The sequence below is a fragment of the Limnobacter sp. MED105 genome (assembly GCF_000170915.1).
In the GTDB taxonomy this organism is placed as follows: domain Bacteria; phylum Pseudomonadota; class Gammaproteobacteria; order Burkholderiales; family Burkholderiaceae_B; genus Limnobacter.
Map to the genome: position 1 here is coordinate 56831 of NZ_ABCT01000012.1, position 57280 is coordinate 114110.

The 57280-nt window shown below is 53.0% G+C and carries 53 protein-coding genes (2 of these 53 cut by a window edge); 23 read left to right on the forward strand and 30 right to left on the reverse strand.

Annotated elements, in window-relative coordinates; all coding sequences use genetic code 11:
- On the reverse strand, positions 1-893 hold the 5' portion of the coding sequence (locus LMED105_RS11370; RefSeq protein WP_008251346.1) for a siderophore biosynthesis protein PvsA. It extends 265 nt beyond the left edge of the window; only the first 893 of its 1158 coding nucleotides appear in the window; its start codon is at positions 891-893; the stop codon falls past the left edge of the window.
- Position 894: 1 nt separating this feature from the next.
- Positions 895-1653 carry an HpcH/HpaI aldolase/citrate lyase family protein gene (locus tag LMED105_RS11375; protein WP_008251349.1) on the reverse strand — a complete coding sequence of 253 codons (759 nt, stop codon included), beginning with the start codon at positions 1651-1653 and terminating at the stop codon, positions 895-897.
- Between the two features lie 211 nt (positions 1654-1864).
- On the opposite strand from LMED105_RS11375, the gene LMED105_RS11380 reads away from it, so the two are divergent.
- Complete coding sequence (locus LMED105_RS11380; protein ID WP_008251350.1) at positions 1865-3937, forward strand: TonB-dependent siderophore receptor; 2073 nt, start codon at positions 1865-1867, stop codon at positions 3935-3937.
- A gap of 59 nt (positions 3938-3996) precedes the next feature.
- Here LMED105_RS11380 and LMED105_RS16415 read toward each other — a convergent pair whose 3' ends face one another.
- The 6 genes from LMED105_RS16415 to hemP all read right to left on the reverse strand — a co-directional run bounded on the left by LMED105_RS16415 (position 3997) and on the right by hemP (position 10527).
- Positions 3997-5907: a c-type cytochrome gene (locus LMED105_RS16415; protein WP_008251351.1), complete on the reverse strand. Its 1911-nt coding sequence runs from the start codon at positions 5905-5907 to the stop codon at positions 3997-3999.
- Positions 5908-5963: 56 nt separating this feature from the next.
- Positions 5964-6254 (reverse strand): DUF3325 family protein, encoded by a 291-nt coding sequence (locus LMED105_RS11390; RefSeq protein WP_008251360.1) that lies wholly within the window; start codon positions 6252-6254, stop codon positions 5964-5966.
- A complete protein-coding gene (locus tag LMED105_RS11395; RefSeq protein WP_008251361.1) occupies positions 6245-7861 on the reverse strand; it encodes a PepSY domain-containing protein in 1617 nt (538 codons plus the stop codon). Before LMED105_RS11395 ends, LMED105_RS11390 begins: the two co-directional genes overlap by 10 nt.
- 9 nt (positions 7862-7870) lie before the next feature.
- Positions 7871-8173, reverse strand: a complete 303-nt coding sequence (locus LMED105_RS11400) for a hypothetical protein (protein ID WP_008251363.1) — start codon at positions 8171-8173, stop codon at positions 7871-7873.
- A complete protein-coding gene (locus LMED105_RS11405; protein WP_008251365.1) occupies positions 8154-10271 on the reverse strand; it encodes a TonB-dependent siderophore receptor in 2118 nt (705 codons plus the stop codon). The genes LMED105_RS11400 and LMED105_RS11405 overlap by 20 nt, the downstream gene beginning before the upstream one ends.
- Positions 10272-10341: 70 nt before the next feature.
- Positions 10342-10527 (reverse strand): hemin uptake protein HemP, encoded by a 186-nt coding sequence (hemP, locus tag LMED105_RS11410; protein ID WP_008251367.1) that lies wholly within the window; start codon positions 10525-10527, stop codon positions 10342-10344.
- Positions 10528-10661: 134 nt separating this feature from the next.
- Here hemP and LMED105_RS11415 point away from each other — a divergent pair, with 134 nt between their 5' ends.
- The 5 genes from LMED105_RS11415 (at position 10662) to LMED105_RS16830 (ending at position 15644) form a co-directional block, all read left to right on the forward strand.
- The gene (locus LMED105_RS11415) at positions 10662-11831 is read left to right on the forward strand and encodes an imelysin family protein (RefSeq protein WP_008251369.1); all 1170 of its coding nucleotides are present in this window, start codon (positions 10662-10664) and stop codon (positions 11829-11831) included.
- The gene (locus LMED105_RS11420; protein ID WP_008251381.1) at positions 11831-13240 is read left to right on the forward strand and encodes a di-heme oxidoredictase family protein; all 1410 of its coding nucleotides are present in this window, start codon (positions 11831-11833) and stop codon (positions 13238-13240) included. The genes LMED105_RS11415 and LMED105_RS11420 overlap by 1 nt, the downstream gene beginning before the upstream one ends.
- Positions 13240-14328 carry an imelysin family protein gene (locus tag LMED105_RS11425; protein WP_008251382.1) on the forward strand — a complete coding sequence of 363 codons (1089 nt, stop codon included), beginning with the start codon at positions 13240-13242 and terminating at the stop codon, positions 14326-14328. The genes LMED105_RS11420 and LMED105_RS11425 overlap by 1 nt, the downstream gene beginning before the upstream one ends.
- 4 nt (positions 14329-14332) lie before the next feature.
- Positions 14333-15403: a DUF1513 domain-containing protein gene (locus LMED105_RS11430; RefSeq protein WP_198006849.1), complete on the forward strand. Its 1071-nt coding sequence runs from the start codon at positions 14333-14335 to the stop codon at positions 15401-15403.
- A gap of 85 nt (positions 15404-15488) precedes the next feature.
- Entirely contained in the window at positions 15489-15644 is a 156-nt protein-coding gene (locus LMED105_RS16830; protein ID WP_008251384.1) for a hypothetical protein, read from the forward strand.
- A gap of 15 nt (positions 15645-15659) precedes the next feature.
- On the opposite strand, the gene LMED105_RS11435 is transcribed toward LMED105_RS16830, so the two are convergent.
- Positions 15660-16880: an MFS transporter gene (locus tag LMED105_RS11435; RefSeq protein WP_008251385.1), complete on the reverse strand. Its 1221-nt coding sequence runs from the start codon at positions 16878-16880 to the stop codon at positions 15660-15662.
- Positions 16881-16938: 58 nt separating this feature from the next.
- Positions 16939-17883 (reverse strand): AEC family transporter, encoded by a 945-nt coding sequence (locus tag LMED105_RS11440; RefSeq protein ID WP_008251387.1) that lies wholly within the window; start codon positions 17881-17883, stop codon positions 16939-16941.
- 118 nt (positions 17884-18001) lie between these two features.
- On the opposite strand from LMED105_RS11440, the gene LMED105_RS11445 reads away from it, so the two are divergent.
- On the forward strand, positions 18002-18559 hold the full coding sequence (locus LMED105_RS11445) for a TMEM165/GDT1 family protein (protein WP_008251389.1): 558 nt from the start codon (positions 18002-18004) through the stop codon (positions 18557-18559).
- A gap of 4 nt (positions 18560-18563) precedes the next feature.
- Here the strand turns inward: LMED105_RS11445 and LMED105_RS11450 are convergent, their stop codons facing one another.
- The 3 genes from LMED105_RS11450 to LMED105_RS11460 all read right to left on the reverse strand — a co-directional run bounded on the left by LMED105_RS11450 (position 18564) and on the right by LMED105_RS11460 (position 21854).
- On the reverse strand, positions 18564-18935 hold the full coding sequence (locus tag LMED105_RS11450) for a DUF779 domain-containing protein (RefSeq protein WP_008251390.1): 372 nt from the start codon (positions 18933-18935) through the stop codon (positions 18564-18566).
- An 81-nt stretch (positions 18936-19016) separates the two neighbouring features.
- Complete coding sequence (gene adh, locus LMED105_RS11455; RefSeq protein ID WP_008251391.1) at positions 19017-20537, reverse strand: aldehyde dehydrogenase; 1521 nt, start codon at positions 20535-20537, stop codon at positions 19017-19019.
- A 240-nt stretch (positions 20538-20777) separates the two neighbouring features.
- The gene (locus LMED105_RS11460; RefSeq protein WP_008251392.1) at positions 20778-21854 is read right to left on the reverse strand and encodes a substrate-binding domain-containing protein; all 1077 of its coding nucleotides are present in this window, start codon (positions 21852-21854) and stop codon (positions 20778-20780) included.
- Between the two features lie 66 nt (positions 21855-21920).
- On the opposite strand from LMED105_RS11460, the gene LMED105_RS11465 reads away from it, so the two are divergent.
- From LMED105_RS11465 to LMED105_RS11475, 3 genes are all read left to right on the forward strand, one after another.
- On the forward strand, positions 21921-22772 hold the full coding sequence (locus LMED105_RS11465; protein WP_008251398.1) for a quinoprotein dehydrogenase-associated SoxYZ-like carrier: 852 nt from the start codon (positions 21921-21923) through the stop codon (positions 22770-22772).
- A complete protein-coding gene (locus LMED105_RS11470) occupies positions 22769-23755 on the forward strand; it encodes a quinoprotein relay system zinc metallohydrolase 1 (RefSeq protein WP_008251400.1) in 987 nt (328 codons plus the stop codon). The genes LMED105_RS11465 and LMED105_RS11470 overlap by 4 nt, the downstream gene beginning before the upstream one ends.
- Before the next feature lie 300 nt (positions 23756-24055).
- Positions 24056-25807 carry a PQQ-dependent methanol/ethanol family dehydrogenase gene (locus LMED105_RS11475; RefSeq protein WP_008251402.1) on the forward strand — a complete coding sequence of 584 codons (1752 nt, stop codon included), beginning with the start codon at positions 24056-24058 and terminating at the stop codon, positions 25805-25807.
- 275 nt (positions 25808-26082) lie between these two features.
- Here LMED105_RS11475 and LMED105_RS11480 read toward each other — a convergent pair whose 3' ends face one another.
- From LMED105_RS11480 to LMED105_RS11525, 10 genes are all read right to left on the reverse strand, one after another.
- Positions 26083-27366 carry an OmpP1/FadL family transporter gene (locus tag LMED105_RS11480; protein WP_008251403.1) on the reverse strand — a complete coding sequence of 428 codons (1284 nt, stop codon included), beginning with the start codon at positions 27364-27366 and terminating at the stop codon, positions 26083-26085.
- A gap of 123 nt (positions 27367-27489) precedes the next feature.
- A complete protein-coding gene (locus tag LMED105_RS11485) occupies positions 27490-28305 on the reverse strand; it encodes an ABC transporter permease (protein WP_008251404.1) in 816 nt (271 codons plus the stop codon).
- A gap of 2 nt (positions 28306-28307) precedes the next feature.
- The gene (locus tag LMED105_RS11490; RefSeq protein ID WP_008251405.1) at positions 28308-29093 is read right to left on the reverse strand and encodes an ABC transporter ATP-binding protein; all 786 of its coding nucleotides are present in this window, start codon (positions 29091-29093) and stop codon (positions 28308-28310) included.
- On the reverse strand, positions 29090-30286 hold the full coding sequence (pqqE, locus tag LMED105_RS11495) for a pyrroloquinoline quinone biosynthesis protein PqqE (RefSeq protein ID WP_008251406.1): 1197 nt from the start codon (positions 30284-30286) through the stop codon (positions 29090-29092). The genes LMED105_RS11490 and pqqE overlap by 4 nt, the downstream gene beginning before the upstream one ends.
- Entirely contained in the window at positions 30283-30564 is a 282-nt protein-coding gene (gene pqqD, locus LMED105_RS11500) for a pyrroloquinoline quinone biosynthesis peptide chaperone PqqD (protein WP_008251407.1), read from the reverse strand. The genes pqqE and pqqD overlap by 4 nt, the downstream gene beginning before the upstream one ends.
- Positions 30561-31268 (reverse strand): pyrroloquinoline-quinone synthase PqqC, encoded by a 708-nt coding sequence (pqqC, locus tag LMED105_RS11505; protein ID WP_008251408.1) that lies wholly within the window; start codon positions 31266-31268, stop codon positions 30561-30563. The genes pqqD and pqqC overlap by 4 nt, the downstream gene beginning before the upstream one ends.
- Positions 31265-32197 (reverse strand): pyrroloquinoline quinone biosynthesis protein PqqB, encoded by a 933-nt coding sequence (gene pqqB, locus LMED105_RS11510; protein WP_008251409.1) that lies wholly within the window; start codon positions 32195-32197, stop codon positions 31265-31267. Before pqqB ends, pqqC begins: the two co-directional genes overlap by 4 nt.
- 72 nt (positions 32198-32269) lie before the next feature.
- Positions 32270-32344 carry a pyrroloquinoline quinone precursor peptide PqqA gene (pqqA, locus tag LMED105_RS17095; RefSeq protein WP_083797182.1) on the reverse strand — a complete coding sequence of 25 codons (75 nt, stop codon included), beginning with the start codon at positions 32342-32344 and terminating at the stop codon, positions 32270-32272.
- Positions 32345-32616: 272 nt separating this feature from the next.
- Positions 32617-33795, reverse strand: coding sequence for a porin (locus tag LMED105_RS11520; protein ID WP_008251411.1), 1179 nt, complete (start codon positions 33793-33795; stop codon positions 32617-32619).
- A 347-nt stretch (positions 33796-34142) separates the two neighbouring features.
- Positions 34143-36533: a sigma-54-dependent Fis family transcriptional regulator gene (locus LMED105_RS11525; protein WP_008251413.1), complete on the reverse strand. Its 2391-nt coding sequence runs from the start codon at positions 36531-36533 to the stop codon at positions 34143-34145.
- Between the two features lie 316 nt (positions 36534-36849).
- On the opposite strand from LMED105_RS11525, the gene pedF reads away from it, so the two are divergent.
- From pedF to LMED105_RS16835, 8 genes are all read left to right on the forward strand, one after another.
- Positions 36850-37305: a cytochrome c-550 PedF gene (gene pedF / locus LMED105_RS11530; protein WP_008251415.1), complete on the forward strand. Its 456-nt coding sequence runs from the start codon at positions 36850-36852 to the stop codon at positions 37303-37305.
- A gap of 118 nt (positions 37306-37423) precedes the next feature.
- Positions 37424-38296: an ABC transporter substrate-binding protein gene (locus tag LMED105_RS11535; RefSeq protein WP_008251416.1), complete on the forward strand. Its 873-nt coding sequence runs from the start codon at positions 37424-37426 to the stop codon at positions 38294-38296.
- A gap of 246 nt (positions 38297-38542) precedes the next feature.
- Positions 38543-39016, forward strand: coding sequence for a 4Fe-4S dicluster domain-containing protein (locus tag LMED105_RS11540; protein ID WP_008251418.1), 474 nt, complete (start codon positions 38543-38545; stop codon positions 39014-39016).
- A 43-nt stretch (positions 39017-39059) separates the two neighbouring features.
- Entirely contained in the window at positions 39060-40907 is a 1848-nt protein-coding gene (locus tag LMED105_RS11545) for an aldehyde ferredoxin oxidoreductase family protein (RefSeq protein WP_008251420.1), read from the forward strand.
- Positions 40904-42277, forward strand: coding sequence for an NAD(P)/FAD-dependent oxidoreductase (locus LMED105_RS11550; protein WP_008251421.1), 1374 nt, complete (start codon positions 40904-40906; stop codon positions 42275-42277). Before LMED105_RS11545 ends, LMED105_RS11550 begins: the two co-directional genes overlap by 4 nt.
- Positions 42244-42495: a MoaD/ThiS family protein gene (locus tag LMED105_RS11555; RefSeq protein ID WP_008251422.1), complete on the forward strand. Its 252-nt coding sequence runs from the start codon at positions 42244-42246 to the stop codon at positions 42493-42495. Before LMED105_RS11550 ends, LMED105_RS11555 begins: the two co-directional genes overlap by 34 nt.
- Positions 42496-42501: 6 nt before the next feature.
- A complete protein-coding gene (locus LMED105_RS11560) occupies positions 42502-42804 on the forward strand; it encodes a hypothetical protein (RefSeq protein WP_008251423.1) in 303 nt (100 codons plus the stop codon).
- Between the two features lie 33 nt (positions 42805-42837).
- On the forward strand, positions 42838-43257 hold the full coding sequence (locus LMED105_RS16835; RefSeq protein WP_156799669.1) for a hypothetical protein: 420 nt from the start codon (positions 42838-42840) through the stop codon (positions 43255-43257).
- A 12-nt stretch (positions 43258-43269) separates the two neighbouring features.
- Here LMED105_RS16835 and LMED105_RS11565 read toward each other — a convergent pair whose 3' ends face one another.
- The 5 genes from LMED105_RS11565 to LMED105_RS11585 all read right to left on the reverse strand — a co-directional run bounded on the left by LMED105_RS11565 (position 43270) and on the right by LMED105_RS11585 (position 48816).
- Positions 43270-43665 carry a DUF1850 domain-containing protein gene (locus LMED105_RS11565; protein WP_008251424.1) on the reverse strand — a complete coding sequence of 132 codons (396 nt, stop codon included), beginning with the start codon at positions 43663-43665 and terminating at the stop codon, positions 43270-43272.
- Entirely contained in the window at positions 43662-45764 is a 2103-nt protein-coding gene (locus LMED105_RS11570) for a TRAP transporter permease (RefSeq protein ID WP_008251425.1), read from the reverse strand. The genes LMED105_RS11565 and LMED105_RS11570 overlap by 4 nt, the downstream gene beginning before the upstream one ends.
- Before the next feature lie 98 nt (positions 45765-45862).
- A complete protein-coding gene (locus tag LMED105_RS11575) occupies positions 45863-46819 on the reverse strand; it encodes a TAXI family TRAP transporter solute-binding subunit (protein WP_008251426.1) in 957 nt (318 codons plus the stop codon).
- A 139-nt stretch (positions 46820-46958) separates the two neighbouring features.
- A complete protein-coding gene (locus LMED105_RS11580; protein WP_008251427.1) occupies positions 46959-47669 on the reverse strand; it encodes a response regulator transcription factor in 711 nt (236 codons plus the stop codon).
- Complete coding sequence (locus LMED105_RS11585; protein ID WP_008251428.1) at positions 47659-48816, reverse strand: sensor histidine kinase; 1158 nt, start codon at positions 48814-48816, stop codon at positions 47659-47661. Before LMED105_RS11585 ends, LMED105_RS11580 begins: the two co-directional genes overlap by 11 nt.
- A 163-nt stretch (positions 48817-48979) precedes the next feature.
- On the opposite strand from LMED105_RS11585, the gene LMED105_RS11590 reads away from it, so the two are divergent.
- From LMED105_RS11590 to LMED105_RS11610, 5 genes are all read left to right on the forward strand, one after another.
- Positions 48980-49996 (forward strand): hypothetical protein, encoded by a 1017-nt coding sequence (locus LMED105_RS11590; RefSeq protein ID WP_008251429.1) that lies wholly within the window; start codon positions 48980-48982, stop codon positions 49994-49996.
- 86 nt (positions 49997-50082) lie between these two features.
- A complete protein-coding gene (locus LMED105_RS16420) occupies positions 50083-50733 on the forward strand; it encodes a MotA/TolQ/ExbB proton channel family protein (protein ID WP_008251430.1) in 651 nt (216 codons plus the stop codon).
- Positions 50734-50738: 5 nt separating this feature from the next.
- A complete protein-coding gene (locus LMED105_RS11600) occupies positions 50739-51347 on the forward strand; it encodes a hypothetical protein (protein ID WP_008251433.1) in 609 nt (202 codons plus the stop codon).
- On the forward strand, positions 51344-51859 hold the full coding sequence (locus LMED105_RS16425; RefSeq protein WP_008251435.1) for a hypothetical protein: 516 nt from the start codon (positions 51344-51346) through the stop codon (positions 51857-51859). Before LMED105_RS11600 ends, LMED105_RS16425 begins: the two co-directional genes overlap by 4 nt.
- 3 nt (positions 51860-51862) lie before the next feature.
- Positions 51863-52576 carry a hypothetical protein gene (locus tag LMED105_RS11610; RefSeq protein ID WP_008251436.1) on the forward strand — a complete coding sequence of 238 codons (714 nt, stop codon included), beginning with the start codon at positions 51863-51865 and terminating at the stop codon, positions 52574-52576.
- 4 nt (positions 52577-52580) lie between these two features.
- On the opposite strand, the gene LMED105_RS11615 is transcribed toward LMED105_RS11610, so the two are convergent.
- Together LMED105_RS11615 and LMED105_RS16430 are read right to left on the reverse strand one after the other, a co-directional pair.
- Positions 52581-53120, reverse strand: a complete 540-nt coding sequence (locus LMED105_RS11615; protein ID WP_008251438.1) for a hypothetical protein — start codon at positions 53118-53120, stop codon at positions 52581-52583.
- Between the two features lie 75 nt (positions 53121-53195).
- Positions 53196-57280, reverse strand: partial view of an ATP-binding protein gene (locus LMED105_RS16430; protein ID WP_008251439.1) — the 3' portion only. It continues 514 nt past the right edge of the window; 4085 of the gene's 4599 nt are visible here — the last part of the coding sequence; its start codon lies beyond the right edge, outside the window — the gene reads right to left on this strand; the stop codon is at positions 53196-53198.

A 57280-nucleotide genomic window follows, 5' to 3' on the forward strand; every position in this document is an offset into this window, starting at 1 on the left:
TCTTGCCCAAGGTGGGTTTGCAGAATGGATTTGAACCAGCCTTGCTCCACCAGCTGATCAAGCAAGAATTCGCGGTTATCGCCAATGCTTCGGTAGTTGATTTCCACCAGCACCGGGCCGCGCGGGGTCACAATGAATTCGCTGTGGCAGGCCCCAAGCCCCACACCAAACTGAACCAGGGTGTGTGCCATGTGTGTGCGCCACTGCCGCGTGTGCGGGCCATTCCACTGCGCAGCAGTTTCAACAAAATAGGGTGGGCTGGACAGGCTTACGTCAAACCCGCCGATGGTGTGCAGGTGTTTGCCATTGCCCAATGTTTCAAGCGTAATCAGCGGGCCTTCCATGAATTCTTCCAGCAACACACTTTGCGATTCATCAAGCTGTGCAAGGTGTTGTGTCAGTTGCGCGGGCGTGTCGATGCGAACCACGTCCATCGATGCCACACCCTGCGTGGGTTTGACCACCAAGGGGTAAGGCCATTCGCTGCGAACCGGGTCGGTGCGGCGAACGGTTTGGCTCCAGATGCTTGGCAAACCAAGGGATTCAAGCCGTTTGCGCATCCAGTGTTTGTTTTTCGCGTGGTAGCAAACCTTCGAAGATTTTGCGGGCAGACCCAGCAGGTCAGCCACCAGGGCGGTGCAGGTTTGAAGGTGATCGCTGTTGGAGAACACAGCTTGCGGTTCAATGTTCAGTGCGGCAATCAAATCGATCACTGCAATAGGGTTGAACACATCGCATTCATGAACACGCACATTGGCAAGTGCTTGCTGGTGGGCATGGCCGTGGTCGGTCAATACAATCACGTCGTGATTCAGTGCTTGGGCGGCGGGAATGAATCCATCGACGATTGCGTTGTTCAGCACATGGGTCAGGAAAACAAGGGTGGGTTTCAATTCAGGCTCCTGGAAGGTTGTTTCGCAATGCTTTGGCGAAGTGGCTGCGGTCTTCGCCGCACAGAAAAAGTTTGCAGCCCAGGTCTTGCCAGTGCCGCAGTTGGCTTGGCGTTCGTGGGTTGGGGCAAAAAGGAACATCGGTTTGATGGCAAATTTGATGCACATTGTTCAAGGCGTTGAACACGTCGGGGTGCAGCGGGTTGGGGCCAAGACCCATGTTCAGTGCAAGGTCCAGTGCACCTTCCATGACAAAGCTGACGTGCCCGGTGGCAAGCATCTGGGGCAGGGCATTCAAGCCTGCCTGGCTTTCAATCATGGGTACCAGCAGGGTGTGTTCGTTGGCCAGCGCAATGTAATCGTTCAGGGGCAACTGCCCGTAGCCGGTCACCGTGCCGCCTGTAATACCGCGCGCACCCAAGGGGGGAAATTTCATGGCTTGCGCTAGCGCTTGAATTTGATCCGCGGTTTCTGCGCGTGACAACACAATGCCCATGGCCCCTGCATCCAGCAACTTGCCGATGAAGTTGGGGCGAACTTCTGCCACACGAACCAGTGGCACACAGCTGTGGTGGCGGCAGGTTTGAATACATTCGCGTAGGGTGTTTTCATCGAGCAGTACGTGCTCGGTGTCGATAATGACGAAGTGGTAGCCGCATTGGGCAATCATGTCGACGATCAGTGGTGAGGGCAGGGAATTCAGCAGGCCCAGCCAGGGCGATGTGCCAGCTTTTGTCTCGTGTAGCGGGATTGTGTGGATCATTTTTATAGATAGTAAATGAGAATGATTTATATTAACATTAATTAAAATAAGACTTCAAAGTATTTAACAATTCATCGCTCGAAATGGGGGTGGGTGCTCGAGTTGTGCTGCGAATTGGGAAAAAAAACAGCATTTCTGAATTTCATACAACAAACAGTTGGTAAAACTAACGATAATGAGAACGATTTTTATTATTAAAAGGAAAACCGCAATGTCCTCTTTTGATGTGCGTGGCGATTCACGCCAACGTCTTCGTGTTTCACCCCTTTCCATGGCCGTAGCACTGGTCTGCGTTTCTTTCAGCCATACGGCTTTGGCCGAAACCCTGGCACCCGTCACTGTCCAATCCGACTGGTTGGGTCCACCCACCGAGGAAAGTGTAAAAACCTACACGGGTGCGCGCACGGTGCTTGAGAAAGAAGATCTGGAAGAGCGTGGTGCTTTGAACCTGGAAGATGCCTTGCGCCGTGTGCCGGGTGTTCAAGTGCTGGACGAAACCGGCACCGGAATTTTGCCCAACATTGGTGTGCGCGGTTTGAACCCCTTGCGCAGTGAACGTTTGCAAATTTTGGTGGATGGTTACCCGATTGCCATTGGCCCTTACACCAACGTGGGCCTGTCGCTATTTCCCGTTACATTGCCCAGCCTTGAAGCTGTAGATTTGGTGCGGGGTGGTGCTGCCGTGCATTACGGGCCGAACAACGTGGGCGGTGTGCTGAATTTGGTGACCAAGCCTATTCCCGCAAAAACCAGCCAGACCTTCCGCGAGCGCCTTCAAATTTCCGAAGAAACTGGCAATATGCTGACCGACACTTACTACCGAATTGGTGGTTTTGTGCGTGAAGACCTTGGCTTGCAATTTCAGGCCAACATTGTGGATGGCAAGGGCCAGCGTGATCGTTCAGACACCGAAGTGCGTAACTTCATTGTGGATGGCGAGTACTACCTGAACCCCAACAACGATTTCAAAGCGCAGTTGCAGTATTACGAAGTGAAGGCTGAATTGCCTGGTGCCTTAAGCCCAGCTGCCTATGATCAAAACCCAAACCAGTCGCAAAAGCCTTTTGATGCGTACGACGCAGACATGTGGCGCGGCACTTTCACCTGGAATCATTCGTTTTCCGACGATTTCAAGCTGACATGGCGCAATTTTGCGCACCAAGCAAATCGCACGTTCTTCTTCAGCCAGTCAGCCACTTTCTCGGATGACCCAGCACAAACGCCAGCGTTTGTTCTCGATTCCCCACGCGTGTTCAGTGTGCATGGCACGGAACCAAGGTTCACCAAGCAGATAGCCAACCACACAGTGATTGCAGGTGCGCGTTTTGTTGAAGAAGATGTGCGCTTTGATGTAAGCCGCACCACGCTTGCAACAGGGGCAGTGAATCCGTTCCGCCGCTGGGACTTTACCACCAAGGCGATGGCTTACTACCTCAGCGACACCATTGCATTGATGGACGATCGTTTGAAAGTAACGCCGGGCATTCGTTATGAAGATGTTGAAACCCGCTACCGTGATTTGAATACCGGTACCGAGTTTCAGAACAACCCCGATGAATGGTTGCCTGGCTTGACTGTGGGTTACCAGGCCACGAAAGATGTGTTCGTATTTACCAATGCGCAGCGTTCATTGGTGCCGGTGCAAACGGCACAAGTGACGCGCGGTGGTGATGTGGGCAATGAAACCGCCGAGAACTACGAAATCGGTTCACGCTGGCAGATCAACCCGCAAGCCAATATTGCGGCAACGCTGTTCCGGGTGGATTACAAAGACCAGATCGTTTTCGATACAGGCGCATTCCGCAATCTCGGGGAAACACGCCAAGAAGGCGTTGAGCTGGAAGGTCGCTGGAACCTGAACAGCCAAACTGAACTGGGAATGAGTTATACCTATCTGGATACGGAGCAATTGTCGGGCGCTGATCAAGGCAAGGAACTTCGCAATGCACCCACGCACCATTTGGGGTTGGATGCGGTGTACAAGTTTGGCAATTGGACGGCCAACGCAAATGCCCTGTATGTTTCTGAAAGCTTCAGTGATTCAGCCAACACACAGGTTGAAACTGCCAACGGCAGTGCTGGTGAATTGCCCGCCTACACTTTGGTGAACATGCGCGTGGGGCGTGATTTCCCGATTGGGCAAGGCAAGAACATGAATCTTGGTTTTGGGATCAATAACCTGTTTGACGAACAGTACTTCTTCCGGGGTGTGGACGTAAGCACAACCGGTCGCGTACCCGCACCTGGGCGTATGTTGCTGGTAGAAATGCAGCTTGATTTCTAATCGCTTGATGCAAGGTCCAAAAGCCGGTGGGGGAAGCAATTCGTCACCGGCTTTTTTTATTACTGGCCGCGTTGTTTGTCCACTTCGACAGACGCAACACCACTGGCCGTGTTGCCCCAGCTTCGGCGAATGTAAGTGACTACCGCTGCAATGTCGTTGTTGCTCAGTTCTACACGATAAGGTGGCATGCCATGTGGGTAGGGTGCAGCTTGTGTGCTGGGTGAAAACCCGCCGTTGAGCACCATGCGAATGGCATTGACCGGGTTGGGTGCAATCACATTGACATTGCCCGCCAAGGCCGGGAACTGATTGGCTTTCCCTTCTCCTTGCTTGCCATGACATTCCGCGCAGGTGTTGGTGTAAATGTTTTCGCCCCGCTGCATCAGTGGCAGCAAGGTACGTTGCCCAAGGCCTGTCGATTCTTTTTCTGAAGGGGCTTGTGCCGGCAGGCTTTTAAGGTACACCGCCATGGCTTGTATATCGGCGGCCGTGGCAAATTGCAGACTGTGCGCCACCACTTCGGCCATGGGGCCGTATGTTGCGGCATGCCGGTTAACTCCGCTTTGCAAGTACTGGGCAATGTCGCTTTCACTCCATTTGCCCAGACCGTGCAGGGAGTGATTGTTCAGCGCTGGTGCAAACCAGTCCAGTACCGGAATGGTGGCACCGCTTAAATTCAGTTTGTCTTTCAATCCACCCAAAGTGTTCCGTGGTGTGTGGCAAGCCGCGCAATGTCCTGGGCCGTTGATCAGGTAGGCCCCTCGATTCCACAGTGCTGGTTGCGTGGTATCAGGTTTGAATTCGCCCTCAGTAAAGTACAGTGCTCTCCACACGGCCAGAAGTGGGCGCTGGTTGAAGGGAAACTGCAAGGAAGGCTTGGGTGTTTTTTGAGCAATCGCGGGCAGGCGCTTTAAGTAAGCGAATAAGTCATCGACTTCAGCCCGGCTCATTTTGGTGTAGTCGGTGTAGGGAAATGCCGGGTAAAGGTAGTCGCCATTTTTCGAGACACCACTGTGCATGGCTTTGTAAAAATCATCTGCAGTCCAGCTGCCCAATCCGTGCTCGGCATTGGGGGTTAAGTTGGTGCTGTAAATTTTGCCGAAAGGTGTTTCGATGGCGCGGCCACCAGCATAAGGCTTTTTGGGATTGGCTGTGTGACAACCGGCACAATTGCCCAAACGCGCCAAATAGGCGCCGCGTTTTTCTTGCGCTGACAGCACATTCAATGCGATCGGCTCTGGCGATACATTGTTGTTACCGGGCACTGCTGTGGTGGTGTGTGTGCCGCATTTCAAAGGAAACTGAATACTGTTGGCCGGTGCGGCTTTTGGGTTTTCAGGTACTGGCTGTGCGGCCAAATAAGCTGTTGCTGTATTCAATTGCTCGGGGCTGAGTGCTTTCACCAGTGCGTGCATGCAATCAGGGTCGGCGGCTTGGCGCTGCCCGTTGCGCCATTTGCCCAGTTGCGCGTTCAGGTAATCGCGTGGCAAACCCAGCAAGCCTGGTGTATAGGGCTCAACTCCGGTCAGTGCTTGTCCGTGGCAGGCCGCGCAGGCAGGAATTTTTTTTGATGGAACACCGTCGAATACCAAACGTTTGCCTTGCTCAAGTTCTGCGGCTGAGGCTGTACTTTTTACGGGTGCAGGGTAGGGTGGATTTTGCGCAGCAAAGTATCTCGCCATTTGCTGCAAATAATCATTCGACAGATGTTGCACAATGCCGTTCATGGCGGCGTGTTGACGGCCACCATCGCGAAATGCGATCAGCTGGTTGTACAGGTAGCCTTCCGGTTTGCCGGCAATGCGCGGGTAATAACCTTCTGCGCTGGCGCGGCCTTCGGCGCCATGACAGGCCACACAAGCCTGAACACGGTTGGCCATGTCGACTGTGGTGGGTGTTGTATTGCTTTGTGCGTTTGCTGCAAAGCTGGCCAGCAGCAAGAGGGCGGTGGTGGCAAAACGGGTGGTCATGACTACAGCTCGTGTTGAATGTGGGGCAATTATACGCCTACAACACAAGCGACCGCTTAACTTGACCGGGCGAGCACCCATGCCAAAACAACGGCCAGTGCCGCCGTTGCCATGACCCACACCACCAATCCAAAAGCTATTCCTTGCATGAAGCTGAGTGTGATTGCGCTTAGCAGCAAGGCGAGCAGGCCAGCGGTGCGGCGTGCCCCCACTGAACGTAAGCCAATCGCATTGCAACGTCCAGCCCAACGGCGATGACGAAAATGCGCCTGTTGTGAAAGTGCGATCAACAGCAAACCTGAAAACAGAAGCGAAAAAGCCAGCGCAACTTGTAGGGTTAGGTGCATTCAAAAGCCTCGTTGGGAGTGACTATTTTGCAAGCGGTGTATGTGCCCATTGCAACCATGAGAAGCAAACCCATGTCGATGGCCAGTGAATTCATGTCCCCTTGATCAAGGGCGGCTGCGAACATGCCACCTGTGTTGATTTGATTGAGCAGCCAAGCCAGCGCACACAGGGCTGTGAACACAACCGTGGGTTGAAACCACTGGCTGCTGCGGTGCGCGGCTGCCTGGTTTTCCAGCCGTTTGAATCGGACGGCGTTGACAAAAGCCCAGATTATCGTGAGCACCCACATGCCATAAAACACCCATGTTTCGGTGGTTGCGCGGTTAGGAAGTTGGTTGGGAAGAAGCTGATTTGCCACAAGATACGCGGCAGTGGCAATCATCATGCCGACAGTGCCGCCCACAGTCAGGGCTTGAACCACGGTAAAGCCTGGCAGTTTTTTCTTGTGGTGTTGAACGCGGCGCGACTCCAGCCAAAACAAAAAACCGGTGTGAATCATGAGGCAACCCAACAAACCACCCACCACGTACAGCACTCGAAGTGCAGTGTGGTCAAACTGTATGAAGTGCAGGCCGTTGATCCAGTGGGTAAAGCTCTTGATGGGTTTGGGTTGATGCGCATGGAGCAGTTCGCCAGTATGTAACAGCACTGTGTCGGCATGTGTACTCATTGTGATACTGCGCTCGGGAAATACCCTGCGAATTTCGAGTGTGGCGTTGCTGTCGCTCAAGTTGCGAATATTGATTGAATCGGCACGCGCAGTTTCGCCCAGTGCCTGAGTCCAGGCGGCCTCACGTGCTTGAACCAAAGTTGGCACGGTTTTCAATGCGGCGATTTGTTGCCCGGGGTCTTCAGTAAAACCGCTGGGAGGCATGTTGATAAAACCACTCATGGCTTTTTGGGAGGCAGCTTTGTCTCCATCAAACGCGGTTAGTGTGGCCCACGGAAAATAGATGGAAAAGAAGATCAGCAGGCCAGTGAATGTGATGATGAAGTGAAAGGGCAGTGCCACCACGCTGCTCAGGTTGTGCAAGTCAAGAAGGCTGCGCACAGTGTGTTTTTTCGGACGAAACACAAAGAACTCAGCCAGAAGTTTCCGGTGAATGACAATTCCGCTGATCAGTAGGGCCATCATCGCCAAACCTGCGATCCCGAGCAGAAAATAGCCGACATTGTTCCATGCAATATTGAATTTGTAGTGGAAGGGAAAAAAGAAACCGCTGCCACCCAACGTGTGTTCGTTGGACACCACTTTGCCCGTGTCGGGGTCCATGAAATAGGCCTTCAAGGTTCGGTCGGGTTTGACAATCCGAATCAGTGTCATGGGCGTACGTTCGGTGGGTAAGCGCAGTCGTATATTGTCCGACTCGGGCGCCAACTCTCGCGCTTTCAGCAATACGGTTTCAAGTTGTTGGGGGCTCAGTGTGCAACATTCACCAGCAACACTGCGGCTTTCCGGGTGCATCCAGCGATCGAACTCTTTGTCGAATACGGTGAGCGTACCCATCCAGAACACAGCGAATAGAAGGAAGCCGATGAAGAGTCCAAACCAGGTGTGAAACCAGGCCATGTGTTGACGAATGGAAGGTACTTTCTGCTTGCTCACGACTGGGGTTTACCAAGGAAAGTAGATGACGATTGCACACAGCAAACCAAACAAAAGTCCCTGGGCACTTAGCCAGGCCAGGCTCGCTGTGCAATAAACCCACAGCATCCAACAAGGCATGGCCAGGTAGGCCAGCAGCAGGCCAAGGGTCAAGGCTTCGCTTTGCTCCATGCCTGCTTTGAACAGCAAAATGGCCAATGCTGCTGCAAACAGATTGGCCAAAGCCAACCCCGCAGGAAATGCCAGCAGCAGGCAAACAATTTGCCGACTGCTGATTTTTAGCCACTGTGTTTTAGAAACGGTAGTTTGCACTGAACACCACATTGCGTTCGACACCATAGAAACAGTCGCCACGAGACAAACAGGTGGAAACGTATTCGCGGTTGGCCAGATTGGTCGCATTCACTGCGTAGCGCCAATCGCCAGTTTCATACGAGAGCATGGCGTCCAGCAGCGTCACACTGGGTGTACGCACGTTGTCTACGCCGTCCCAGGATTCGTCAATGAATCGCAAGCCTGCGCCCCATTGCCAGCCGGGTAAGCCGAGCATGGAAAACTTCTGGCGTCCCCAAAGGCTGAGGGTTTGCTTGGGCACTGTGGCCAATCTTTTGCCTTGACTGTTGGGCGTGGAATGGCGGGTTACTTTGGCGCTGGTGTAGGCATAGGCCGCCAGAATGTCCACAGTGGGGCTTAGGCGGTGGTTGGCTTCCAGTTCAACACCTTTGCTTTCCGCTTCGCCAACCTGAATCTGATTGTTGGCTACAGCAGGATCAGCGACGCGGCGGTTGTTTTCCTTGATTTCATAAACTGCAGCAGTGAAAAGCGACTTGCCATCGGGTGTTTCATATTTCACACCCATTTCCTGTTGTTCAGCTTGTTGAGGCTTGAACGGATTGCCAAAGAAGTCCAGGCCGCCAATTGGAAGGAACGATTCCGAATAGCTGTAGTAAGGCATAGCGCCAAAATCGGTGATGTAACCCAGGCTGGCCTTGTAGGTGTTTGTGGATGTATCTAGGCTAGAGGCTGGTGCGTTGTCGGTTTCGGATTTGGCCCAGTCACGACGAATACCCACGGTAGAAAGCCAGCGCTTGGCGTACTTCACCTGGTGTTGAGCGTAAATACCGGTTTGAGTTTGCAGTGTGCCTGCAATGTCTGCCAGTACAGGCGCAGTGAAATTACCATACACCGGATTGAGATAATCGATCGCGGCAGCACTGCCGCCTGCACCACGCGCGCCGCCCAAGGCAACTCGCTGGTAATCAAACCCGACAATGCTGGTGTTCTCGAACTCGCCAAAATTCCATTTGGCCGTTAGTTGTGAGTCAGAGGTGAGGCTGTCAGCCACGTTGTACTGAGAAATCGCCACGCGGTTGATGGTTCGTCCATCGGCATTGATTCGAGGTGTGAATGCCGAGTAAATCGAGTTGTACGACACAGCACTGTCGCTTTGCTTCACTTTCTGGCTGAAGGTGAACACATCGTTCAAACGATGATCAAATTCCAGCCCGTACGAAGTTTGCTTGGCCAGGTACAAGTCGAAGCCTGGCTCGCTGATGAATGTGTCAGTTGGAATGCGACCATTGGGGCCTTCAAACCGGGTGCCGATGATCGGGAAAAAACCGACCGAAGATCCCGACACATCACGTTGCACATTCAAATACGCAGTCAGGCTGGTATCGGCGCTGGGTCTCCAGGTAATTGAGGGTGCAAACAGGTCTCGGTCATCGGGCACAAAGTTGACTTGGGTATCGCTGTCGCGGGTCAATGCGATCAAGCGGTACAGCAGAGTGCCTTCGTCATTCAATGGGCCAGTGAGGTCGAGTGCCAATTGTTTGCGGCCATATTCGCCCAGTTGCACGCCAACTTCACCTGCTTGTTCCTTTTGCGGGCGCTTGCTGACCATGTTCACCAGGCCGCCAAAACCGCCCTGACCATACAACACCGACGAAGGGCCTTTCACCACTTCAACGCGCTCAAGGGTAAACGGGTCGGGGCGCACATTGTTGTAAAAACCAAAAAGTTGTTTCAAGCCGTCCTGGTACTGAACAAAGGAAGTGCCGCGTATAAAAGCCCAGTCGCCACGATTGTCGAAACCATAGGAACCTGCGCTGACACCTGCGGTGTAGCCCAGCGTATCTTGCAAAGTAAGTGCGCCCTGGTCTTCAATTCGATCGCGTGTAATGACCGAAATCGACTGCTGGGTTTCCACAACGGGTGTGCCGGTTTTTGTAGCAGAGAAAGTGCTGCTGGCTTTGTAACCATCAACAGGTGCGGAAGGACTTGGTTCCGCTTGCACTTGCCCTTCAACTTTGACAGCGGGCAGGGTGGCGGCTTCTTGAGCGTTTGAAAGTTGGGGCCATAACAGGGTAATCGCGCTGATGGCGCAGGGCAGAATTTTTTTCGGGTTCATGGTACAGGTTGAAAAAAACGCTGGCTGGCTACTCGGTTTTGCTGGCTTGCGGTTTGAGGGTGAGAGAAATTTATTTGGTCAAAATCAGTTTGCCCTGGGCAGTAATTCGCAGTCGATACTCCGTGTTGTCATGAACAATGGTTCTCTCGCGGCTACCCACAGGAAACAAGTTTTTTGTGTTCAAAGGCGCTGCGACTGCGGGTTCGCTTGGGCTTGCAGAGGCTGTGCCGGTTTTCAAGGTAGATTGCGTGTTCATGGTGGCCTGAAATAAAGTTGATTGCCTGCAATGAATGAGGCGAAGTGTAATGGATGTTCTTATTAATTGCAAATCATTCTCATTACGATTAACATATGGCCTGTGTTTGATTGATCCAAAGGTTTTATCTCCTCATGATGTATTCGTGGTTCGACGCCAAAAAGAAAGGGATGGTCGCTGGTTTGGCACTGGCGTTTTGTAATGTGGCTGTGGCGGCTCCCAGTGATCAGGATGTGGTCAAGGGTTATGGGCAATTGGTGTATGCGAATTACACCGACTCCGTAATTGCAGCCCAAAAACTGCAGTCGTCCATTGATGCATTTTTGAAAGCACCTTCCGAGGCTGGCCTGGAAGCTGCGAAAAAAGCATGGCTGAATGCCCGTGAGTTTTACGGACAAACTGAAGCTTTCCGTTTTTACGGCGGTCCAATTGACGATGAAAACGGACCTGAAGGGCAAATCAATGCCTGGCCCATGGATGAATCGTATGTGGATTATGTACAGGGCAATGCGCGCAGCGGCTTCATCAACAATCCTGAGTTTAAAATTTCACGCGATGCCTTGATTGAAGAAAATGAACGAGGCGGTGAAGAAAACATTGCCACAGGTTGGCACGCCATCGAGTTCTTGTTGTGGGGGCAGGATTTAAACGAGAACGGTCCCGGTCAGCGGCCTTACACAGATTATGTGAAAGGCAAGGGGCAAAATGCCGAGCGTCGCGCAACTTACCTGCGTGAAATAACAGCTTTGCTTATTCATGATCTTCAAACTGTTCAATCGGCCTGGGCACCAAAAAAACCAGATAACTTCCGCGCAAATTTCGAGAAAGACGGCAAAGAATCCATTCGCAAAATTCTGGTGGGTTTGGGTTCCCTCTCGCGCGGTGAATTGGCTGGCGAGCGTCTTGAAGTGGCCCTGTTCAGCCAGGATCAGGAAGATGAGCATTCCTGTTTTTCAGACAACACGCACCGCGACGCGGTGACCAATGCCCAAGGCATTTTGAATGTGTGGACCGGTACTTACAAACAGGCCGATGGCGCTGTGTTGAAAGTGCCTTCACTGGCCGAGTTGGTGGGTGCGCGTGCACCGGAAGTTGCGAAGAAAACCACGCAGCAAATCCAGAACTCGGTGAAGGCTGCAAGTGCAATTCAAGCACCATTTGACCGTGAAATTATTGGCGGTGCAAATGCACCTGGCCCTCAACGTGTTAAAGCCACGGTGGATAGCCTGGTTGAGCAAAGCACCTTGCTGGTTGAATCGGCCAATGCAATTGGTATTACCCAACTTACCCTGACCTTGCCCTGATGAAAGTTGCTGTTTGTTTGGCAGGGGGAACCCTGTTACTTGCCGGGGCGGCCTGGGCCGCAGTGGAAGGAATGACGCCTCGCACTGCAGGTGATGTCACCGTGTTCGCCGATGGCCGAAATGCCTTTTCATTTCCTGCTGCCAACTTGCCAGATCAGGAACGAACCCGGTTCGCCATTGGCAATTCGTTTTTCAAGCGCAACTGGGTGCAGGCCCCAGCGTCAACCACCGCCCGCGATGGTTTGGGCCCCCATTTCATTGCGCGCTCCTGCGGTGGTTGTCATGTGCAGGATGGTCGCGGAAAACCGCCCGAAATTCTTGATCGTTTGAGCACTGAACAACCAGTTGATCTCTTGTTCCGTTTGTCCATTCCAGGCACTGATTCCCGGCATGGTGTGGTGCCCGACCCTGTGTATGGTGATCAGTTCAACAATGCGGCCGTTGCTGGCGTGAAGCCTGAAGGCAAGGTACATATCCAGATTACCGAAGTACAGGGCAAGTACCCGGATGGCACGCCTTATGTATTGAAAAAGCCTGCTTATTCTTTTTCCGATTTGGGTTATGGCCCACTGCACCCCGAGGTGATGGTCAGTCCGCGAATCGCTCCGCAGGTGGTGGGCCTGGGTTTGCTTGAAGCCATTGAGGACAAGGATATTTTGAACAATTCGGCACAGCAAGCGGCACTGCCCGGTCCCATCAAGGGTGTACCCAATCGGGTTTGGGATGCCTATGCACAAAAGGAAATGTTGGGTCGATTCGGCTGGAAGGCCAATGTCGCCACGCTGGCGCATCAAACCGGTGGCGCATTTCTTGGCGATATCGGCATTACCAGCAGTGTGTTTCCCTCCGAGAATTGCACATCGGCCCAGAAAGACTGTTTGCAGGCGCCCAACGGATCAGAGAACGGTGCGCCTGAACTTAGCGATAAATTGTTCAATGAAATTGTGTTTTATCAAGCCGTGTTGGCACCGCCTGCCCGCCGTAATGTGAATGATGCACAAGTGCTGAAAGGTCAAAAGTTGTTTGAGCAAGCGCAATGCGCGGTGTGCCATCGCCCTTCCTACACCACTGGGAAAGTGCCTTTTCCGGCCTTGAGCAGCAAAGCGTTGGAAGGACAGGAAATCTGGCCCTACACCGATTTGTTGTTGCATGACATGGGCGAAGGTCTTGCTGACAACCGCCCCGATTTCAAAGCCAATGGCCGACAGTGGAAGACACCGCCCTTGTGGGGAATCGGCTTGATTCCTGATGTCAACAACCACATGCGTTTGTTGCACGATGGTCGCGCCGATGGTGTTGAGGAGGCCATTCTTTGGCACGGTGGCGAGGCCGAGCCAAGTAAAAACCGGTTCATGAATTTTTCTGCGCAAGACCGTGCAGCACTGATTCGTTTTGTGGAGTCCTTGTGATGAATCCTCAACACCAGCATGAATTGAAAACTGGCCTGTTACGTGGACTGGTTTGGATAGCGCTCGCCTTGGTGTTGCTGTTGGTGCTGAACCTGGCCAATTCAGCCGTTGCTGCGAAACCTGTGGACCGAAGCACTATGCTGTTTCCGTACTATGAAGTGTCCGATGTGCTGAGCAGCGTAGCAACGCACCACTATGCCAGTGACACTGCTCAGTTGCGCATTCAACTTGAACAGTTGAGTGCAGCCACAGCACACTATTGCAAGATTGATACAAAGGCGAAGTCCATCGACAAGCAGCAGCTTCAGGCGCAATACGCCAAAGCCTACCTCGCTTGGCTGGAGCTGTCGGCCGTGGTGATGGGCCCCATGCTGGACGGCAACACGGTACGCCAAATCGACTTTCGCCCTCTGCGCCTTAATTTGTTGGAACGTGCAATTAAAAAACAGCCACAAGGCGCGCAAGCCATGGCCCTGATCGGAAGTCCAGCAAAGGGTTTTCCGGCGTTTGAGTATTTATTGACTCAGGATGATTTCAAAGCGGTAACACCGCAGTGCAACTACGCACATGAAGTAGTGCTTGACATTGCCCGCACTGTGGCTGATTTGAAATGGGACGAGGCACAAGCCTTGGGCGCAAATATGCAGTTGTATTTCAACCAGTTGATTGGGGCGACGCACACCCTGGCGTGGGAGCGAATGGAAAAGCCGCTTTTGAAAAACAAAGACGAGGCAGGTGTTGCCCATTGGCCATTCATGGAACTGCAAATTACCCAGAAAGCATGGGCTGCGCAGTGGCAAGGCATAGAACACTTGCTGCTGGTCAACAGCCAAACTGTTCCGCAGGCCAATGCACAAGTGGTCCCACTAGAGGCCTATTTGCGGGGGTTGGGAAAAATCGAATTGGCCGACACCTTGGTCAGGCACAGCAGTGCGGTAGCTACAGCGATGCGGAACAATGACATCGCAACGCCAGCCAGTGTTGAGCGGTCTGTCAAATCGCTCAAAGTACTCAAAGGATTTCTGGAAAGTGAAGTAGCCACCGGTTTGAAGGTGTCCGTTCAGTTTTCGTCTTCCGATGGCGATTGATTCGATGTTGAATTCACGCCGACAATTTTTAGTTCAAAGTAGTGCGCTGGTATTCAGCCTGGCTTTGCCCTTGTCGGCTGAGTCTGCAATCAATACCCGGCACGCCCGTTTGCTGGCGGCCTGGCAGTTGCCAAATGGTGCGTATCAAGTGGGGGTGCTCAACTCAGCCGGGCAAGCTGGCGCGCTTTCTCATGCCGTGCGCATGGCAGTCGATTTGCCCACACGCCCGCATGGTTTGATGCATTTGCAAGGCGATGAGTATTTGGTGATTGCGCGCCGGCCTGGTGATTGGCTGTTGCGCCTGAATATTCGCAGTGGTGAAACCTCGCGAGTGTGGCAGGAAGAAGACCGGCATTTGAACGGCCACAGTGCCTTGCATGGTGATCGCCTTTACACCACAGAAACCGATGTGCTTGGTGGCACTGGTGTGCTGGCCGTGCGAAATCGCCACACCTTGGAGTTGCAGGATGTGTGGCCCACGCATGGCAAAGACCCCCACGAAATGCTGGTGCTGCCCAAGGGCGGACTCGGAATTGACGAGCCCTTTTTGTTGGTGGCCAATGGTGGTATTCACACCCACGCCGACATGGGTAGAACCCAGTTGAACCAATTGCCAATGGATTCTTCTCTGGTGGCTTTGCACCCTCGCACGGGCCAGTTGTTGAATCGATGGACACTGAGCGACTCGCGCCTGAGTTTGCGGCACATGGCGGTGCATACCAGTGGTGTGGTCGGCATTGCCATGCAGGCGCACCACAGTACCTTCGCTCTTCAAGATGCGGCGCCTGTACTTGCGCTGCTGGATGAAACAGGGTTGCGCGTGGCGCCTGATTCAGCCGGTGTAAAGGGTTATGCAGGCGACATTGCTTCCACCCCGGAGGGCTTTGTAATCAGCTGCACCAAGAATGATTCTGCTGCGACATTTGATGCACTAGGCAGTTTGCTGCATTCGCAGATTGCGCCAGCCGCGTGCGCTTTGGCAGCGAAAGGCGAACAGGTTTGGTTGGGCAGCAAGCCAGCTGGGGTTCGCGCGCAATTGGAGCTCGACAATCACTGGCTTTTGTTGTCGGCCTGATTTGGTTTCATGTCACAAAAGTGTCATCCAATGCCAAGCCGCTTGCGTGTATATTTCGCGTACCTGAATAGATTGGTAAATCATCATGAAGCAACAACTTGATCTGTTAAAAGAAATTGAACACAAGCTTGAAGAATTGAGCAAAGACAAAGACCTGAAAGAAAAGCGCCCGCTGGAAGTCAAAGAGATTAAGGGCCTGCGTTTGGTGGTGTCGTCAATCATTCGCCGCATGGCCAGCTAATTAATTGTCGAACGCCTACTGATACACTCGCACCCCTTTTGCAATCCACAATGCGGTCAGGTTGAATGCGATCGCGATCACACTGCAAATCCAGAAGTTTTCAATCAAGCCTTCGGCGCTGCGTGAAATCACCATGCCGCCCACCAGTGCGGCCACTCCCATTGCGGCCGACTGCATGGATGAATTCAATGTCATGAAAGTACCCCTGTTTCTGGGGTTGCCCGCCGCACTGACCAATGCCATCCCAGGAATCATTCGTCCGCTGACAAACACAAAGAAGAATGTGGTGATCACCAGAATGACTGCCATGCTCATGCCTTCAGTCAGGGTGATCAGGGCCATGGGCACCACAGCAACACTGGCAATGATCTGAAGCATCTTTAGTTTGCCGATGCGATCGCTGAGCTTGCCGATGATTTGCGCGCTAAACAGCGTGGCTGCGCCGCCAGCAAGGTAAATCAGCGGAATGTCGGAGGGGGTCAGCCCGGCATTGATCTGCATGTAGATCGTGATGTACGGGATGATCGAAAAGCCCGCGAAAATCATGCAGAACGAAAAGCAGAATGCCCGCAAGTGGTTCGAATCGCGAAGTACCTGGGCAATGCCATGCAGTGGGCCAGTTTCGCCGCGGGCATGCAAGTGACCCTGCAACGTGGGTATGACATACCAACCCGCAACAACCAGCACAAAGCTGATGCCTGCAATGCCGAAAAACGGGGTATGCCAATTTGAATTGGCCGCCACGTAAAGACCCAAAGGCACGCCCATGACGGTCGAAACAGAGAAGGAGGTCATGATGACGCCCATGGCCTTGCCCCGGCGCGCAAAGGGCACCACATCGGCCACGATGGTTTGGATCATGGCTGACAAAATACCGCCAAAAAGCCCCGCTGCAATGCGCGCTCCCATGAGTGTTTCATAGGTGGGTGCGAGGCCACAGGCCAGCGTGGCCACTGCAAAAAGACAATATAGAATCAACAACAGCCGGCGACGCTCGAACCGGTCAATGTACAGCGACGCCAACAACCCTGAGGCACCCGCGGCAAAGGTGTAAGCCGACACCAGCAAGCCAAACTGGGCATCCGAAATCGCAAATGCCAGCGTAAGCTGCGGGCCCAGCGGCATCATGATCATGAAGTCGAGAATGTGGGTGAACTGTATGCCCGCAAGAATAAGAAGCAAGGCCCACTCGCGCTGGGGAGTCATGTTCACTTGGCATGCGGCTGGGCTGTTCATGTACTGCTACCTGTGGATTGGTTTTTTTGGAGTTTGACCTTGAGTTTAACGCGCCACTTTAGTGCCCTAGCGCGGTGAGTGCATAAATGCCGATTGTCATGGACAGTATGGACACCAGCGTGGTGAGTGCGATGATGTTGGCGGCTAGTTTGCCATCGCCCCCGGCGGCTACAGCCATGGCAAAGCTGGCCGCTGCAGTGGGACTTGAGAAGAACATCCAGAGAATGATGAGGTCTCGTCCTTCAATTCCAATGGCCCATGCCGCAGCGCAGGCCAACACAGGCAATATTGCAATTTTAATGGCGCTTGATTGCATGGCTGACAAGCCCGAGGCCTTCACGCCCGCCAAGGACAGTGTGCCACCCACACAAATAAGGGCAAGGGGCAAGGTAAGCCCGGCAAAGTATTCGCCCGACTTTAGCAACCACTGCGGTATGTAGAGCTGGATTGCGCTGGCCAACATGCCCAGTACTACCGCAATAATCAGGGGGTTTTTAATCAGTTCCTTGCCCACTGCAGTTGGGCTGAATTTCAGGGTGGGACTGTAAATGGAGAGAATCAACACGGACAGTACGTTGAACAGCAAAATGGTAAAGCCGACTAAAACACCACCCACGGATAGCCCGTAGTCGCCGTAGTAACTGGCCACCAAGGCAAAACTGACCACGCCACAATTGCCCCTGAACGCCCCCTGAACAAACACCCCCCGTTGACCATAAGGAATGGCCCGAGTGGCCCACCACCAACTGGCCAGAAAACCCAGCACCGTGGCAGCACACAGAAAAAGGACCAACTTGGCGTTGAATGCGCTTTGCAGATCGGCCTGCCAAATGGACAGGAAGAACAGCGTAGGCATGGTCGCCTTGTAGGTGAGGGTGGAGGCGGTTTGAATGAAGGAGTCGTTGATGAGATTGACCTTGCGCAACAGCAAGCCCATGAAGACCATCGCGAATACTGGGGCGGTGACCCCCAGAATTTCCGAGAGCACATTGACTTGGGCCATGTTGACAGGTGACGTTTGAAGTGACGCTCATTATTTCATTACTGAACTTTGGGTCAATTGTGGATGACCCTTGTTGGGGCGGTGGTAAACTTGCGCCAACTTTGAAAGTGATGATGTGATGGAAGCGTTTCTGACTGCAACCGGCCTGGTGGCCTTGGCCGAAATGGGCGACAAAACCCAACTGTTGGCCATTATTCTGGCGACCCGATTCAAAAAGCCATGGCCGATTGTGTGGGGCATTCTGATTGCTACTTTGTTGAATCATGCTTTGGCAGGTGCTGTGGGCACTTGGGTCACTACATTGATCAGCGCTGAAACCCTGAAGTGGATTCTGGTGGCCAGTTTTGTGGGCATGGGTATCTGGACCCTGTTTCCCGACAAGGAAGACGACACCACGCCAGAGACCGGGAAATGGGGTGTGTTACTGACCACGATTGTCGTATTTTTTCTGGCCGAAATGGGCGACAAAACCCAGTTGGCCACAGTGGCAATTGCAGCCCAATACAGCGACTTTATGCCCGTGGTAATTGGCACCACCCTGGGTATGATGATTGCCAATGCGCCCGTGGTTTTTCTGGGCGAAAAGTTGACACGGGTGTTGCCGCTCAAAGTGCTGCGTGCGATGGCCAGTGGTTTGTTTTTGCTGTTCGGGGCCTGGATCGCGCTCTTTTCGTGATGCGTTAATCAGCGGGTTGAACTGGCGGTAGAGCCGCAAACTCATCATCGGAATACAGGCGCGAACGTGTCAGAAATCGCAAACCACTCGGCCGCTCCAGGCTGAACATACCGCCATTGCCCCTCACCACGTCAATCGTCAGGTGGGTGTGTTCCCAATAAGCAAACTGCGATTTGCTCATGTAAAACGGCACACCACCAATTTCCCCCAGTTTGACGTCGGCGCCGCCCAAGGGGAAATCGCTGCGCGGAAACAGCATGGGTGCGCTGCCGTCGCAACAGCCGCCGCTTTGATGAAAAATGATATCGCCATGCTGGTTTTTTAAAGCAGTAATCAACTCCAAGGCCTCGGGTGTTGCACTGACTCGGTTCGACATTGATTTTCTCCGGTTCAACCAAAACACCGCCCAACCCGTGTCGGGCCGAGCGGTTCGTACTACTTACATCGCTTTACGAACTTAGAAAAAACCCAGTGCGTTGGGGTTGTAACTCACCAGCAGGTTTTTGGTTTGCTGGTAATGGTGCAACATCATTTTGTGGTTTTCGCGACCAATACCCGATTGCTTGTAGCCGCCAAATGCGGCATGTGCCGGGTACAGGTGGTAGCAGTTGGTCCACACGCGGCCGGCCTGAATAGCCCTGCCCATGCGGAAAGCGCGTGCGCCGTCACGACTCCACACACCTGCGCCCAAACCGTACAGGGTGTCATTGGCAATTTGCAGGGCTTCGGCTTCGTCTTTAAAGGTAGTCACTGACAGCACCGGGCCGAAAATTTCTTCCTGAAAAATACGCATTTTGTTGTGCCCTTGAAAAACAGTGGGCTTCACATAATAGCCACCGGCTAGGTCGCCACCTTGTTTGTTTTGCTCGCCACCGATCAGGCACTTCGCGCCTTCCTGTTTACCCAGATCGATGTAACTCAGGATTTTTTCCAGCTGTTCTGAAGAGGCTTGCGCGCCGATCATGGTGCTTTCATCCAGCGGATTGCCCTGCTTGATTTTGCCTACCCGTTCAATGGCACGTTCAATGAAAGCGTCGTAGATGTCCTCCTGAATCAGTGCGCGGGAAGGGCATGTGCACACTTCGCCTTGGTTTAAGGCAAACATGGCGAAGCCTTCCAGGGTTTTGTCGAAGAAGGCATCGTCTGCCTCCATGATGTCGGAGAAGAAAATATTCGGTGACTTGCCACCCAATTCAAGCGTGACCGGGATCAGATTTTGCGCAGCGTACTGCATGATCAATCGACCTGTGGATGTTTCACCCGTGAAGGCAATTTTTGCAATGCGCGGATTGCTGGCCAGTGGTTTGCCCGCTTCCAGTCCAAAGCCGTTCACAATATTCAGCACGCCGGGCGGTAGCAAATCAGCAATCAAATCCATCACCACCAGCAAGGAGGCGGGTGTTTGTTCGGCAGGCTTTAACACCACGCAATTGCCCGCTGCCAATGCTGGGGCCAGCTTCCAGGCGGCCATCAGTATCGGAAAATTCCAGGGAATGATTTGCCCAACCACGCCCAGCGGCTCGTTGAAATGGTAGGCGTAGGTTTGGTGATCAATTTCACAAATACTGCCTTCCTCGCTGCGAATACAGGCGGCAAAGTAACGGAAATGATCAATGGCAAGCGGAATGTCGGCAGCCATGGTTTCGCGCAACGGTTTGCCGTTGTCCAGCGTTTCAGCAACCGCGATCAGGCGCAGGTTTTCTTCCATGCGGTCTGCAATGCGATTCAGAATCATGGAACGTTCGGTGGGTGAGCGTTTGCCCCAGGAGTCTTTGGCGGCATGGGCGGCATCCAGCGCCAGTTCAATGTCTTCGGCTTGTGATCGGGCCACCTGACAAAGCACTTGGCCGGTAACCGGGGTCACGTTGTCAAAGTACTGGCCGTTCTTTGGGGCCACCCATTGGCCGCCGATGAAATTGTCGTATTTGGCTTTGAAGGGGAAAGCCACGCCCAGCTTTAATTCGTCAACCATGTTCATGTCCCTAACTCCTTGTTGTGTTGATGTAGGTAGGGCACATTGCGCAACGGTCATGCCAGTGTCGATTGGGGACAATTTCCGGAAGCACGTTTCCGCAGTCGATCTTTGTTGAAATGCAATTAGGAATAAATCTGCAGGACTTTGGGCAGGGTAACTTGATGGGCGGTGTACTTATTATGCAATTCTTTGCATAATATTGTTGCGCTGCACACATTTGACACACTCAAATGTGGGGGGGGGTTAGTTGGCCTGAATCTCGTTGAGAAATAATTCCAGTGCCTGCGTTCTGCCCAAGTTCAATGGCTTGTAACCTGCTGCATTTTTTACATGCTCGAGTACTTCTGCGCTGCGCAACCAGGGCAACAAAATATCCAGCGCCCGGTATTGCAGATCACTGTTGTGCAACACCAAAAAGTAGCGTTCTTTGGACACGGGCCTAAACTGCAGACCATAGTGGTCGGCCGCAGCGCGAATCCCCAAGCCTAAATCACCGTGACCGGCAGCAATGGTGCAAGCCACTGCCAAATGGGAGTTTTCTTCGTGGAAGAATCCGGGCAGATCTTCGGCTTTCAGGCAGGCTTTGGTGATCAACGCATCCAGTTGGTGGTGGGTTGATGAAGCCGAGTTTCGGTTTACCAGCAGGGCACGCCGTTGGGCCACATCTTCCAGCGTGGGTGGTGTGGCCGCTGGGCGGCTCATCCAGCCGATATCGCGCTCGAACAGTTCAATGACGCTGAGGTTCGAGCCACGCAACCAGCGGCGCATGATTTGGTGAACATGCGAATGTTCTTCAAGCCCCACTGGCAAGTGGCAGCCAGCCACGCGCACTTCGCCGCGGTGAAGGGCGGAAAGCGCTGCAATGCTGCCCGACCACCGCAGCGACAGTTGCAGTTTTTTGTACAAAGCGGTGTTTTGAAACAGGTTTTGTAGCACCAGGTCGTCGCTCAGCGCCAGACTGATCCAGGGTTTGTTTTGATCAATGTCCAGCCACTCGGCATTCAGTTGTTCACCCACTGTACCCAGGTCGGGCGCCACGCGCACATTGCCTTGTTCCACCATCCAGATCAATTTGTGCCCGAACCGCGTGAGGCAAGCGCCGGCACGCCCGTGAGTGGCCACCAGATCTTCGCCCAGCATTTGGTTGTATTGCTGGATTTGCGACCATAGGGTACGGTAAGAAACGCCCAGCGCTTTACAGGCCAGCGAAATGGAGCCAGCCGTATCGATGGTTTTCAAGGTGTTCAACATGCGTTGGTCCAGTTCAACAAACTGACCGTCGTCTTTTTTCCAACGCGCGGATATTTTTAGATTGAGCATTTGCGAATACAGGCATGTCGATTGCTTGCATTCTGACAGATTACAAAAAGCAGGAGACAGGTAATCATGATGTTCAGCAGTACAAAACAATCGATTCTTCAAATAATCCCTGTGGGGATTCTGGTAAGTGGTGTCGTGGTGGTGAGCAATTTTTTCGCCAGCCCGGTTTTTGCTGCACCGATAGAACTGGGTGCAGTGAAAGGCGATTTGACGGGTGGCGACCCGCTGGGTTCCATGCAGTGGCCTGACATGAAAGGGCAATTTTTTGAGGCGGATGCGAAAACCGTGTTCGACTCCAGAATCAAGGTCACAGTGCCCTTGTTTGCTGAAGACGCCATGAATGTACCAGTGTCATTCGATGCCTCAGCTTTGGGCAAGGTGAAGAAAATCGTGGTGCTGGTGGACAGAAACCCGATTCGCAAGGTGTTGGAATTTATTCCCGAGAAGGCCAAGCCTGCTTTGAATTTTCGTTTCAAGCTGGAGCAAGCCAGTCCCATTCGTGTGGCCGCACTGACCGAAGACGGCGTGTGGCATGTGGGTTATGCCTTCATTGAAGCGGCTGGCGGTGGTTGCACTGTGCCCGGCGCAACGCGGGCTGATGGCAGTTGGCCACAAACTTTGAACAAGGTGGCCGGCAAAATGTTTGATGCCAATCAGTTGCGAGACGATGCGCGCTTGCGTGTGCAAGTGTCGCACCCCATGGACACCGGTTTGGTGGCTGGTGTACCCGCCTTTTACATTGAAGAAATGATTTTGCAAGACCAGAACAAACAAGTGCTGGCCAAACTGTACCCCTTTGAGCCCGTGTCAGAGAACCCCTTGTTTTCTTTTGATTTTGACAAGAAACCAGTGGGGCCGATCAGCCTGGTGGGGCGTGACAACAATGGCAACCGTATTGATGCAAAGGTTACCCAATGAATTTGTGCAAAGCAGTGCGCGTACTATTTGCCGCATCCACGTTTATTGTTCCTGTTGCCCCTGCGCTGGCTGAGCTGCCCAATATTGCCAAACCAACACCCGATAAAGCCAACCTTGATTACGGTTTGAAAGCCACCAAACTGGCGGGTGGCTGGTATGTGATTGCTGGTTCGAACGATGATTTTTCTCAGGCCAATGGTTGCAACATTATTAACACTGGTTTTTATGTCGATGATTCGGGTGTGTATGTGATCAACACCGGGACCTCGCGTATTTATGGCGAGCAGCAGCGGGCTTTGATCGACTCGGTCAGCAAGAACAAACCCGTGAAGAAGGTGGTGGCACTGAATCTTCATCCGGATTATTTTTTGGGCAATCAGGCTTATCCCCAAGAAACACTGGCTGCCACCAGGCTGACTATTCAAGGTATCAAGGCGGAAGCCGCCTTGTATGAAACCAATCTGTACCGTTTGTGTGGCGACTGGATGAAAGCCACAGAAAGCGTATTTCCCACGCAGACGATTGTGCCGGGCAAGTTGAAAACTTTCGGTGACAAATCCATTGAAACCCTGGAGTTGAAAGGCCACACCGATTCAGATCTGGTGTTGTTTGATCCAGGCAGCAAAGTGATGTGGGCAGGCGGCTTGGTGTTTTACCAGCGCATAGTGACCACGCCGCATGCGAAGTTAAAGCCCTGGATTGAAAGCCTGAAAAAGCTTCAAGCGCTGAAGCCCAAGGTGGTGGTGCCCAGCCACGGCCCGGTGAGTTGGGGTAGCGAGGCAATCGACCAAACGCTGGATTACCTTAGCTGGCTGGACAAACGGCTAACCGACGCAGCCAATATGGGCGAGGAAATGAATGACGTCATGAAGAAAGGTGCGCCCGAGCGATTCCAGAATTTTGCTGCTTACCCAGCTGAGTTTTATCGCAATGTGACCACTTTGTATCCTTTGTATGAAAAGCAGGCTTTGGGCGGATTCTGAGCGTAGCAATCAGGGTTAACGCTGTACCAAGTGTGTCAAAACGGGACAGTTTGTGTGTTGCTGAACAGATGTGCTGTTGCAATGTCACAGAACTGTCTCTTTTTTTACTTGTCGCGACAGGCGAAATTAAGGAAATTAGGTGGATTTTATAAGGCACTGATTTTATTGAATAAAATTTTTATTTAGATTAAATCTTCTACTTGGCATGAAGCTTGCGCTAGGTTTGACTCGGGTAGCCCCGACTCTGCAAACGAAGGGCGAGAACCTCAAAGTAACGGATGATGAGAGGAGAAACAAATAATGCGCAAAACTCTGCTTAGCGCGATGGTAGCAACCGCACTGGCGATTCCAGCAGTGGCTTCTGCCGCTGTGACAGACGCAATGATTCAAAACGATGCCAAATCCACAGGCGACATTCTTTCCTGGGGCATGGGCACAGAGGGTCAGCGTTACAGCCCATTGAAAGACATTAACGTATCGAACGTTGGCAAGCTGGTTCCAGCCTGGTCATTCTCGTTCGGTGGTGAAAAGCAGCGCGGCCAGGAAAGCCAGCCTGTGATTCACAACGGCAAAATGTTTGTCACCGGTTCCTATTCACGCATTTACGCACTGGACGCTGCCACAGGTGAAAAGCTGTGGAAATACGAGCACCGCCTGCCAGAAGGCATCATGCCTTGCTGCGACGTGGTGAACCGTGGTGCGGCCCTGTATGACAACCTGGTAATTTTCTCGACACTGGATGCCCAGTTGATCGCGTTGGATCAGAACACTGGCAAGGTGGTGTGGAAAGACAAGATTGACGACTACGCAGCGGGTTACTCCAACACAGCTGCGCCAATCATCGCCAACGGTTTGGTGTTGACTGGTGTGTCTGGCGGTGAATTCGGTGTGGTCGGTCGTGTTGAAGCGCGCAATGCCAAGACTGGTGAAATGGTTTGGTATCGCCCCACTGTTGAAGGCCACATGGGTTACACCTTCGACAAAGACGGCAACAAGAAAGAAGCAGGCATTTCCGGCACCACCAATGCGACCTGGAAAGGCGACATGTGGAAAACCGGTGGCGCAGCCACATGGCTGGGCGGTACATACGACAGCAAGACAGGCCTGGCCTACTTCGGTACTGGTAACCCTGCACCCTGGAACAGCCACCTGCGCCCAGGTGACAACCTGTACTCCACTTCCACAGTTGCGATCGATGTTAAAACCGGTCAGATCAAGTGGCACTATCAGTCCACACCCAACGACGGTTGGGACTATGACGGTGTGAACGAGTTCGTGACCTTTGACATGAATGGCAAGCGCGTTGGCGCCAAAGCCGACCGCAACGGTTTCATGTATGTGAACGACGCCACAACCGGCAAGCTGGAAAACGCCTTCCCATTCGTGAAGAAAATCACATGGGCCAAGGGCATCGACATGAAGACAGGTCGTCCGATTTTCGACCCTGCCAACCGCCCTGGTGACCCCACCAAGATGGACGGCAAGAAAGGCGAAACAGTGTTCTCAGCACCATCATTTTTGGGTGGCAAGAACCAGCAGCCAATGGCTTACAGCCCTGACACAGGTTTGTTCTATGTGCCTGCCAACGAGTGGGGCATGGAAATCTGGAACGAGCCAATCACCTACAAGAAAGGTGCGGCTTACCTGGGTGCCGGTTTCACCATCAAGACATTGCCTGGCTTTGACTACATCGGCGCATTGCGTGCGATGAACCCCAAGACCGGCAAGATCGAATGGGAAATCACCAACAACGCGCCTTTGTGGGGCGGTGTTCTGACGACCGGCGGCAACCTGGTGTTCTGGGGTACTCCAGAAGGTTATCTTAAGGCGGCTGATGCCAAAACCGGCAAGGAAGTGTGGAAATTCCAGACAGGTTCTGGCGTGGTTGCGCCACCCGTAACCTGGAAAGGCAAGGACGGTCAGCAGTATGTGGCGGTTGTGTCTGGTTGGGGCGGTGCCGTACCCCTTTGGGGCGGAGACGTGGCCAGCAAAGTGAACTACCTCGAACAAGGTGGTTCCGTGTGGGTATTCAAACTGTTCGACAGCAAGTGATCAGTTTGTGAAGAACATCAAACTGCCCCGTGTGGGGTAGTTTGGTGAGTAGTGAAGTAGTAGAGCGTTTTAGAAGTGTTGTCATTTTCACCCCCAAGTTTTCTGCCTGCTCCGCAGGGAACTTATTGACGCAAACGGTTGAAACAAATTGCTCCTTGGGACCTTTTTCCGGCATTGATTGGGAGTCGGAAAAAGTTGTGGCGGTTTGTGAGTCTCCTAAACGAATGCGTCTTTTCTGCCCGGCCTTGTGCCGGGCATTTTTTCGTTTACAGCTTTTAGAACTTGTACGACACCTGACCTGACAAAATGAAAGCATCGCCTTCGGCAGTGCCCAAGACTCGGCTTTGTGCACCGCCAGTTCCCTCAGTGCTGTCAATTTTTGCCTTGTCGGGCATCACATACTGGAAGGCCACATCGAAGGTGGTGGCTTTGTCTAATTTGTACTGTGAGCCCACAGCGAAAGTGATGCGGTCTTCATCCGGCAAGCGCACTTTGCGGCGTTCATCAGGTACGGGCGTGATGTCGTAAGCCACACCAGCCTTCAGGTTGATGGTGTCGCTGTATTTGTAAATGCCACCCACTGCAAAGCGCCAGCTGTTTTTCCATTCATAGTCTTGTACCGGAATGGGTGCCGCTGCGCCGCCGGCATTTACACGGTCGAATTGAAGTTTCTGAATCGTGCTCCACTCCGTCCATGTGGCGTCTGCGAGCAACTGCCATTTGGAGTTGAGTTCGCTAACGCTGGAGATACTGAGTGAGGAGGGAAGACGAATTTTGCTGACCAGATTGCTGTTTTGAGTAGCAGCAGCGGGACCGCTGAAAGTCACGTTGCCCTCGAGATCCTGTTCGATCGCAGAGCGGTATGCAATACCCACGCGCGTTGCTTGCGTAACCTGTCCCATTACACCCAAATTGAAACCATATCCCCAGCCATCGCCTGCGATGGTGGTGAGTGATTCGGTATTGAGTCCGAGTACAGTGGAGGCGCTCAGTTTTGCATCCAGTTTTTGTGCAGACACACCGGCACCTACAGACCACTGATCGTTCACTTTGTAGGAAACGGAGGGGTTGATATTCAGCGATTTGATGTCAGAAGTGATGCCCTGGAAGCGACCAATCCAGTCGGCTTGATAGTCCGTTTTCAGACCGAATGGTGTAGCCACTGACAGGCCGAGATTGATTTTGCTGTTAAAGGGGACTACCAAATGAAAATTGGGTATGTAGCCTTCGGCTCCAAAATCGCCGACATTGCGGCCAGGGTTACCTGGCATGGCTGCGGGTGTTGTTGTGCCCTCGTTGTTGAACTCACTGTTCAAATCAATGTAATGCCCGCCCAATACCACCTGGCGTTCTTTCAGGCCGCTCATGCTGGCTGGGTTGAACCATGCGGCGCTGGCGTCTTCGCCAATGGCGGCTTTGCCTGCATAGGCCACACCAGCACCGCTGGCGTTTTGCTCATTCAGCGCGAAACCGGCGGCGTTGGCTTGACCAATCATGCCAAAACAAAGGGTTGTTAATGCGCAGCTGATGGCATGCAATTGAAAAGGGGATTGTTTCATGTCGTCCTCGTGGGTCCGTTTGTAAGAATGGAGTTTTCGAGGGGTATTGTAAGTAAAAATACGAACGATCGTGCTAATAAAAAATAGAGAGAATCTCTACAAAAACTATTTATAAATAGTTAATTATTGATTCAAGGGCACGGCTGCACCACTTTGCGAGAACTTCCAGGTGGCCACTGTCAACATGGCGACAGTCGCTCCGAGAAGTACCAAGGTGGCGAACATCAATCCAAATTCAGCATGGCTGCTGAAGGCGTGGCGAAGCAGGTCAACGCAGTAGGAAAATGGATTGACCAAGGCTACCCAGCGTGCAAGCGCTGGCATGGGCTCGATGGGGTATAAGGCCCCACTGAAAAAGAACACCGGGAAAATCACGAAGTTCATCATGACGGCAAATCCGTCAATCGACTTGGCGAAAGTGCCGCACAACACACCCAATGCAGCACAGGCCAAAGCAGCCAGTGCAGCGCCGGGCAATAGCACATGCAGTTGAGGCCACAAGGTACGGCCTACCCAAGGCAGTACGTTTTGTAAATCAAACCCGAGGGGAAACAACAGGGTATAAAGGCCTTCAAGCGCCAACAGCAGGACAATTAACAGGCCCATTTGCACCAGTGCGCCGATGGCGGCCCCCAGGGTTTTGGCAATCAATATGTGATGGGTTTTTACAGGCGCTGTGACCAGCAAACGCATGGTGCCTGCGTCTTTGTCCAGTGCGATGCTCAGGCCACCCACCATGCCGCCAAATAGCAGGGTCATGCCCACAATACCAGGCAGTAATCGGGCGGTGTAGTCTCCGCCAGCCAGTGCCTGCATGCCGCCGCCGATAATCCACAACCACAGCACCGGGCGCACCATGGCAGCTGCCAGGCGGTCGCGTTGCTTCAAAAGTTTCACGCTTTCACGGCGGATTACAGCCCAATAGAATTGCATCAACATGCTCAGTGCGCTCCGCCATTCATTTTCCAGACAAACCAGTCCGCCAAGGTGGCGGTTCGCACGCTGGTCACGCTTTGGTCGGGCAGTTCATCCAGCGCTTGTGCTGGTGTGCCCAGCCAGCTTAATTGACCTTCGTTCAGGAATCCCACCCGGTCACAGCTGTTGGCTTCGTCCATCAAATGCGTGGCAATAAAAATAGTGAGACCGTCAATGGCCTGCAGGGTTTTCAGTGTTTGCCACACACTGTTCTTCGACGGTACGTCCAGCGCGGTGGTGGGTTCGTCGAGTATGAGTACACCCGGTTTGTGCACCATGGCGCGGGCAATGTCTACCAGTCTTTTCTGTCCGCCAGACAAGCTTCCCACAGTGCGGTTTAACCACGCCTGTATCGGGAAAATGGTGTACAGGTGTGCCAGGTTGGCTTTGGCTTGTGCCTTGTTTAAACCTTGTAAACCTGCGGCAAACAGCAGGTTTTCCTCCACGGTCATGAAGCGGTCCAGTGACACCGATTGAAACACGAAACCCAGATTTTTTCGGGCAAGATCGGCCGCCCTGCGGGTGCTGTAGCCCAACACCGAGAGTTCGCCCTGGTCGGGCGTAATCAGGCCCGCAATCAAGCTGATCAGCGTGGTTTTTCCTGCGCCATTGGGGCCAAGCAGGCCAAACATTTCGCCTGCGTTCAAATCAAGGCTGACATTGCTCAGTGCCTGCCGTTCTCCCCAGGAGAAAGAGAGGCCCTGTGCGTGAAGGCGGATGGTGGTGTCGGTTGCGTTGTTGTGGGTGTTCAAGAGCCGTTTTTGCTGAGGTGCAAGCTGTTGTGATCGCTGCGATACCATACCACGGGCACCTCGGCGGTGTTGGCCAATGCTTGCTGTTCGGGCTTTTGAACTTTCAGGTAGTTGTTGGGGTTGTCACGCCGCTGGGCTGCATCCACAAACGCGACTACTTTTTCGTGATCGGGCGACTTGTGGCACACCGGGTCGGCGTTGGTGGCATCGCCGGTGATCAGGTAGGCCTGGCATCGGCAACCGCCGTAATCCTTGGCTTTGTCGGGGCAGGTGCGGCAGGGGTCTTTCATCCACGCATCGCCACGGTAGCGGGTAAAACCATCGCTTTCATACCAAATGTGTTCAACCGTACTGGTTTTCACATTTGGAAATTCAAAGCCTGGCAACATGCGTGCTGCCTGACACGGCAGTGCGGTGCCATCGGGACTGATGCTGAGAAAAACATTGCCCCACCCGCTCATGCAGGGTTTGGGTGTCTTCTCGAAATAGTCGGGTACCACAAACAACAACTTCATGGTGTTGCCCAGTTTCTCGCGCCATGCCGCTACGCGTTCCTCGGCATGTTTCAACTGTTCATGGGTAGGAATCAGCGCCGCCTTGTTCTTGAATGCCCAGCCGTAATATTGCGTGTTGGCCAGTTCAAGATATTCAACGCCAAGCTTTACCGCCAGTTCGATGATTGAATCGATGTGATCCAGATTCAGCCTGTGTAGCACCACGTTCAGAACCATGGGCCAGCCAGCCGCTTTTACAGCGGTGGCTATTTCCAGTTTCTTGGCAAATGTTTTGGTGTCGCTGAGCGCATCGTTTGCGGCCTGGGTTGCGTCCTGAAAACTCACTTGAATGTGGTCAAGGCCTGCGGCTTTCAATGCATCCAGTCGCGTGGGTTTCAAACCAATGCCCGATGTAATCAGGTTGGTGTAGTAGCCCAGTTCATGTCCGTAGGCCACCAGTTCTTCGAGGTCATCGCGCAGCAGTGGCTCTCCACCGGAAAAGCCCAGTTGCACCGCACCCAGCGCGCGGGCCTGCTTCATGGTTTCTTTCCATTCGGCGGTGCTCAGTTCATTGGTGTTGCTTTTGTAATCGACAGGGTTGTAGCAAAACACACAGTGCAATGGGCAACGATAGGTGAGTTCAGCCAGCAGCCACAAAGGGCCTGCAGGGCGTGTTGTGGTATCGCTGGGGCTGCTCATGCGTCCAGCCAGTTTCGGCGTGCGGCTTCTTGCAGCATGCTGCGTACATCGGCCTCGAGTCCGCTTGTATTGAATTTGGTTTCAAGCGCACCAACAATGGCATTCACGGTTCGGCTGCCATCGCAAAGCAACAAAATTTCGCTGGCCGATTGGTTCAGTTTCACCATGCCCTCGGGGTACAGCAGCACATAGGTCTTTTGCGCTTCTTCGTATTGCAATCGGAACAGGCGATTCAGCTTGGGGTGCTCTGGCAAGGCTTGGGTGGTTTCTGTGTTCATTTTTTTCTCTTGTCGGGATACGCCAGTGCAATCGCATCGGACATACTCCAAAGCACGTCCAGTTTGAATTGCAGAATTTCAAGTGCACGTTCCTGTTGGGCACGGGTTTTGAAATAATTCAAGGTCACTTCCAGGCCATGTTCAACGTCGCGTTGCGCCAGGCTGATTCTGGAGCGAAAATAATTCAAACCTTCAGGTGCAACCCATTTGTAGTCTTTGGGCCAGTTGCTCAGGCGTTGCTTGTGAATTTCTGGTGCAAACATTTCAGTCAACGATGAGCACACCGCTTCTTGCCAGGGCGCGCGGCGGGCAAAATTCACGTAGGCGTCCACTGCAAAACGCACGCCTGGAAGCACCAGTTGCTGGCTCCACAGCACGTCTTTGTCAATGCCTACTGCTTCACCCAGGCGACTCCAGGCTTCAATGCCGCCAGCATTGCCTTCCCAGCCATCGTGATCCAGAATGCGCTGCACCCAACGGCGACGGGTTTCGCGATCGTCACAATTGGCCATCACCGCAGCGTCTTTTTGCGGAATGCACACTTGATAATAAAAGCGGTTTGCCACCCAGCCGCGCAGTTGTTCCCGGCTCAGTTTGCCCTCACGCATGGCCACGTTGAATGGGTGGTGAATGTGATAGCGGTCGCCCTTTGCGCGCAAGCGTTCTTCGAACTCCTTTTTGCTCCAGGCTTTGTTACTGCTCATGCAAGAATCTCCATGCCGTCAAAGGACACTTCAATTCCATTGTCGGCCAGAATGGCGCGCTCGTCGCCATGCTCATACAAAATCGGGTTGGTGTTGTTGATGTGAATCAGGATCTTGCGTTGGGTTTCAAACTGGCGCAGCTGGCTGATCATGCCCGAGCCGCGCTTGCCCGGCTTGTCAGTTTGCGGCAGGTGCCCCATGTCGGCTGCCATTTTCTGGGAAAACCCTTGTGTGACCATTTCATCTTCGGTCCAGAACGTACCGTCGACCATCAACACATCAGCCGCCTGCATGAACGGCAGAATGTCGGGTGTAATTTCGCCAAGGCCGGGGGCATAAAACACTTTCTTGCCGGTGTTGGTGTCTTCGATCAACAAACCAATGTTGTCGCCACGACGTTGGGCGTAGCGGCTGGGGGAATAAGGTGGCGCCTTGCTGATCAATGGAATTGATTTGATCTTGATGCTGTCCAGCGGGCTTATCGTCAAGGGGTCATCACATTCGGTGCACAGCGGTGTCCATTTCACACCGCAGTAAAATCCCAGTGTCGGCACCAGCGGCAAGCCGTTGGTGAGGTCCTCCCACACAGCCGGAGTGGTGAACAGGCGCATGGGTGTTTTGCCCTCGCGCATCATCAACAGGCCCGTGGTGTGGTCAATTTGTGCATCCATCAAAATGACGGCAGCAATGCCGGTGTCGCGTGGGCCGCGGTTGGGTTGCAGTTCTGGTGTGTTCTTAATTTGCGTCAGAATATCGGGCGAGGCATTCACCAATATCCAGTTGGCAGACCCATCCGATATCGCAATCGACGACTGGGTGCGCGCGGTGTATCCCGGTGCCTTGGCCCGGACGGCCTGGCAGTTGTTGCAGTTGCAGTTCCACTGTGGGAAACCTCCGCCTGCTGCGGAACCCAGAACTTTGATTTTCATGGTTGCTTTTTTCAGGGGTAAAAAAAACCCCGCCAGCCTGAAAGGCTATCCGGGGCTGTGCGAACCGTCAAATCAACGGTTGGCAATGTACATGGTGATTTCGAAACCGAAACGCATGTCAACGAATGATGGTGTAGTCCACTGCATGAAATATCCTCCTTTTTGCTTTGTTAAAATGCACCTTGGCACATGGCTTGGGTGAAGAACTTGGCTCTCGCCGTTTTGTTCGTCCTCGAAGTTTAAAAAGCAATTCCCGTGCCTTGCAGGCTAGTTTGTCGGTATTTTTGTAATGTGGGAAATGATCGTTTTCCCGGGTATTTCGACTGTTCAAACTGTTGCAGTTTGAAACACAATGCAAAAAGGCGCGAGCCTTGTGAGCTCGCGCCTTGGGACAATCGTTAACGGAGGGTGGTTAACGATCAGAAGAACAGGATTGCGCCGACTGCGATTGTATTGGATTCACCTTTCGCTGCTGGAGCACCCAACTGGTAAGTTTGTTCATTGGTGATGTACTCGCCAGCCAATGTCAGACTTGGAGTCAAGTTATGGTACACACCCAATACCATTTGGTTTGTTTCTTCGAGCATGATGGCATTGGCAGTGCGGTCAGCGGCAGTGGCATCCAGTGTCGAAGAGCCATAGTTAACACCAAACTTGGTATTACCGACCTTGTAAGTTGCTTGGACGAGGTAGCCATCAGAATCACGCTCACCGTTGGCAGCGTCGCGACCGCCGAAACCAATCAGTGTGGTTCCAAGGCCTTCGCCCGTGAAGTAATTACCTGTCAATGACAGGGCACCGAAGTTCAATGTACCGCCGGCTTCGAAGCCAGTAAGGTCGGCATCGGGGGCGCCAGCTGCACCCGATTGCGATTGATTGATCAAGGCAGCCCAAAGTTTTCCACTCTCGCCCAAGCTGTAGGAGGCCAAAGCTTGCATTCCTGGGGAATCGCTTTCAGCGCCACCAATTTGTTTTGGCTGGAATACACCACCAGACAAACTCAGATTGCCAAATGCAGGTGCTGTGTAAGTGATTTGAGGCTGAAATTCAGTGTAGATGTAACCAGATCCGATTCCACCGAGCGTGGTATTCAATGCGCCGTTGTAGCCTGATCCACCACCCACCGCCAACAGTGACATGTCGTTCAAGATTGCGTTTTGGCCAAACAGACCAATGTCGCGACCGGCCTTGATCGTACCCATGGTTTCGTTGCCGAACTGCAAGAATACACGTCGCTGATCGCCTACGTTTTGGCCTACGCCACCCGCAGCGCCGTTGTTGTTTGTTGTACCTGGATCAATAGAAATTACTGCTTTCAAGTCGTAACCGGCTTGCTTGGTGGAGGCTGTAAAAATAATGAAACCTGGAAGCAGGCCGTTTTGAATTGATGTTTGATCTTGACCTGTGGCCGCGCCACCACACAGGCCCAGAGCACCGCTGGCGGCCGCGCCCGCGTTGTCACAACTTGTTGTGTTGTAATAGGCGTTGACTGAACCAGACAAATCCATTTCCCACTCACCGGCCTTGAAGCCGATTGCGTGTGCCGAAGTCCCCATTGCTGCCAAGATGGAAGCTGCTACTAATTTTTTGCTGATCATAAGATCAACCCTCCAGTTTTAGTTTTTAAAGGTTGCTGCTTGTTTGTCTTCTAAAGCTCGCCAGCACACCGCAGGGTAGAACTGGCTTGAGGGGACTAGGGCAAAAGACATGCCAGTATTTAAGCTATTGATTTTATTGAATTAAATAAAAATGTAGGATTTTTGACGACAACGTGGAGCAGTGCACTTGATGTGCGTCAGGCGGTGCGCTTTGAAACAGAAATGTGTGCGGCTGGAGCAACTGAATGACAGTTTTGTGACAACTGTTCAATTGGTTTGTGCCAAAAAAAACCACCCGATCATTGGGTGGTTTTTCTGACGATAAAAGGTAGCTTGATGAAGGAGAGTTACTTCGAATTCAATCGTCGATAAATTGTATTTCTGGAGATTCCCAACATTCTTGCAGCTGCACTGACATTCCCACGGCAGGTTTCCAGCGCGTCCTGAATGGCACGAGATTCGAGGTCATCCAGGTTAATCGGATTCTCAACCTGCGCTCTGGCTGTGGCTTGCCTTGATCCCAGGTAGCCTTGCGCGCGTGCGTCATAGGCGCGGGTATCGTAGCTGTCTTCTTTGAAGCGTGGTGACTGCGGCAGTGTATTGATCTGTTCTTCCCGGCCAGCGAGTTTTGGACTGTGCGTCCAGCTGTCAAATCGACCTTCCCTGAACTTGCTGAATGTTTGATCAAGTCCGTTGCTCTTGGGTGCCATGCCAGACCGGTGATGTACCTGTACATCAAAAGCACCGGGTTTGTGTTTCGTGGGTGCCGCAATTTTGGTTTGCACAGAGAAGTTACTGCGCACACTGAACTGTGGGCGTGTACCCGCAGCAGGTGTAGTCGTGCGTGAAGTTTGTTGACGCTCGTCTGCTGTTGCAATTGGCTCTGGCTGTGGCTCAGCTTGCCTTGCTTTGTTGTCCAGTCGCAAGGCACGCCACTCGTCGAGGAAATCATCAGGCAGGTGGTCCCACTCAATGGTTTCTGCTTCGTCGGTCATGACGCTGGCGGTGCGCAAAATATTGGTCAATTGGCGAATATTGCCGGGCCATGCATGCGTCGTGAATGCCCTCATCACTTCAGGAGACACGCGAATGCGCGGGTTGTGCGATTCATTTTCGAGAATGCGTTGAATGATCTTTTGGAGGTCGGTGCGTTCACGCAGTGCGGGAATGCGCACCACCAAGCCGTGCAGGCGGTAATAAAGGTCTTCGCGGAACTGCCCTGCTGCAATTTGATCGCGCAGATTACGGTGCGTGGCGCAAATTACTTGTAGATTGACCGGAATGCTTTTCTGGCTGCCCAGTGGCGTAACGACCCGTTCCTGCAGAACACGCAGCAGACGGGCCTGCAATGAAATTGGCATGTCACCGATTTCGTCCAGAAACAACGTGCCGCCATTGGCCTGCAAAATGCGTCCTTGCGAGCCTTTCTTTTTTGCGCCGGTGAATGCACCGTCTTCGTATCCAAACAATTCAGATTCGATCAGGGTTTCAGGAATTGATGCGCAATTGACAGCCACAAAAGGTTTGTCATGACGGGGTGAGTCGTTGTGAATCGCCTGCGCGAGAATTTCCTTGCCGGTTCCTGTCTCACCGAGAATCAGGATAGGAATGTCCTTGTCGATCACCTTGCACACTTTCTCGATGATCTTGGCCACTTGTGGATCACCGGTGTTCAGGTATTTGAGGCTGGACAAGTGGGGGCTTTTTTGACAGGTGGTGTTTGCTTTTTGCGTGGCTGGTGCCTGGTTTTGTATCACAGCCGCATCGGAATTGTTTTTCACCAAGCCCACAGAGTCGAAAATTCTGCCTCGGCCTACACTGCCCAAGCTGGCACGTGCGGTAACCTGATTGCCATTGTGCAAACACAGAATCAGTGGAATGGGGTTGCAGGTGCGGTAGTGGTCAATCAAGGCTGACAAAGGCATGCCGAAGAGTGAACTGAAGGTGTGGCTTTTCAGCGCATTGGCTGACATGCCGAATTGCACCATGGCTGCCCGGTTGGCCGCCAGGAATTTACCGGCAGGTGAGAAGGCTGCTGCGCCTTCCACCACAGAACCCAAAAACTCGCCGCGTTGGTGAAACTGAACAATGATTGCGTCTTGAAACGAGCTGTTGAACAAATGGTTTTCGATCATTTGCGCCGACATGCGCACCAAGCCCATGGTGTGGCGGTGGTAGCTGCGATAGTCACCTGTTACATCAAGCACACCAATGGCCACGCCATTGGGGTCGAAAATCGGGGCGGCTGAACAGGTCAGAAAACGGTTCACATCCAGAAAGTGATCTTGCCCATGTACAACGGTGGGCAACTCTTCAATCAGGGCTGTGCCAATGGCGTTGGTGCCTTTGTGTTCTTCACTCCATGTCACGCCGGGGGCCAGCGCAACCTTCTGGGCTTTCACCAGAAAATCATCGTCGCCCAGCGATTCGATGATCGTGCCGCTGGCATCGGTCAGCAGCACCATGCTGTGGGTGTTCACCACCTGTTCATACAGGGTTTCCATGAAGGGCAGGGCGCACGACTTCAACCGGTTGTTTTTCTCGATCAATTCCCGAAGTGCGCTGCTGGGCGGTGGCGCGATGTCCACTTTGGATGTGGTGTCCAAACCCGCTGCTGTTGAGCGCTGGTGCGCACGCCGAATGAATTCGAGGTGCCCTTCTGTGCCCGGGTCGATCAATTCAATCACTTGGGCGTTGGATGCGAGGCTGCCGCCATCCCGCTCGGATAAGAATGCCATCCATGTCTCCTGCTTCTTGTGGTGCTGCGTTTTATAAGTATGTTTTTGGGTGCAACTTGAAGCGCTGAATGTTTTTGGTTGTATTGATATTTCAGCTGCCATGTTGCCCAATGCAAGCACTGTGCCAACTCAATTCAATGTGTTCCAAAATGAAACACGTTCTGATAAAAAGTAGCACAGATTACTCAACGAGGCCATAGGGTTCGCCATATGTCACAATTGGTAAAACTAATTCACAAATACGAATGAATAGGGTGGCATGGGGATTGCAGTACCTACCTCGTGTTGAATCATTCTTAGAAATACAGGAGTTGTGATGTTAGTTCGTAAAGCCCTTGTGGCAACCGTTTTTTCAATTGCCGCTTCCGTGGCAATGGCCCATGGTGATGTAACCCCGCAGGTGGTCGATGTGTCGACTTTGAAACCTTTGGGTGACGACATGCTGGAGAACAATCCCTACACCGGCGACAAGGAAGCGATCCGCGTGGGCAGCTCGGCCTACAACCAGAACTGCGCCCGTTGTCACGGTCTAGAGGTCATCAGCGGCGGCATTTCCCCCGACCTGCGCAAAATGAATGCTGAGTGCGATTCATTTGCAGGCAAGAAAGCCAAGCAGGAGTGCAAGACCGAGATGGATGTGTATTTCCGCAACTCGGTGCTGGGTGGCAAGGTGCGCGGCGATCGCGTGTATATGCCTGCATTCGCCGGTATTTTGAGTCAGGAGGCCATTTGGGCCATCAAGGCTTATGTTGAGACTCGTCCAGCCGAGTAATGGCCGGGTTGTTATTCAATGTGGAGCCCGGCAAGTAAAGTAATTGCGCTTGCCGGTTCCAGCTTCTTCAAACAATAAAAGTGCATCCAAGGCACATATCCCAAGCAGGAGACAATACATGACTGCGTTTGTTCAAGCGTGTCGATTTCCAATCATCAAAGCAATTGGCGCAACCCTTCTGGCCTTTTCTTTTCAGGCCAGTGCCTTGGCGCAAGAACTGTCGGACTGGGCCAAGGTGCAAGCCTCGGGCGTTTTGACCGTGGCTGTTTACAATTATCTGGCGCCTTACTCGCACGAGGGCAAAGGCATTGATGTGGACATTGCCAAAGCCCTTGCAGCGAAATTGGGCTTGGGTTTGCGGGTGCGCGCGTTTACGGAAGACGAGGAGTTTTCGGACGACATTCGAAACATGGTGACGCGTGGCCACTACCTGGCTGGAGCGCCTGCGGATATTTTGATGCATGCGCCAGTGGATGCGTACATCATGCAAAAAGAGGATCAGGCGTTGTTCTTCTCTCCTTACACCCGTGACGATATTTTCGTGGCGCGTAATGTGAAGAAGTTGCCCACGCTGGACAGCCTGAAGCCGTTCTCGGAGGCGGGCAATAAAATTGGTGCCGAAGCGGCTGCTTTGCCAAGCATTATGTTGGCGGGCGCCGATGGCGCGGCTTATGCCGACAATTTGGTGAACTTCAAAACTCCCAAAGAAGCGGTCGACGCGATGGTGAACGGTGAGTTGGTGGCGGTCATGGCTACTCGGGCCGAGCTTGAATGGGCTTTGCACCAGCACCCGGACAAAAAAGCTGATTATTACGTATCCAAGGTTCCGCACAATTCACTGCCGCCCAAGGGTTGGGCAGTGGGTATGGCTACCAAGAAAAGCAACAAAGAGTTGGCGGAAAAACTGACTGTGGCCATGAATGAACTGAAGGCAAGTGGCGAAATCGAGAAGATTTTTGCCAGCTACGGCGTGAAGTACATGAGGCCCTGATCCGGCTGAACTCATTTCAGATCATTTCCATGGGAAGCCTCGCAACAACATGCGGGGCTTTTTTGTTGGAACAACTGTTTCACTTTGGAACAGTTGTGTTGCATCGGGAAAACCCCAAGCGTCAAAACTCGGAAAAGTGTTGCCGGGACCCATCGAAAATTTCTTTTCAAGTTGGCAGGCTTATTGCATAAGACCGCATGTATGTAGTGCCCAAAACAAATAACCAAAGAAGCGAGGAACAACGGGATGCAAAAATCTCTTCATATCACGCCTGACAAATGCACGGGCTGCCTTCAGTGTGAAATGGCGTGTAGCTATGAAAACTATCAGGTGTTCAACACCTCATTGTCTCGAATCAAGGTGTTCGACTTCCACCACACGGGCAAAAAAGTGCCCTACACCTGTACTCAGTGCGATGAGGCTTGGTGTTTGCATGCCTGCCCAGTTGAAGCGATCACCATGGACAAAACCAATGGGGTGAAAGTGGTGTCGGAAGACACCTGCGTGGGTTGCAAGGTGTGCACCATTGCCTGCCCGTTTGGTACGGTCAACTACGTTCAGGAAACCGGCAAGGTACAAAAGTGCGACCTGTGCGGTGGCGACCCTGCCTGTGCAACTGCCTGCCCAACTGGCGCAATCACTTTTGTGGATTCCAACTGGACTGGTTTGGACAAAATGAAGCAGTGGGCCGAGAAGCTGAGCAACCAGGCTCACGCGTAACTCGTTGACCATTGAATAGAACAGAGAGAAGGGAGTAATACAAATGGCATGGACCGGTAAAGTACTGCGCGTGAACCTGACAGCAGGCACCTGCACCAGCGAAGACTTGAGAATGGATTGGGCGAAAAGCTACCTTGGCCAGCGTGGTTTGGCCACCAAGTACTTTGTGGAAGAAGTGAATGCGAAAGTGGATCCACTTTCGCCCGACAACAAAATTATTTATGCAACAGGCCCGCTGACAGGCACCATGGCTTCCACAGGCGGCCGCTATTCAGTGATCACCAAAGGCCCGCTGACTGGCGCAATTGCCTGCTCCAATTCAGGTGGTTACTTTGGCAATGAATTGAAGAGCGCTGGTTGGGACATGGTAATCATGGAGGGCAAATCGCCCAAGCCTGTGTACCTGTTGATTGAAAATGAAAGTGCAAAGTTGATGGACGCTTCTGACCTGTGGGGCAAGAGCGTGTGGGACACAGAACCCGCCATCAAGACCAAGCACCAGGACCCGCTGATGCGTGTGTGCTCAATCGGCAAGGCCGGTGAGAACCAGGTGCTGTATGCAGCCATTGTGAACGACTTGCATCGCGCTGCCGGCCGTTCAGGCGTTGGCGCTGTGATGGGTTCCAAGAACGTGAAAGCCATTGCAGTGCGTGGCACCAAGGGCGTTGGCAATATTTCCAACCCCAAGGAATTCATGAAGGTGACTTACGAGAAGAAAAAAATTCTCGCAGAGAACGCAGTAACCGGCACAGGCCTGCCCACCTATGGCACGCAGGTGTTGATGAACGTGATTAACGAAATGGGTGCCATGCCCACCAACAACCACCGCGATGTGATCTTCGACGGCGCTAAAGACATCTCTGGCGAGAAAATGCATGAGCCCCGCAAAACCGACGGCAAGGCCAACCTGGTCACCAACCAGGCCTGTTTTGGTTGCACCATTGCTTGCGGACGCATTTCCAAAATTGATGAAACCCACTTCACCGTGGAAAACAAGCCCCAATACCACGGTGCTTCAGGTGGTCTGGAATACGAAGCAGCCTGGGCTTTGGGTTCATCGAACGGTGTAAACGATCTGGAAGCACTCACCTACGTGAACTTCCTGTGCAACGAGCACGGCATTGATCCAATTTCTTTGGGTGCCACGGTGTCTGCCGTGATGGAACTGTATGAAATGGGCGTGTTGACTGAAGCACAACTGGGTTGCAAGGCGCCATTTGGTTCCGCGCAAGCACTGGTGAAGCTGAGTGAAGACACGTGCAATGGCGAAGGTTTTGGCATTGAAATTGGTCAGGGCTCCAAGCGCTTGACTGCCAAGTACGGCCACCCTGAATTGTCGATGAGCGTGAAGGGCCAGGAATTCCCGGCTTACGATTCTCGCGGTATTCAGGGCATGGGCCTGGCCTATGCCACGTCCAACCGTGGTGCCTGCCACTTGCGTGGTTACACGGTTGCTTCTGAAGTGCTGGGCATTCCTGTGAAAACCGATCCACTGGTGACCGATGGAAAGCCCGCCTTGGTGAAAGCATTCCAGGATGCAACGGCTGTGTTCGACTCCGCAGGCATTTGCGTGTTCACCAGCTTTGCCTGGACACTGGCCGATGTGCAGCCCCAGGTGGCTGCAGCCTGTGGCGATGAATTCGACATGGCCAATCTGGAAACCATGGGTGAACGCATCTGGAACATGGAGCGTCAGTTCAACCTGGAAGCCGGTTTCACCAAAGCCGACGATGATCTTCCTGCACGTTTGAAGAAAGACGCCGCGAAAGTGGGGCCCGCCAAAGGTTTGGTCAATGGCATCGACAAAATGCTGCCTGAGTACTTTGAGTTGCGTGGCTGGGACACCGAAGGGCGCCCAACCTCGGCAACACTGGAGCGTTTGGGGCTATGACTGGAAACACTCCAACACGGCACGTTATCCTGGGTAACGGGCCTGCGGGGGTGGTCGCTGCCGAGCAAATTCGCAAGCAGCGACCACGCGATTCAATCGTGATGGTGGGTGCCGAACCGGAACCCCCATACTCCCGCATGGCGATTCCTTACCTGCTGATTGGCAAGGTGGGCGAGCAGGGTACTTACCTTCGCAAAGACCCCGATCATTTCAAGAAGCAGAATATTCAGGAAATTCGCGCACGCGCCACCAGGCTGGACACTGCCGCTAAAAAAGTGATGTTGGACAACGGCGATGTACTTGAATACGACAAGCTGTTGATTGCCACTGGCGCACGCCCAATTTCGCCACCCATTCCCGGGGTGAATTTGCCGGGCGTACACCCGTGCTGGACACTGGAAAACGCACGGCAAATTATTGAGTTGGCCAAGCCAGGTTCACGCGTGTTGCAAATGGGTGCGGGCTTCATTGGTTGCATCATTATGGAAGCGCTGGCCTTGCGTGGCGTCAAGCTGACTGTGGTCGAAATGGGCAACCGCATGGTGCCGCGCATGATGACCGAAGGTGCGGGTTCGATGATTCGCGACTGGTGCATAAAAAAAGGCGTGAACGTGCACTGTTCAACGAAAGTTGAGGCCATTGAAGTGGGCAGCCAGTCCCAACAGCAAAGCCTGATTGAGAAAATTGGTTCGGCGATTGGATTTGGCACTGCGGTGGCTGCGAAAGATGGTGCACCCTTGCGTGCAAAACTTTCGAACGGCGAAGTGCTGGAAGTAGACTTGGTCATTTCCGCCACAGGCGTAAAACCCAACCTTGATTTTCTGGAAGGCAGTGGCTTGCAGGTGGATCAGGGATTGCTGGTGGATGACCACATGCAAACCAACGTCAAAGATGTTTATGCTGCTGGCGACGTGGCCCAGGTTCGCGATTTCTCAACCGGTGAGAAAACCGTGAACATGATTCAACCGGCTGCGGCTGATGATGCACGCATTGCCGCCCAGAACATGATGGGGCAGGGCACACAAACACAAGGCAGTTTGGCGATGAACGTGCTGGATACTTTGGGTTTGATCGCTGCCTCGTTTGGGCAGTGGTGGGGCGCAGAGGGTGGGCAAAGCGTCGAGTTGCAAAACAAGGACGAATTTTCCTACATGCGTTTGGAATTTCTTGGCGATGTACTGATTGGTGCAACCAGTTTGGGGCTAACGAACCATGTTGGCGTCATGCGGGGTCTGATTCAGGGCAAAATCCACTTGGGCGAATGGAAAGATCATTTGCTCGAAGATCCAACCCGATTAATGGAAGCCTATCTGGCTTGCGCTCAGTCTCAAAGTACATGGAAATTACCTTCAAGCTCTTTGCAACACTGACCGACTATTTGCCGGCGAACCGTGCGGACAACGCGGTTCGCTTGCAGGTGAATGACGGCAGCACCGTGCAGCAAGTGATCGATCAGTTTCACCTGCCCGAAAAGTTGACCCACCTGGTGTTAGTCAACGGCGTGTATGTGGACCCGGCCGACCGTGCCTCCAAAATATTGACTCCCGATGATGTGTTGGCCATTTGGCCACCCATCGCGGGCGGTTGATTTGGCATGGCGATTTTCAACACCGACAAAGCACTGGACATGTCGTGCACCGAGCGCGAGTTGCGCCGGTGGGTGTACATGATTGCTGCCTTGTTTCCGATGATTTCGGAACAGGCTGACCATGCGGATTTTGAAGTGCAAGGTGGTACAGCGCGAATTGCCTGGAAGGAAATGCCAGATCGCGTGATTGCCTTGGTGCGATTGAAACGCATGGAAGTGACACTGGCCTTTTCTGAAGGTGTGCCTGCGGATGCGAGGGCGCATTTTTCGAAACAATTTCAGATGCATACACTGCGGGGTGGGGGCTGACGGGAGAGGCTGGTGCTTGGCCCTAGGTGAGGCTTGGGTGCAAAACCGACTGGCCTAAGCAAGGCTTCTGATTCCGGCTTGATGCTTCTGGCTTGGGGCATGCGAAACGCCAAAGCGTCTTCGCATCGACTCCTCTCGGAGTCGCCCCGCGCTGCGAAGCCGCCGGGAAGCCTCGCAAAGCCGGCCAGCCGGTTCTGCACCCAAGCCTCACCAGTACCGTACATCGCACACCGCAAGTCTCCTGCGCCATTGCCCGCGCGCTCAGGTGGCAATACCCTCGCAGCGCCGATCAAGAAAACCTGCCCGTTTGAATTCACCCGCCACAGTCGGCCAAAGGCCGGCACCGAGACTCGGCCCGCTTTTTTGCCGAGCGAGGTGAGTCAGGGTGAATTTCAAAAAGGGAAAGACAGGTTTTCTGGCGCGAGAGGGTATGCGCCTGAGCAAGCGAGTTAAGCCGGCATGCGACTATTTGCTTGATTGGATGGTAAACGACTCAACGCCTCGATCTTCAAACTTCGCAAAGTCAATACATTCGACAGGTTTTACACTGACAGGATCAAGCGCACAAAGCATCCAGTTGTCAGGTGTTAACTCAGAATTGGCCAGGGATATGGCCGGTATGCGCACCGGCGATTCTGGTGCCCAGCGATACCAGCCCTTGTCAAGAACAGCGTTGGGTGCCGGGTCAATGCCAGCACCACTGCCTTTCACAAAGGTTTCTTTCAATAACAGTTGTTCATCTTTGAGTTGCCAGTATTCAACCCACTCGGTTTTTTCCACCGAGTGGGTCCAGCTCAGGGAAAAAAGCAGGCCTGCCAGGCAGGCTGCTGATTTCCCGGCGATGAACAAACACAGGCTCATGCGGGCTGCAGTTTGCCCTTTACCGCGCGCATATTGCGCCAGGCCAGGTAGCCAAACACCACGGCAATCGCAAAACCGATTTCATCCGTGATGGGCAAGGCCGCGATTAGCGTGAACGATCCGATCATGCCCAGTACTCGCAACCACACCGGCAACTTCGCACCCAGGTAGCCAATCACTGCGGCACCCCACAGGCTGATGGCCAGTACAGTTTTCACCACGATGTAGATGACTGCGGGAATGTAGCCAATTGATTCAGCCAGTGGTCCACCGTCTTGCAACATCAAAGAAGGGGTGTAAACCGCCATGAACGGAATCACGAAACCGGCCGCGGCAATTTTTACAGCCTCCATGGATATGGTCAGCCCGCGTTCTTTGGCGATCGGTGCTGCCGCAAAACAGGCCAGTGCCACGGGCGGCGTGAGGTCGGCGAGAATGCCGAAATAGAACACAAACATGTGGCTGACGATCAGTGGCACGCCCAGTTGTTCCAGTGCGGGGCCGGCAATGCTGGAGGTGATGATGTAGTTGGGAATGGTCGGAATACCCATGCCCAACACAATGCAGGTGATCATCGTCAATACCAGCGACAGGAACAAACTGTTCTCGCCCACGCTGACGACAAATTGACCGAATGTGTTGGCTGCACCGGTCAGTGTCATGGTGCCGATGATAATACCCACCATGGCACAGGCCACGCCAACAGGCAAGGCGGATTTGGCGCCATCCGCCAACGAATCGCGGCAAGCGGCCAATGTTTCGCGGCCACCTTTTTTCATGGCATTCACGGCGATCAGTGCGATGATAGTGCCTGCAATGACCCAGATGCCAAACTGCAGGAAGGCAGCACACACCACACCCAAACCAATCCAGAACAACACGCGAATTACTGTGTTGGGCAAACCAATTGCGATGGATGCGCCAAGAATAAGCACCACAGTAAAGGCAAGGCCCACGGTGCCTGCAAACAAGGGGGTGTAGCCGCCCACCAAAAGCCACACCAGCGCCACCAGCGGAATAACCAGGTACCACTGTTCTTTCACGGCTTTCAACGGCGAGGGCAAATCTTTCTTGTCCAATCCTTTCAAGCCATGCTTACCTGCTTCCAGATGAACCATCCAGAAAGCACCGAAGAAATACAGAATGGCCGGGATAATGGCGGCTTTCACAATTTCGGAGTAAGCCACACCCAGTGTTTCGGCCATGATAAACGCCACTGCACCCATCACGGGTGGCATCAATTGGCCACCCATGGAAGCTGTGGATTCAACCCCGCCTGCAAAGGCTGCACGGTAGCCAAATTTCTTCATCAAGGGAATTGTGAATTGCCCGGTAGTGACCACGTTGGCCACGCCTGAACCTGAGATGGTGCCCATGAGTGCTGAGGACACCACAGCAACTTTGGCTGCACCGCCTTGCGCGTGGCCCACCAAGCCTAGTGCGAAATCGGTGAACAGCTTGATCATGCCCGCCTTTTCAAGAAAAGCACCGAACAAGATAAACAGGAAAATATAGGACGCTGACACATAGGTCGGAATGCCGTAAATACCTTCTGTACCGTAGGCCATGTGTTCTATGACCTGGTGGAAGTCGTATCCACGGTGGTCAAATGGCGCGGGCAGATATTGGCCGAACAGGCAATAGGCGAAAAACGTACCGCAAATAATCGGCAGGGCCGGGCCCATCAAAAGCCAGGTGGCTACAAACACCGTGGCAATTGCGATCACACCCAGGTAAATATCCAGTTCTGTGGGGTCGCCAGCACGAATCAACAGGGGTTCGTATTCGACCCACTGATAGCCCGCTACGCCCAGCGCCGCCAGTGCAAGCACCCATGCAATTGCCTTCAATGCGACATGCTTTTTCATGGCAATCAAGGGGAATGTGAGCAGCAGCAGAAAGCCCACGTGGCAAGCCCGTTGAACTTGGCTGGGCAAGTCGAATAAGTGTGCAGCCGTTGCAATTTGGAATGTCGAGAATAAAACAGCAATCCAGAAGAGCAGGCGACCTTCAAATGAACGCGTGAACCCGGCAGAAGTTGGATCGTGAAAACCAGAGTTGGCTTCGGTGGTTACAGCTGAATCGGGAGTATTGGACATGGACGAAAAGCCCTGAACGGGCCCACAAGATAACTGAGGTTGAAAGTCACACCCCGGCGGGGTGTGACAGGTGCTACTTGCTTATTTGGTTTGAAGATTTACTTGATCAAACCTTTTTCGCGGTAAAACTTTTCTGCACCGGGGTGCAATGGAACCGGCATGCCTTGCAAGGCATTTTCAAATTTGATGGCTTCCGCTGCCTTGTGTGCTGAGCGCAGCGCGGCCAGGTTTTCCCACAACAGCTTGGTCATTTGATAGGCCGTTTCGTCCGACACTTCAGAGTGTGTGATCAAGAAGTTCACGATTGCAGCAGTGGGAACATCTTTGGTTTGACCCTGATAGGTGCCTGCCGGAATGGTGCCAGGCACGTAAGGCGCACCTAATTTTTTGACCACTTCAGGAGGCACTGCAACCATGTTCACTTCCATGGAGGCAGACAGGTCTTTCAGCGAGGCAACACCCAGGCCAGCCGACTGCAGGGTGGCGTCCAGTTGTCGGTTTTTCATCAACTCAACCGATTCCGCGTAAGGCAGGTACTCGGTTTTGCCCAGGTCTTTATAAGTCATGCCAGCTGCGCCCAAAATGGCGCGGGCATTCAATTCAGTGCCCGATTTGGCGGCACCCACTGACAGGCCTTTGCCCTTGAGTTGATCCAGAGAGGTAATGCCGGAAGATTTGGATGCGACGATTTGTACATAGTTGGGGTAAATTGCGGCAATACCACGCAGCTTGTTCAGCGGGGCCTTGAAGCCCGCATCTGCATCGCCTTCCCAAGCCAGTTTCACGGAATCACCCAGCGAGATACCCAATTCACCGCGGCCTTGTTGCAGCAGGTTCAGGTTTTCAACGGATGCTTTGGTGGCTTGCACCTGAGTGCGCGCACCTTTGATGTTGTCGCCATACACTTTCGACAATGCAACGCCAATCGGGTAATAGATACCGGATGTACCGCCGGTCAAAATGTTGATGAATTCAGCTTTGGCGGGTGTAGCGGCGAGTGCCAAGCCTGTAATGGCCGCGGCCAGAATGGCCGTTTTTGCTTTGCGTAGCATCATGCGTAATTCCTCCTGAGAAAGTGTTGTCGTATTTTGGTTGTGGGTTGAATATCCCCGAGAACGCCACAGGTTGCAAGGCAGACCGGGCTGTTTTTGGCCAAAATACGGGAAAATACGAATGAGGAAAACGTGAGTATCTTTAAGCGCCAAAACCGGGGGGTTTTCTTCCAAAGCCTTGACTCCAGGCCCAAAAGGCCAGTTCAAAGTCTGTTTGTACACCCAGCTTTTGACGAATTTGTGACAGGTTGTTGCTCACGGTCTTGCCGCTGATCCCCAAGCTGACTGCGACTTGCTCGATGGTGTGTCCTTCGACCAGCAAACGCACCACATCCACTTCCCTTGGTGTCAATCCGCACGCTGTGGTTGCTGCCGAATCTTGCGTTTCACAGGAAGGTAGTTGCAAATTTTCTTGACCCTGTTGTTGCAAGGAACCTGTCAGCATGCCTTGGCTTTGTACATCGCTGGACACGAAGGTTTGCTCGCCCAGTGCCATCCGGATGCCCTGAATCAATTCCTCAGGTTCACTTGATTTGGTGACATAGGCCCGAGCGCCTTGTTCCAGGGCTTTGGTGGCCACCACTGGGCTGTCGTGCATGGAAAGCACCACCAAGGCCAGTTTGGGCCATTTCATGCGCACCCGTTTAATCAGTTCGAGCCCGCTTTGCCCCGGCATGCTGATGTCCAGTACCAAAGCATCACAGGCTTGGGTTTTCAGCAAGGCAAAGGCCTGGTCTGCATTGCCAGCCTCACCCACCACGATCAGATCGCTTTCGGAGTCAATGAAGCGTTTGTAGCCCGCACGAACCGCTGCATGGTCGTCAACCAGAATGATTCTGGACTCAAGTGGCATGGTTCACCTCAATCACCGGAACATGGCAACGCAGCACGAATCTGTCTTCCTCGATGGTCCAGACCACACTGCCTTGCAGGCTGGCCATTCGTTCCCGAATACCGGTCAGCCCCAGAGAAGGGTTGATGGGTCCAGATGAAGCAATACCATCATTTTCAACAATCAAGATGAATTCGCGGGCTTGCTCGTCAAATCCTGCGAGTACTTTCAATTTTTTGGTGTTGGCATGGCGGGCCGCATTGGTTAGCGCCTCTTGTAAAGTACGGTACAACGCGATCGGTGCTTCTTTGGACAGGGGCGGGGTATTCGGTGCCCAGGCAAAGTCAACGTACCAGCCGTGGCGCTTTGCCCAGTTGTCCAGAAGGTCCAGCGCAGCATCGCGAAGTGACACCTCGAGCAGCAGGTGTGGTTTCAGTTCCCGCAGTGAACTGCGAAGCCACCCCATCATTTCCTGCGCCTGGTCGTGTACTGCTTTGGCGGCTTCTTGGGTGTTGGCCTGGGTGCTTTTAACCAGAAAAGCAGAGTTCACGGAAATGGAGGTCAACGATTGTCCGAAGTAGTCGTGTAAGTCCTGAGCAATTGCCTGACGTTCCCGCTCTTGCAGGTCAACCACCCGGTTCAGTAATTCTCTGCTCTTCTTTTGCTCTGTGTTCAGGGTTTTGATCAACTGGGACACGCTGTCATGGATTCGTTTGAACTCCTCGATTTTGAATTCCCCGGTGTTCTCCAGCGTGGGTGTTGGCCGTGTGGGGTCACGCTCGGACTCTTCATAATCACGCAGCCACTGAACCAGTTGTTGCAGGGGTGCGTTTAATGTGGGCCTCAGGGAATACCAAACCACAACACCACTGCCCGCCGCCATCAGTAGCAACATGGCGCTGATCAAATAGAGTTCCCGTCGGGTTTCCTTGCGCTCCTGTTCGGCTTTTCGTTCGGCCAGTTGCTGGCGCAGGCGTTGTAACTCCATGTTGCCCAAGGGCTCTGCCTTGGACAGTCCGCGGTGCAGGTCATCTACCAACTCGGAAGCCGCGGCATACTCGGTTTTCACGTCAAGCCGGCCCATGGTAAATACCACCAGCACGCAGCAAGCAGCCCAAAGGCCAAGCCAAGTGAGCAATCGTCTAACCAGCAACTCGCTTAAACGCATCGATTTGGTTGTTTGTTGGAATAGTCACAATGTGCACCAGAAACGGCTTGTGTAGAAGGGGTCAAATCCTTTTCGGGAAAACTTCCCTGCTGATCAATATTTTGAGGCAAGGCCTGAATCGGCTATCCTTTCGGGGTTGTGTTGATGCGGGCTTTGTTTTCACATGTCTTTGAACGTTCGAAATTTTACCTTTGCTGTGTCTTTGTTTCTGGTTGCGCCACTTGCTCAAGCCCAGGCAGGAGATTGCTGGCAGCAACACAGGGCCACTGTGTATGAGTGGACTTGTGCCGGGCAAAGCCTGCCCGCCGAAGGCCAGGATTTTGCACTGTCGATTGTGGTGGTGGACTCGCCCAAGGCCTTGATGGTGATTGATTCCGGTGCCACTGCGGCGGTGGGTGAAAGTGCCGCAGCGGCCATTCGCTCCAAGTTTGGCGACAAGCCTGTGTGGATTTTGAATACCCAACCGAAGCCCGAACATGTACTGGGCAATGTGGGTTTTCGTTCTACATTTTCTGGCACGCTGACCCCGGGCGAAAATTTTTCCAACCGCGTGGTTGCTGGCAAGCGTACCGCCGATTTAATGCGTGAACGTTGCCCCACCTGCATTGAAAACTTTTCCGAGCGAATGGGCAGTGATTCTGTCAAAGGCACGGAATCCCTGGTACCTGGCCGTATTTTACGAACCAAGACAGGTCATTTGGGTTTATTGCACAACGATTGGGTGTCCTGGAAATTTCGCCTTTACAACGACCTTGAAACCGAAGAGGCGCTGGTGTTGCGCAATCAGGAATTGAAATTGTGGTGGGTCGGCTCGGCGGTGCAGAACAGGGATATCCCCGATTTGTATGACGGCAATGTGGTGGAGCGTATTAATTTTCTGGGTCGCTTGAAGACAAGAATGGGTTCAGATGACACCGTTCTGACTTCCTTTGGCGTGTTAGGACGTGACTGGATAGAGCGCAACCTGAACTACTTTGTGCGTGTTCAACAGGACGTGTTGTACGGGCTGGAAGAGGGTGTCAGCGAGGTTGAATTGATCGAACAGATCAGCGCGCAAATTGGCGAGTTTAAAAACGCGGTGTACGTACAGACCGACCCCAAGGTAAATGCCAAGGCGCTTGAAACACACCAATTGAATATACAGCGCATCTTCCGTCAAACAGAGCCGTTTGCTTTTTAGAGCGCCTGCTGGAATGTAGCTTGCTAGTAGTCTCTTGAACTGTTGCAAACTGGGACAGACGAATAACAACACAGGGACTACTTGCATTGACTACCAACAAAACACACACCCTGTTTTTGCTGTGGGTGTTGCTGATCAGCCTGACGGGTTTTGGCTTGTACATGACCTGGCACAAAGGCCTTTTTCAATGGATTATCCTGACTGACAACACGCGCATTTGCGTGGTCATTGTTTTCGCTTTCATGGTGGGCAGTGGCCTTGCAGGCTGGCGAAGTGTTTATCTAAGCAGGCAGTCACGTTACTTTGACCAAATTCGAAACGGGTTCACCGATTTCAAACTTGGGCAATCCATTTGCCATGATTACCTGACCCACCCACTTGCTCATCCCAGTGAAGGCCAATTGATGGCCGAGGTGATGGCGGAACGCGCGCGTGGCACACACCAGGTAGGCTGGTTTGTAACTGGGCTAATGATCAAGCTGGGTTTGTTGGGTACGGTGGTGGGGTTCATCATGATGCTCAGTAGCCTTGAAGGTTTGGAGCAGCTTGATATCTCGGATATCAAAACCCTGATGCAACAAATGACGCAGGGCATGGGCGTGGCGATGAATACCACCCTGGTGGGTTTGATCGGCAGCATTTTGTTGGGCTTGCAGTTTTTGATGCTTGATCGCCATGCCGATCAATTGATCGCGGCCACTGTGGACTATGCACACCGAAACGTGAAAGCGAGCTAAGCAGCATGCCGCTTTTCAATCACAAGCCAGACTTTGAGCTGGACCCGTTCACCGATTTGATTTTCAACGCCTTGTTGATTTTCACTTTTCTGTTTTTGATGGCCTTGTTGTTGTTGAATCCACCTGCCAAAAGCGGAATTATCGACCCCAAGGCCGAATTTTTGGTGACTGTCAGCTGGCCCGACAACGACCCCAACGACATTGACGTGTGGGCTGCAGGGCCCGCAGGTGCGCAGGTGTGGTTCATGCGGCCTCAAGATGGTCTGCTGCACCTGGACCGTGACGACCGTGGCTTGGCCAATGACACTCAGGAAATTGAAGGACAGGTGTTTGTAAATCCGTTGAACCAGGAGGTGTTGACCATTCGTGGTCGGCCTCCCGGTGAATACATTGTGAACCTGCACTACTACAAAACTGAAAACAAGGCCCCGGTGCCTGTGAATATTTATGTGGCCGAGGTGAACCCGAAATTGAAGGTGTTGCATTACTCCACGGTGACCTTGCGGCAAGAGGGCGATGAAGCCACTGCCGTTCGTTTCACGATTGATCCAAGTGGCACGGTGAGCAATATCAATCAACTTGAAAAATCTTTGGTGAAGGCAGACGGAAAATGAACGAAGTGTTGGTGGGTTTGGGCATCGCCTATATTTTTTTAGCAGCGCTGTTGCTATTGGCCTTGGTGTATGGCCGCATGAATTGGACCGTCAAGCTGGTTCTGATTGTGGTGTCGGTGGGGTTTTATTGGCTCAGCTATGTCAACTGGCAAAACGCACAGGGTTGGCCCAGTCAGGCTGATTTGCCCAAGCGATTTCTGTTCTACGCCGTGGTGGTAGAAGAGCCAGACAAAACAGAAGGCATCAAAGGGCGACTGTTCGTATGGGCCAGCGACCTGGCCAATGACAGGCCTTCCGATACACCCCGTGCTTATGTGTTGCCGTACGACAAAGAATTGCATGTAAAGCTGGACGCCGCGCAGCGCCAAATGCGCAACGGCAATTTACAAATCGGCGAAGTGGGGGGTGAATTATTCGATCCGCAGGCCACCCGAGACAACACGCGAATTGCAGACAAGAAAATTGATCTGGAATTTACGGATCTGCCTGACCCTCAGTTGCCGGAGAAGTAAGCCATGTTGAAAATTTTGAGTGTGGCAGTTCTGGCGCTTGGTCTGGCTTCTTGTTCCAAGGTGGGCGGTGGAGAGTACTTTCCGCTGAATGAAGGTTTGCAATGGCAATACAAACTCGATTTCGTCATGCCCGATGGCAAGAACAAAAAAGATTTGATGATTCGCACGGTGGGGCACTCCAGCTTCAAAACTGAAGAGGGCGAGATTGAGGGCATGGTACGTAGAACGTCGGATGGCACGGACTATTTTGTTCAAGAGCGGGATGACGGTTTTTACCGTGTGGGGAAACGCGTGATTGTGCAGACCAAGCCGCAGGCTGATCAGGCGCCACGCTTGATACTGCCCAAGGGGCGAAACCTGCGGGTGGGCTACACCTGGACCATGGATACAAGCCCGTATGTGATGCACTGGATGCCACCATTTGTCGAGGCCAATGCCAGCATTAAACCGTTTGATTTGGTGTACGAAGTGGCGTCACTGGATGACACGGTAGAGACACCTGCCGGTATTTTTCAGAACTGCATTCGATTGGATGCCACTGGCAAGATGGTGTTTTACGCCGATGCCAGTGCGGGTTATCAGGAAATTCTGATCAATCACACCGAATGGTATGCACCCGGTGTTGGGTTGGTGAAGCTGGAGCGCGATGAGCCTTTGGACACCAGCATCATGAAGGGGGGCAAGGTAACCATGATGCTCAGCAGTTTTCTGGACTGAGTGATTACTTGTTGAACAATCCTTCAAGCACCTGGTCGCAAAAGCGCTCACGTTTTTCTCCATTGCCGGTGACGGTGCAATGCTCAATCAAAACCTGATCGCCCACAATGCTGTGTGATTCGACACGATCTGCATAAAGCAGAATTTCCTCCGTGTCCAGGCTGAATTTGGAATCCAGGTCCATCTGGTTCAAATCGGGTCTGCGCCAGTGCACCGTGAACAGCGGCTGGTTTTGAAACACTTCGCCCTTCTGGTTTTGCAGCTCTGTGACGGCCTGCACCGACAGCATGGGGTGACTGTTGAACTCTTGGGGATAGTGGCGCTTCATTTCACGCATGATGTTGTAAGCGTCGGTTGCAAACAGGGTCACGATTCGATTGCGCGTTACAAAGGTGATCTGCTCCGTATTCAAACCGCGCACCTCCACAATATTGCCATTGGCCATTTTTTCCATGGAGTCGGGCGGGGGCGGGCTACACGCCGCTAGCAGGGCTGCACAGGCCAGTAAGGTGGCCTGTTGAAGATGGCGCAACATAAGGCGCATTCGTGGTCTCCGGTTTGGTGTTGTTGTGTCAGCAGTATAGGGGGTAAATGTTGTCACCTGGCTTACACCAAGCGCTTACCTCCGGCAAAGCTTGCGCAGGGCCATTTCCAGTTCAGCCGGTTTGGGTGGTTTGGCCATGATCATGTCCACCTGGGGTACTTCTTCCTGGCTGAGCGACATTTGCTTGCCCCAGCCTGTCAGCATCAACACCGGAGTGGCCGGGCTCAGGGACTTGATCATTTCCGCCAACTCCTTTCCATCCATTTCTGGCATGCCCAAATCGGTGATGACTGCGTCGAATGCTTTGCCTTTGCGTGCTGTTTCATTGAATAATTGCGCGGCCAGTGCGCCACTGCCCGCGGTGTGAATTTGATGTCCGCTCATTTCAAGAATGGCTGACATGGCAGCCAACACATTGGGGTCGTCATCGACAAGCAGCAGGTTAAGCGGTCGCCCAGTGTTGGGGTCGAACTCTACGCTGCTGGTGTGGAATGCCGCGGGTTCGCTGGCGGTTCGTACGGGGAAATACAAACTGACGGTGGTGCCTTTCCCTGGCTCGCTGTGTATTTCCATGAAACCGTCTGCACGCTGCACGATGCCATACACCATAGACAATCCCAGTCCTGTGCCGCGTTCACCTTTGGTGGTAAAAAATGGTTCGAAGCAACGTGCCTGCTGTTCTTTGCTCATGCCGATGCCGTTGTCTTGCAGGCAGATGACCACCAGTGGTTCGGTGTCTTTTTCTTTGAATTCGGTTTTTAGTTGAATGTGGCCGCCTTGGGGCAGGGCGTCGACCGCATTCAAAATCAGATTGGTCAGAATCTCGCGCAATTCAGTTTCAGAAACCGCCAGCTTGGGCAAAGGGTTGCTCAACTCATGTGTAATGCCGATGGTGATGCCGTTGCGAAGCGCCATATCGCCCCAGCGTGGCCTGGTCAGTTCAATCGCTTCCAGGCACATGTCGTTGGCATCGCACATATTGGCTGGTTCAAGTTCACTTCTCGATCGGGCGAAACGCCCCATGCGGTCCACGGTGTTGCTGACATCGTCAATCGCGGTTTGAACAATGCGCAACTGTTTGTAGCCTTTCTCGCTGAGGTTTTTCTCGTTCTCCAGCAGCGACTCCAGGTAAAGCGTGGCAGGCGAAATGGCATTGTTGATGTCGTGGGCAATACCGCTGGCCATGCCCGCCAGTGCGTGCAGCCTTTCTTGTTGCAGCACCATGTTTTGTGTCGATTGCAACTCCCGATAAGCTTCCTGAAGTTCATTCAACAATTCCACCTGTGACAAAGCCACTGCAACGTGTTCGCTCAACTGGTCGACAAACTCGATTTCTTCACTGGAGAATGCATCAATGTCCGTGCGTGAAATCACGAGAATTCCAAGCACCTCGTCGCCCTTCATCAAAGGGTTGATGATCAGACTGTACAGGCCACCCAGGCTATTCATGGCTGCACCGATTGGCCCGCGTGTAGCACCCATGTTTGCGTTGTGTACACGCTTGCCTTTCAACGCTACCTCAAGATGAACACCATGCCCTTTGACCTGTGCGCCTACAAACAGGCCCAGCTTGTCGGCCAAGACCTGACTGCGTTGGCCCACTGAGCGCACCGTCAGTATGTTTTTTGCATTGTTGTAGGTTGCCATCAGGCTGAAGTCCGAGGGCAGGCGTTCCTCCACATGATTAACAACCACGTTGTAAATTGACTCCAGACTTTGGCGGTGGCTAATCGCCCGTGTAATCTGGTTCAGCAATTGCATGCGGGCCAATTGTGCTTCGCTCTCGCGCTTGGATTGCACAAGCCTGCTCATGTCCGTCATGCCACCGACCATTCGAATGCCTTTTCCGGTGTGATCACGGATCACATGGCCCCTGTCCAGTACGTCCAGCCATCGACCATCGACGTGCTGAAAGCGGTATTCGTCCTGCCAAATGTCACCCTCGCTGTCGATGGCTTTTTGCACACTGCTCAGCACACGTTCAAGGTCTTCCGGGTGAATAAGGCGCGTCCAGGATTTGGAATTTTTCTCGAGCGATTCACTGGGGTGGCCAAACAGGCTTTGCATACCCTCATTCCACCAAAGCTCGTCTGTTTCAAGATCCCAGTCCCACACACAATCTGTGGTGACCCGCGTGAGCGAGCGAAACATGGACAGGCTTTCTTGCAAGGCGTCCTGGCGAAGTTTCAGCTCGGTGATATCGCGTTGAATACCGATCCAGTGGGTGCATTTGCCCAGTGGGTCGATCATGGGAACAATCTCGACATCTACCCACATTTTTTCGCCGTTCTTGGTGTAGGTGATCAGTTCCTCGCGCACAGCTTCCTGGCGGGACAGTGCTTCGCGAATTCTTGTCTTTGCATCGGGCTGTGTGTCCACTCCCTCCAGCACCGCAGGGGTTTGTCCGTAAATTTCCTCTCGGGTGTAGCCTGTACGTTCCAGAAACGCCTTGTTCACATACTGAATTTTCATGCCGCCCGACTCGAAGGGCTCTGCATCGGTGACCAGCACCATGTCATTGAGGCGTTCAAGGCAGGTTTGCAACAGGCGCAGACTTTCCATGGTCTTTGCTTTTTCAATGCCATTGATCAGATTGTCCAGCGCCATGGAGCGATTGCGGGCGACGGTGTCGAGCAGGTGGACCATTTCATCGCTGAAGAAATAGCTTTCGTCTCCCATGTACACCAGGCCTGAATGTAAACGGCCGTTCAGATGCAGGGGAATAATCGCCATGGATTCAAAGCCACGTGCAAGCGATTCTTCCAGCCAGTGTTTGGCCATGGGTTCGTTGCGCAAATCGTCCACCACATACACCTGGCCTGTCCGTAATTTTTGCAGCAGAGGCGAATCAGGCCTGATCGCCAGTTTGGACATGATGGTTGCAACGAAATCCGTGTCTCGTCCGCCCGTCGCAGCGATCTTGAATTCAAGAGTTTCCCGCTTGAAGTCAACCACCCACACCAACGGAATTTTCGCCAGGCGGGGCGCGGCTTCGCAAATTTCCTCGTACATGGCCTGAGCACTGTCAAAAGCTGAAATTCGTTGATTGATGTGATTTTGCGCCAGCAAGGCACCATTGATCCTTTCCATCATCACGTCTTTCTTTCGCTGCTCTGTGATGTCTTGAATACAGCCGTGAATTCTGACGGGTTTGTCGTCAGCGTCTTTCATGACTTCCCCGGCAATGCGCGCCCAGATACGCCGGTTCTTGAAAGTGTTCATTTGAACCACAATGTCAAACGGCAAACCCTGTTGTTTGGCATTCTCAATGGCCTCGGCGATCACTTTTTTATAGCGCCCTACATACAGGCTCATGCCCTGTTCCAGGGTGGGTATCTGGTCAGCCTCCTGGTCAAGCAATTGAAAGGTTTCTTCGGACCAATACACCGCATCGTTGTTGATGATGTCGATTGCCCATCCACCCAGCTTGCCAATTTGCCCACCCAGGCGTTGAAGGGTCATGTTGAACTTCAAGGCCTCGAGTGCGTGCTGTTGCTCCAGCAGTTCATCGGGTGCCCGTGCGGTGGCGGTATTGGTGTCGGTCAGGTTTGTTTCAGTGCTGTTCGCATGGCGTGGCAAACAGATTGCGAATGCAGCGCCTTGGCCCGCATTGCTGTGAGCCTCAATAACCCCGTGGTGCCGCTCAATGATTTTTTTAACATTCGCCAGGCCCATCCCGTGACCCTGGTAGTCGTGTTGGTTGTGCAGGCGTTGAAACGGTTTGAATAAATTGGCGGCAAGCTCTGGGTCGAACCCCACGCCGTTGTCTCTTACCGTGATGGTTACTTTGTCGTCGGTTTCGTGAACGTCGACATGAATTTCCGGATGTGTTTGTTTGCTGCTGAACTTCAGTGCATTCGAAAATAGATTGAGAAAGACCTGCTCCAACAGGGCCTCATCGCCTTGAATCACAGGCAGTGGTTGAACCCGCCAGTTGGGTCGAGGTCCATCGCTGTCCAGTTCCGACAATATTCGGGCACGCGACACCACATCGGCCAAGTTAACCGGATTCAAGTTCAGTTCGGAGTCACCAAGGCGTGCAAATGCGAGCAGGTCGGAAACCAGTTTGCTACCTCGGTCGCTGCTTTCCTTAATGCGTTGAATGTGGAGCCACTCCTGTGGCGTAAAGCTGTTGCTGGAACGGCTGCTTAGGCCAGTTG

Excerpts from the sequence above, each read along its gene's own strand:
- pqqB (WP_008251409.1), bottom strand. The coding sequence starts at position 32,197 with ATGAAAATCAAAGTTCTGGGTTCCGCAGCAGGCGGAGGTTTCCCACAG.
- pqqC (WP_008251408.1), bottom strand. The coding sequence starts at position 31,268 with ATGAGCAGTAACAAAGCCTGGAGCAAAAAGGAGTTCGAAGAACGCTTG.
- LMED105_RS11475 (WP_008251402.1), top strand. The coding sequence starts at position 24,056 with ATGCGCAAAACTCTGCTTAGCGCGATGGTAGCAACCGCACTGGCGATT.
- LMED105_RS11380 (WP_008251350.1), top strand. The coding sequence starts at position 1,865 with ATGTCCTCTTTTGATGTGCGTGGCGATTCACGCCAACGTCTTCGTGTT.
- LMED105_RS16830 (WP_008251384.1), top strand. The coding sequence starts at position 15,489 with ATGAAGCAACAACTTGATCTGTTAAAAGAAATTGAACACAAGCTTGAA.
- LMED105_RS11415 (WP_008251369.1), top strand. The coding sequence starts at position 10,662 with ATGATGTATTCGTGGTTCGACGCCAAAAAGAAAGGGATGGTCGCTGGT.
- LMED105_RS11420 (WP_008251381.1), top strand. The coding sequence starts at position 11,831 with ATGAAAGTTGCTGTTTGTTTGGCAGGGGGAACCCTGTTACTTGCCGGG.
- LMED105_RS11585 (WP_008251428.1), bottom strand. The coding sequence starts at position 48,816 with ATGCGTTTAAGCGAGTTGCTGGTTAGACGATTGCTCACTTGGCTTGGC.
- LMED105_RS11430 (WP_198006849.1), top strand. The coding sequence starts at position 14,333 with ATGTTGAATTCACGCCGACAATTTTTAGTTCAAAGTAGTGCGCTGGTA.
- LMED105_RS11445 (WP_008251389.1), top strand. The coding sequence starts at position 18,002 with ATGGAAGCGTTTCTGACTGCAACCGGCCTGGTGGCCTTGGCCGAAATG.
- LMED105_RS11450 (WP_008251390.1), bottom strand. The coding sequence starts at position 18,935 with ATGTCGAACCGAGTCAGTGCAACACCCGAGGCCTTGGAGTTGATTACT.
- LMED105_RS11550 (WP_008251421.1), top strand. The coding sequence starts at position 40,904 with ATGACTGGAAACACTCCAACACGGCACGTTATCCTGGGTAACGGGCCT.
- adh (WP_008251391.1), bottom strand. The coding sequence starts at position 20,537 with ATGAACATGGTTGACGAATTAAAGCTGGGCGTGGCTTTCCCCTTCAAA.
- LMED105_RS11545 (WP_008251420.1), top strand. The coding sequence starts at position 39,060 with ATGGCATGGACCGGTAAAGTACTGCGCGTGAACCTGACAGCAGGCACC.
- LMED105_RS11600 (WP_008251433.1), top strand. The coding sequence starts at position 50,739 with ATGCCGCTTTTCAATCACAAGCCAGACTTTGAGCTGGACCCGTTCACC.
- LMED105_RS11590 (WP_008251429.1), top strand. The coding sequence starts at position 48,980 with ATGTCTTTGAACGTTCGAAATTTTACCTTTGCTGTGTCTTTGTTTCTG.
- LMED105_RS11560 (WP_008251423.1), top strand. The coding sequence starts at position 42,502 with ATGGCGATTTTCAACACCGACAAAGCACTGGACATGTCGTGCACCGAG.
- LMED105_RS11565 (WP_008251424.1), bottom strand. The coding sequence starts at position 43,665 with ATGAGCCTGTGTTTGTTCATCGCCGGGAAATCAGCAGCCTGCCTGGCA.
- LMED105_RS11575 (WP_008251426.1), bottom strand. The coding sequence starts at position 46,819 with ATGATGCTACGCAAAGCAAAAACGGCCATTCTGGCCGCGGCCATTACA.
- LMED105_RS11425 (WP_008251382.1), top strand. The coding sequence starts at position 13,240 with ATGAATCCTCAACACCAGCATGAATTGAAAACTGGCCTGTTACGTGGA.
- LMED105_RS11465 (WP_008251398.1), top strand. The coding sequence starts at position 21,921 with ATGATGTTCAGCAGTACAAAACAATCGATTCTTCAAATAATCCCTGTG.
- pqqD (WP_008251407.1), bottom strand. The coding sequence starts at position 30,564 with ATGAACACAGAAACCACCCAAGCCTTGCCAGAGCACCCCAAGCTGAAT.
- LMED105_RS11480 (WP_008251403.1), bottom strand. The coding sequence starts at position 27,366 with ATGAAACAATCCCCTTTTCAATTGCATGCCATCAGCTGCGCATTAACA.
- LMED105_RS11485 (WP_008251404.1), bottom strand. The coding sequence starts at position 28,305 with ATGTTGATGCAATTCTATTGGGCTGTAATCCGCCGTGAAAGCGTGAAA.
- LMED105_RS11535 (WP_008251416.1), top strand. The coding sequence starts at position 37,424 with ATGACTGCGTTTGTTCAAGCGTGTCGATTTCCAATCATCAAAGCAATT.
- LMED105_RS11540 (WP_008251418.1), top strand. The coding sequence starts at position 38,543 with ATGCAAAAATCTCTTCATATCACGCCTGACAAATGCACGGGCTGCCTT.
- LMED105_RS11525 (WP_008251413.1), bottom strand. The coding sequence starts at position 36,533 with ATGGCATTCTTATCCGAGCGGGATGGCGGCAGCCTCGCATCCAACGCC.
- LMED105_RS11555 (WP_008251422.1), top strand. The coding sequence starts at position 42,244 with ATGGAAATTACCTTCAAGCTCTTTGCAACACTGACCGACTATTTGCCG.
- LMED105_RS11520 (WP_008251411.1), bottom strand. The coding sequence starts at position 33,795 with ATGATCAGCAAAAAATTAGTAGCAGCTTCCATCTTGGCAGCAATGGGG.
- LMED105_RS11405 (WP_008251365.1), bottom strand. The coding sequence starts at position 10,271 with ATGAACCCGAAAAAAATTCTGCCCTGCGCCATCAGCGCGATTACCCTG.
- hemP (WP_008251367.1), bottom strand. The coding sequence starts at position 10,527 with ATGAACACGCAATCTACCTTGAAAACCGGCACAGCCTCTGCAAGCCCA.
- LMED105_RS11610 (WP_008251436.1), top strand. The coding sequence starts at position 51,863 with ATGTTGAAAATTTTGAGTGTGGCAGTTCTGGCGCTTGGTCTGGCTTCT.
- LMED105_RS16425 (WP_008251435.1), top strand. The coding sequence starts at position 51,344 with ATGAACGAAGTGTTGGTGGGTTTGGGCATCGCCTATATTTTTTTAGCA.
- LMED105_RS11580 (WP_008251427.1), bottom strand. The coding sequence starts at position 47,669 with ATGCCACTTGAGTCCAGAATCATTCTGGTTGACGACCATGCAGCGGTT.
- LMED105_RS11390 (WP_008251360.1), bottom strand. The coding sequence starts at position 6,254 with ATGCACCTAACCCTACAAGTTGCGCTGGCTTTTTCGCTTCTGTTTTCA.
- LMED105_RS11440 (WP_008251387.1), bottom strand. The coding sequence starts at position 17,883 with ATGGCCCAAGTCAATGTGCTCTCGGAAATTCTGGGGGTCACCGCCCCA.
- pqqE (WP_008251406.1), bottom strand. The coding sequence starts at position 30,286 with ATGAGCAGCCCCAGCGATACCACAACACGCCCTGCAGGCCCTTTGTGG.
- LMED105_RS11375 (WP_008251349.1), bottom strand. The coding sequence starts at position 1,653 with ATGATCCACACAATCCCGCTACACGAGACAAAAGCTGGCACATCGCCC.
- LMED105_RS11570 (WP_008251425.1), bottom strand. The coding sequence starts at position 45,764 with ATGTCCAATACTCCCGATTCAGCTGTAACCACCGAAGCCAACTCTGGT.
- LMED105_RS11470 (WP_008251400.1), top strand. The coding sequence starts at position 22,769 with ATGAATTTGTGCAAAGCAGTGCGCGTACTATTTGCCGCATCCACGTTT.
- pedF (WP_008251415.1), top strand. The coding sequence starts at position 36,850 with ATGTTAGTTCGTAAAGCCCTTGTGGCAACCGTTTTTTCAATTGCCGCT.
- LMED105_RS16415 (WP_008251351.1), bottom strand. The coding sequence starts at position 5,907 with ATGACCACCCGTTTTGCCACCACCGCCCTCTTGCTGCTGGCCAGCTTT.
- LMED105_RS11615 (WP_008251438.1), bottom strand. The coding sequence starts at position 53,120 with ATGCGCCTTATGTTGCGCCATCTTCAACAGGCCACCTTACTGGCCTGT.
- LMED105_RS11435 (WP_008251385.1), bottom strand. The coding sequence starts at position 16,880 with ATGAACAGCCCAGCCGCATGCCAAGTGAACATGACTCCCCAGCGCGAG.
- LMED105_RS11460 (WP_008251392.1), bottom strand. The coding sequence starts at position 21,854 with ATGCTCAATCTAAAAATATCCGCGCGTTGGAAAAAAGACGACGGTCAG.